This is a genomic window from Maribacter zhoushanensis (assembly GCF_029350975.1).
GTDB classification, from domain to species: domain Bacteria; phylum Bacteroidota; class Bacteroidia; order Flavobacteriales; family Flavobacteriaceae; genus Maribacter; species Maribacter zhoushanensis.
In genome coordinates this window covers 1-57,671 of record NZ_JARKMR010000007.1, presented here as the reverse complement: position 1 = coordinate 57,671, position 57,671 = coordinate 1, and the positions used below count along the sequence as shown (strand labels likewise).

The window sequence follows — 57,671 nt, the reverse complement described above, 5'->3', positions numbered from 1 at the left end:
GAAACTGAAGAGTAACATTATTTAAAAGTAAACACTAATAATTAATATATTAAAAATGAAGAATAGATTATTACTTGTAGCGGCACTGACATTTACAATGGTCGGTTTTGCTCAGAAGAATGAAATAAAAGCTGCTGAAAAGGCATTGAAAGCTGGTGATTCAGCTACTGCACAAACAGCTTTAGAAGCTGCTTCAGGTACCATTGCCGCTGCAGATGAAAAGACGCAGGCGCAATATTATTTTACAAGAGGTAAGATATACAATGACTTGGCTAAGAAAGGAAATAATGATGCGTTTGAAAAAGCGGCATCTTCTTTTAAGAAAGTTGTAGAAATAGAAGAGGCTTCAGGTAAGCAAAAATATACTTCTGAAACTAACCAGTACATGGCTGCATTAACTGCAGATCTTGTAAACTCTGCTGTTAGCGATAACGGTAACAACAAGTTTAAAGAAGCTGCTGAGAAATTGTACATGAGCTACACGCTTAGTCCAAAAGATACTTCATACTTATACTATGCTGCAGGTAGTGCTGTAAATGGTGGACATTATGAAATGGCTTTAGACTATTATAACAAGCTTCAAGAAGTTGGTTATGACGGTGGTGGTATGATTTATAAGGCAACCAATGCTGCTTCAGGTGAAGTAGAGGAAATGGATAAGGTTCAACGTGACCTTATGGTAAAATCAGGTACTTATTCTAATCCTGTAGATGAGAAGACTCCATCTAAAAAAGCTGAGATCGTTAAAAATACTGCATTGATCTACACACAATTAGGTCAAGATGAGAAAGCTTTAGAGGCTTATCAAGAGGCAAGAAAGAATGATCCAGAAGATGTAAATCTTATTTTGAACGAAGCAAACTTATATTTCAATCAAGGAAATAAGGATAAGTTTAAAGAATTAATGGCTCAAGCAATTGCATTGGCTCCTGATAATCCAGATTTACACTACAACGTTGGTGTTATAAGCATGGAACAAGGGAATTATGAGGATGCTCGTGTATCCTATAAAAAAGCAATTGAGCTTAATCCTGAGTATACCAATGCTTATTTAAATCTTTCTACTACGTATGTAAACGAAGGTAACAAGCTAATTGATGAAATGAATTCTTTAGGAAACTCAAGAGCTGATATTGCAAGATATGATGAGTTAAAAGAAAAGAAAGATGGTTTGTTCAAGCAAGGTGCAGATGTATTGGAAGATGCGTTGAAGAACAATCCTGAAAATGAAAATATAATGACTCAGCTTAAGAATATTTACGGAGCAATGGGTGATACTGAAAACTTCACGAAGATGAAGAAGATGTTAGGAGAGTAATTATAAACTCACCAATAAAATTAAAAGGCCCTAAATAAGGCCTTTTTTTATACTATCTTTTTAATAACCCGTAATTGGTGGGTGTATGTTCTTAGGTCGTTGTTGAATATGCCTGTGTGATCTAATCGGTCAATTCTTACTTTTCCGTTCACATGAATAACATAATTGTTTTCCATAATAATGCCTACATGGTCAATTTCTCCATGTACATTATCAAAAAAAGCTAAATCTCCAGCTTCACTTTCTTCAACAAAACTTAACGCAGTACCCTGTGTAGATTGGCTTTGTGCAGTTCTTAAAAGTTGGTATCCATTTATCTTGTATACCATTTGTGAAAAACCTGCACTATCAATTCCAAAAGGAGATTTACCTCCTTTTAATTCAGGGGAATTCAAATAAAGCAAGGCCGTTTTGATTAGGTTATCTTTTGAATTAATTTCGCCGTTAAAATTACCATCAAAATTAAAAGGTAATGATGGGGTATCTGGTATGCAAGAACCTATTAAAATTGGTGTTAATATTTTATTGGAATCTTCAACAAAAGATACTAATTCGGTAACATGCTTTGGTTTTTTATTTGCTTGAATGGCGTTAAATTCTTCTTCCTGAATAAAAACCAGTTGGCTGTTCATTATCCAACCTTCGCATTTATCAATAATAGTCTTTATTCTAGACCAATTCTTCCTGCATTCCAATACCTTGTAATGTTCACCAAACAAAAGTTGTGTGATCAGTTCAGATACCTCGTCTGGATTATTTTTTACAGGAACAACGCTTAATTGACAAATACCGTATTGCATATGACTAATTTATGTGCTTAGGCTTTTTCAATAATAATTGCCGAAGCACCGCCACCACCATTGCATATTGCGGCAGCACCTAGTTTAGCATTATTTTGTTCCAAAACGTTTAACAGTGTAATTAGAATTCTTGCGCCAGAACATCCTAAAGGGTGTCCTAAAGAGACAGCGCCACCGTTTACATTGACATTATTATCATTTAAACCTAATAATTTCATGTTGGCAAGACCAACCACAGAGAAAGCTTCGTTAAATTCAAAGAAGTCTATTTCTTCTAGTTTTAGATTAGATTTTGCCAAAGCTTTTGGTAGAGCCTTAGCAGGAGCTGTAGTAAACCACTCAGGCTCATGAGCTGCATCTGCATAACTTTTAATAATAGCTAGTGGTTCTAAATTTAGTTCTACTGCTTTTTCTTTACTCATTAAAATTAATGCCGCGGCACCATCATTAATAGTAGAAGCATTGGCAGCGGTAACCGTTCCGTCTTTAGAAAATGCAGGTCTTAAATTCGGTATTTTCTCAATAAAAACATTACTAAATTCCTCATCTTTAGTAACCATTTTGGGTTCGCCGCGTCTCTGTGGTACGGCTACTGGTATAACTTCATTATCAAATTTTCCGTTTTCCCAGGCATCTGCCGATCTTTTGTATGATTGTATGGCATAAGCATCTTGGTCCTCTCTGCTAAATTCATATTCTGTAGCACATGCATCTGCACAAACCCCCATTGCATTTTCATCATACGCATCTACAAGACCGTCTTTTTGCATACCGTCAATTAAAGAGGTAGGTCCAAATTTTGTGCCGGTTCTCATGTGAACATAATGCGGTATTAGGCTCATGTTTTCCATTCCACCTGCAACGATGATGTCTGCATCTCCTAAAGCAATTGCCTGCGCACCTTGCATTACTGATTTCATACCAGAGGCACAAACTTTATTGATAGTTGTGCAGGGTACGGTATTTGGTATACCGGCAAATATAGCAGCTTGTCTGGCAGGTGCTTGACCTGTACCGGCTTGCACTACATTTCCCATTATTACTTCATCTACTAATGTAGGAGATAAGTTGATTTTTTTTAATGCGCCTTCAATAGCAATTGCCCCTAATTTTGGAGCAGGAACTGTTGATAATCCACCCATGAAACTACCTATTGGAGTTCTTACGGCTGATACGATAACGACTTCTTTCATGTTTTGCATATTTAGTTACACGAAATTACTAAATTCTATAGCAACCCAAGGGATATCGATTCAATTACCGGTTATCAGTTTATTATTTTCTATTTTTGGAGAACCTAATACAATTTTCTTTTGGATAATTTTTACAAGCAGCAATCACTCATTTACAAGTATATACTCTACTTTGTAGCGGTTGCATTTATTGTGTTTTTCTTACCTAAGGGAGGGAAGTTTAAATATGAATTTCAAAAAGGGAAGCCTTGGCAATTTGAAAACCTGTACGCTCCCTTTGATTTCTCCATTCAAAAAACTGAAGCAGAAATAGAAAAGGAAAAACAAGTAATTGAAAATAATCAATTACCGTATTATAGGTATGATCAGGCTGAGGTTAGTGGTGTTTTAAATGAATTTGAGCAAAAGTTTGAAGATAAATGGGGTGGTAGCGTACTTGGTGAGAATCAAAAATCGCGCTTAAAATACTTTTCGAAAATTGTGTTAGATTCTGTTTACGCCAAGGGTATTTTGCAGAATAATGGCAAGCAGGTTCAGCGTAGTTTTATTTTTTTAGTGAAGGATAATGAAGCTAGAAAAGTTAGGGTTTCAGATTTCTATAGGGTAAATGAAATTAATAGTTTGGTTGGTAAAGTACTTGCTGAAAATAATTTATCTGCATTTGAGAAAGAAATACAGGCTTTGTTTTTCGATATTATTGCACCTAATGTGAGTTTTGATAATAGCCTTACCCAAAAAGCTAGGGCAGAAGCATTGTCGAAATTATCATATACAAGAGGAACTGTAGATCAAGGACGATTAATAATTGCCAAAGGAGAGGTCGTAGAGGCAGAAAATCTTAAAATATTAGAGTCGTTAAAGTCTGAGTATGAATCTGAGCTATGGACTGCGAATAACTATTATTATATACTTATAGGGTATACCGTATTAGTTGCTCTAGTGCTTGTTATGCTTTTCTTGTTTTTAAAAAAATATAGAAGAACGGTATATGATAATAATGTAAAGGTCACCTTTATATTTTTCAATATTCTTTTAATGGTATTTATAACTACCATGGTTATAAAGTATAATGACCAATTGGTATTTGTAGTGCCTTTATGCATACTACCTTTAATTTTAAAAACATTTTTTGATGCAAGGTTAGGGTTGTTCGTACATGTGCTTACAATACTGATTTTAGGTTTTGTGGTGCCCAATAGCTTTGAGTATATATTTCTACAGATTATTACTGGTATCGTTACAATATTGACTGTATCTGAACTGTATAAAAGAGCAAATCTTTTTGTCAGTGTTGGTCAAATAACATTGATTTATATTATAGGTTATTTAGCTTTTCATACCATTCATGAAGGTGATTTGAGCGATATTGAATGGTTTACTTTGGGGCTTTTTCTATTAAATGGTATGATTACCCTCTTTGTACAACCATTAATATATATCTATGAAAAAGTTTTTGGATTAGTGTCAGATGTTTCCTTGTTAGAGCTTTCGGATACCAATTCTAAGCTTTTGAAGGAATTATCTAATAGGGCTCCGGGAACTTTTCATCATTCGTTACAGGTTGCCAATTTAGCTGAAGCCGCTGCTAATGAAATTGGAGCAAATGCAATGTTGGTTAGGGTAGGGGCGCTATACCATGATATCGGTAAAATGAACGATCCTACATATTTTACGGAGAACCAAGTTACCAATGTTAATCCGCACGATGAGCTAAGTCCTAAAGACAGTGCGCGTATTATTATAGATCATGTGATTAAAGGTATTGAGATAGCAAGAAAAAACAATATACCTGATCGTGTAATTGATTTTATACGTTCTCACCATGGTACTACTTTGGTCTATTATTTTTATAAGAAACAGAAAGAATTAGAAGAAAATGTAAATGAAGAGGATTTTAGATATCCTGGTCCATTGCCATTTTCTAGAGAGACAGCAATATTAATGATGGCAGATTCAGTGGAAGCGGCATCAAAAAGTTTAAAGAACCCTACTTTTTTGATTATTGATGAGTTTGTTGATAAAATAATCTCGGGTCAAATGAAAGCAAATCAATTTTTGAATGCAGACATTACGTTCAAGGAAATTGAAACAATCAAGAAAATATTCAAACAAAAGCTGATAAATATTTATCATTTGCGAGTGGAATATCCTGAGTAACAGGGATGTATTTTTTTATTGAAAAAAAACATTAAAAATAGTTGTGTATAATCAGTAATACTTACTACATTTGCATCCGCTATTTAGAGCAACAGTTCATTGAAGAATTACTGGAGAGGTGCCTGAGTGGCCGAAAGGAGCGGTTTGCTAAATCGTCGTAGGTGGAAACATTTACCCAGGGTTCGAATCCCTGTCTCTCCGCAACAATATGTTGAGAGACATATTTTTTGATAACCAATTCGGGGTGTAGCGTAGCCCGGTTATCGCGCCGCGTTTGGGACGCGGAGGTCGCAGGTTCGAATCCTGCCACCCCGACTAATTTTAATTACCCTCGTAAATCAAATGATTTACGAGGGTTTTTTCATTTTAGGTGGTTAGTGTATAGTATTTGTAGAATAAACCCGTATATGGGCTAGAACTGGATAAATATAGACCGATAAAAGCTCAAATTATACCGGTATTGATTATTCAATGAAGCTTATGGTAAAGGTTTAGAAAAAGATTTTCATTCTGTTTTCTATTGTTCAGCGTAGATATCCATAATTTCAGTGCTGAATTTCTCTCTTATAACTCTACGCTTTAATTTAAGGGTAGGGGTTAATTCTGCAGCTGCGCCATCCGCATGTACAGGTAACCATTCACGAGCTATTAGTTTAAACTTTTTAATTTGTTCTACATGACTGAATTCAGGATTGTATCTGTCAATTATTTTTTGGTATCTCTTTAGTACCTTGGGGTGCTTTGTTATTTCATCTAAACTGGTCCAAGGAATATCCTTTTTATTGCAATAACTTTTCAATGCTTCTTCTGCAGGAACTATCAATGCGGAAACAAATTTTTGCTTATCACCGATAACCATCATTTGTTCTACCAAAAACTCTTCTTTAATTCTATTTTCAATTGGTGCCGGTGCTACATATTTACCACCAGAAGTTTTAAGTAATTCTTTCTTTCTATCTGTAATTTTTAAGAATTCTCTACCCGTATCTCCTTTTACTAACGTGCCAATATCACCAGTTCTAAAAAATCTTTTACCATCTTTCTCACAAAAGACCTGAGCATTTACTTCTGGTTTTTTATAATAACCCATCATAACATTGGGTCCATGCGCTAAGATCTCACCTTCGCCTTCCCTATAGTCTCCACCTTCTTGGTCTATTATTATTTCTACGCCGTCAATAAGCGGACCTGCGGAACCTAGCATTGCTCCGTCTGGTTCCATAGTATTTACGCTTAATGTTGGTGAAGTTTCTGTAAGTCCATATCCTTCACGAATAGGAATGCCAGCTGCACAAAATACACGCATAACTTTAACCGGGCAGGGTGCAGCTCCTGTAACCACAGCCTTTACATTTCCTCCAAGGGCATCACGCCATTTAGAAAAGATTAATTTATCTGCAATTTTCCACTTTAGTTTGGTGACAAACGATAGTTTTTGATTTAGTTCGTAATTATCGGTCAAAGCCAGTGCCCAAAAGAATAGTTTCTTTTTTGTGCCATCTAGAGCCAAGCCTTTGTTGTAAATAGCTTCATAAATTTTTTCTAACAATCTAGGAACGGTAGTAAATGTTGCTGGTTGAACAGCGGCTAAGTCGCCCTCAGGACCACTTAGATTATCAGTGCCAGCAAAGAATATTTTTGCGCTTTTGTAATAGTAAACAAAAGAAACAGAGCGTTCATAGATATGACACAATGGTAAAAAGCTCAGCACATTGTCACCTGACTTAGCTTGTAAATGGGGAGAAGTGTTCAAAACTATATGCATTATATTTTTGTGCGATAACATAACTCCTTTAGGGTTTCCTGTGGTACCAGAGGTGTAAATAATGGTGGCTAGATCTTCATTTGTGACTCCACTTTTAATGGTTTCAATTTCAGCCATATGAGAATTATCAAATATATCTTCCCAGTACGGAATGTCAGATTGTTTGTCGAGGGTGTAAATGTGCTCTAGAGTTGTTACGTTCTGGCGCGAAGCATTTAATTTACTGTACAGATCACCGTTACCGCAAAAAGCTACTTTTACCTCGGCTTCGTTTAAAATATACTCATACTCGCCAACACTAATGGTAGGGTATAAGGGAATGCTTATAATACCTGCCATTTGCATGGCAAAATCTAATATCATCCATTCTGGTCTATTTTTATATACTACTATAGCAACTTTATCACCGGGTTTTAGACCAAGGTTCAATAATCCTGATGCCATATTTTCCGCAGTTTCTTTTACTTCTTGCGAACTATATGATTTCCATTTTCCAGAGGCATCTCGACCATTTATGGAATTTTCTAATGGATAATTTTCAAGTTGATGGTATAAAAGGTCAAAGAGTCTGGTCATTGCTTCTGTTTGTTTTTGCTAGTTTAAAATACGAAAATTTTACAAGAGATTTTATTTACATAACTTTCTGTATTAAGGTCTTACGAGAACATAAGACTAATAAATTCTGCTACACAGGCCGGTTTTTCTGAACCTTCAATTTCAACGGTACAGTTCCACGTTACCTTTAAACCGGTATCGCCATATTCTTCAATCTTGGCAATACCGCTTACTAATCGAAGACGGCTATCAACTAAAACGGGACTTGGAAACCGAACTTTGTTCAATCCGTAATTAACGCCCATTGTAACTGACTTTACCGAAATAAGATGTTCTAATAATTTTGAGAGCATGGATACCGACATAAAACCATGCGCAACAGGTTTTTTAAATGGGGAGTATTTGGTTGCTTTTTCAACATCTACATGAATCCATTGATGGTCTCCGGTTGCTTTGGCAAAATCGTTGATCATTTCTTGGTTTACCGTCATCCAATCGCCCTCTGGTAATGGTTCGCCTTCTAGTGCTCTAAATGCCTTAAAATCAGCTATTTCTAATTTTGCCATGTTATTTATCTTGAAGTTCCACCATCTATTGTTAAACACATTCCTGAAACAAACCTAGCTTCGTCTGATGCCAAGTATAAATATCCATAAGCAATATCAATGGGCTGTGCAACGGTTTTTAAGGGTATACTTGCTTCAATTGCTGCAAAATGCTCTTTTGGTATTTTGGCAACCATATCTGTCATGGTGAAACCTGGGGCAATTGCGTTGGCGGTGATACCGTGTTTACCCAGTTCCATAGTCCATGTTTTTGACATTGCAATAACACCTGCTTTTGTAGCGGCATAATTGGTTTGACCAAAATTTCCTCGTAAGCCAACATTAGACGCTGCACTAACTATTCTTCCATATTTGTTGGCTTTCATATAAGGTGCTGCGGCTTGGGTACACAAAAAGACACCTTTTAGATTTACGTTTACAACAGAATCAAATTCTTCCTCGCTCATTTTTTCAAGCGTCTTGTCTCTTGTAATTCCTGCATTATTTATTAAAATATCCAGTTTTCCATACTTTTCGTTTACAGATGCAAAAAGACTTTCAATAGCCGTTTTGTCAGTAACGGAGACCGCATGAAATTCTGCTTTACCACCACTAGCGTTAATACCATCTGCTACGGTTTGCCCTGCAGGCAATAAATCAACTATAATTACGGTTGCACCTTCTTTTGCAAAAAGTTCTGATATGGCTTGCCCTATACCTCTAGAACCGCCTGTTACTACTGCTATTTTGTTTTTTAATCTCATGATGTTCTATTTCGTTGTTGTTAATTTTTTTTGTTAGTAGGGTTGTTATGTTGAAAATGCTTTTTGGCTTTTGTACTTTGTGTTTTAGGTTTTAACAATCAATTTACCTTTCACCTTTCTATCGGTCATTTCTTCAAGTGCCTTGGCGGTATCTTCCAAGTTGTAAATGGCGTGAATATGTGGTTTAAGTTTTCCTTCAGCATGCCATTTCATTAAAGTCATTGTGTTTTCCATATTGGTCTTGGCACCTTTCATGGCAAAAGCACCCCAGAAAACACCTACGATTGCGGCTTCTTTCAATAGTGGAAGATTTAATGGAATTTTAGGAATATCGCCAGCGGCAAAGCCTACTACTAAATACCTGCCATTTCTGGCTATGCCTCTAAATGCCGCTTCTGAATAGGTTCCGCCAACAGGGTCATATATGACATCGGCACCTTTGCCGTCTGTCAACTCCTTTATAGAAGTTTTGAGGTCTTGAACAGTATAATTTATTAATTCATCTGCACCATATTCTTTACAAAGGGCCAACTTATCATCAGTGGAAGCAGCTGCAATAACTTTGGCTCCCATTAGTTTGCCTAATTCAACGGCTGCCAAGCCTACACCACCTGAGGCGCCTAAAACTAAAAGTGTTTCACCTTCGGCCAGATTACCTCTGTCTTTTAATGCATGATATGATGTACCGTAGGCCATCAAGAATGAAGCGGCAATAGGAAAATCCATTTGAGGTGGCTTTGGAAAGCATGCGTTAGAAGGTATTAGAACTTCTTCGGCCAAGCCGCCATGAGCTACAAAGCCAAATACTTCTTGCCCCACTTTTAAATGAGAAACTCCCTCACCAACTTCTTTGACGATACCGGCTACATCACTACCAGGGGTAAAAGGTAATTCTGGTTTAAACTGATACAGTCCTTGAATGATTAAGGTATCGGGGAAATTTAAGCCACATGCTTTTACTTCTACTAAAACTTCTTTTGCCTTTGGACTTAAATGCTCCACATCTTCCAATACTAATGAAGAAGGTGGACCAAATTTTTTACACCGTATTGCTTTCATACTTATTAAAATTCAAAAGTCAAACTCAAATACAAATTCAAATTTCAGTTTTTGTACTTCTGAATTTGATTTTTGTATTTGCCCTTGTATTTTATTATTTATTCTTCTATTATTTTTAATACCAATTTCCCCATTTTCTCACCAGAGAAAAGACGGCTATAAGTTTCCGGGAAATTTTCAATTCCCTCGTAGATGTCCTCTTTGCTTTTTAATTTTCCTTGAGCCATCCAGCCACCTAAAATTTTTGCTCCTTCAGCATATCTATCCGCATAGTCAAAGACAACCATACCGGTCATACTTGCTCTGTTTACTAATAATGATAGATAGTTACTAGGTCCTTTTATTGCGGTTTTGTTGTTGTATTGAGAGATAGCTCCGCAAATAACAATTCTGGCATTCATACGCAACCTACCTAAAGCAAGATCTAGAATTTCACCACCTACATTGTCAAAGTAAATATCTAAACCTTTAGGGCATTCTTCTTTTAATCGTTGTTTAACATTTTCATTTTTGTAATCTATACAAGCATCAAAACCCAATTCATCAACAACGTATTTGCATTTATCCGCTCCACCTGCAATACCTACAACCTTGCAACCTTTAATTTTAGCGACCTGACCAACAATGCTACCAACGGCACCTGCTGCACCTGAAACTAGAACAATATCACCTTCTTTTAGTTTGCCTACCTCTGTAATACCAAAATATGCTGTCATGCCCGGCATGCCTAAAGTGCCAATATATGTTGGCAATGGTGCTAGTTTTGGGTCTACCTTATAATACCCATCTGCATTTGTGGCAATGTATTGTTGTACACCTGCATAACCTGCTACATAATCACCGACCTTAAAAGTAGGATGGTTGTTAGCTTCTATCACTTGGCCAACTGAACCCGCTCTCATTACGGAGTTAATTTCCATAGGCGGTATATAAGATTTTGCTTCGTTCATCCAACCACGCATTGCTGGATCTAGTGATACATAATGCTGCTGAATTAAAACTTCTCCTTCTTTTATTTTAGGAATAGGGTTAGATACTAATGACCATGTAGAAGCATCAGCATCACCTGTTGGTCTTTTTACAAATAATAATTGTTTGTTCATAAGTTCGTTATTTTATAATCATTCCGATACTGTGACAGCACCCGATTTGCTTTTATTTTAGTTAGTTGCGTATTATTTTTTCTTGCTGGAAAAACTTTCTACGTAGGCTTTCATTTTTGATCGAATTTCTGGTTTCCACCAGAGTTCTGCTGCTTCTTTTAGAGAGTTTTTACCATTTACATCTAATTTTTCAAGCAGATGCTTTCTAATTTTCGCTTTGGTATTTCTCCAAATTTTCTGGTCTGCTTTCATGTAAAGTCGCATTTGTTTTTCAGCACGACCCAAAACATCTTCAAATGGAACTAATTCATCTACCAAGCCGGCAGATACTGCTTCTTTACCAGTCAGTAATTTACCTTCTAGAATATATTTGCTTGCCAAACCATCACCCATCCAAAAAGCATATACTTCTGTCAGGTTTTGACTAATTTGAATATTTACGGCAACCTCGTTGAGACCTATAACATATTTCTCGCCATCTGCCATGTAACGATTATCACTGGCAACTGCCAATACACATCCGCCAGCAGGAGAATAACCGGTTATCGCAGAAATAAAAGGTTTTTCAAATTGTACCAGCTCTAAATACAGACTACCAAAGGCAGAGAAGAAATCGCTAATTTGATTTTTGTCGTATTGAAAAAGTTCAATCAAGTCTAAACCTGCTGAAAAATAATGAGGTTGACCAGAAAGTATCACACCTTTTACCTGGTCATTTGCAGCTATAGATTTGAAGATTTCTCTCATTTCTGAAACCATTTCTGCATTAATGGCATTTACTTTGCCACGATTCATTTGTACTATAGCGTACTCATCTTTATATGTAATTTCTAATGTCTTCATAATTTTATAAGGATGTTCCTCCGTCTAATGTTAATGTTTGTCCTGTCATGAATTTAGAATTGTCAGAAGCTAAAAAGCAAATACCTTCTGCAATTTCATTGGCTTCACCAAATCTTTTCATAGGTATTAATCTTTTCAGTAAATCTCCCATATCAGGTCTGGCTCCTAGTAATTGATCTAATAGTGCAGAATGAGTATAACCAGGGCACACCGCGTTAACGCGTATGTTTTTACTGCCATATTCTAAAGCTGCCGATTTGGTCATGCCCACCACTGCAAATTTACTTGCACTGTAAGAGAGGTTGTTTCCAGAAGCTTTGAGTCCGGCTAAAGAAGCTACATTGACTATATTGCCATGACCTTGCTTTGTCATTTGTTTAAGAGCGGCCTGCATGCAGTAAAAAACACCTGTTTGGTTTACAGCTATTACATTGTGCCAATCGTCATGGGTATGTTCTGCGGTTTTTAATTGATGTTTACCACCAATACCGGCATTATTGACAATTACATCAACACGGTCATAGTTTGAGACTGTTTGTGAAATTAAATGTTCAACCTCGTTAAATTTTGTAACATCGGTTTTTTGGGCGGATGCCTTGCCGCCATTATTTTTAATTTCTTCGGCAACTTTTTCTGCATTTTCCAGATTGATATCTGAAACTACTACTGTTGCTTGGCGCTCACCTAAAAGTTTAGCCGCTGCAGCCCCAATACCGCTTCCGGCACCAGTTATGATTACTACTTTATCTTTTAAATTCATCTATTTTATTTTAACCTTGGTGTTCTAAGTTCTTGTTGTAAAACTCAAATTTTCAATCGCACTGAATTAATCTTGAATCTTGTAAAGATTGATCTCTTAAATGTGTGGGATAGCCTTCAGCTTTTATCATCCCTAAAAAATCAGCTGTTGAATTGTATTTTACTATGAGTATTTTATCCCACAAAGCTTCATCTTCAGGTCCTATTAATGTTCGTTGAGGTTTTCCTAAATAAATAATTTCAGCATTCGCTTTTTGAAAATACGGCATGGCAGCTTTCATATATACTTTATATGATTCTGCTCCAGTTAATCCGGTTTCTTCAACGCTGTCTTTGAACTTTAGCAGATTAATCATTACCACAGGTTTGTCTGTAGGTAATTGTGCAAAAGCCCTTAATTGTTCTTTGTTAATTTTGTTATGTGATGTTGTTTTCAAATATTCTAAAATAAATTGTCTATCCGTTTTTTTTGAATTGCTTCCCAAGCCGTTTTACAACACAGCTCTGATGCTTTGTTGAGATGGGCAAACTTTGGGTCGTTCGTATGCCCATGTTTGTAGCGATAATATATTTGTTGGGCGATAACTGCAATTTTGAACAAGCCGTAGGCATAATAAAAAATTAGGTTATCTATATTTCGCCCACTTTTCAATGCATATTGTTGAACAATCTCTGCACGAAGGGGATTACCTTTCATAACCGTCGGTGATTGTAGCCCCTGTTTCATAAAATCTGGATCTGCATACGTTGTCCAATACCCTAGAGAGGTACCTAAATCCATTAGAGGGTCTCCAAGGGTACACATTTCCCAATCTAGAATTGCTGCAATTTCTTTCCAGTTATTGTCTTTAAAAACCACATTGTCATATTTAAAATCATTGTGTATTAAAGTGTGATCGTAGGTTTTAGGCTGATTTTCTGCCATCCATTTCATTACTTTTCCTGCGGTAGGGACATCATCTGTTGCGGCAGCTAAATATTGTTTGCTCCAATTGGTTACTTGTCGCTCCACATAACCTTCTGGGCGTCCCAAGGTTTCTAATCCTGCTGCTTTATAATCTATTGCGTGAAAAGCTACAAAAGTATCTAACCAAGTGTTTGATATGGTTTTGAATTCTGGTGGGGTAATTTGACGTTTGTGTGCTTCTCTAGCGGTTAGGATAATACCTTCTACCTTGCTCATGATATAAAATGGAGCACCTACTATAGTGGTTTCTTCAGTATATGTAAAGGCTTTGGGAGTTTTATCGAATACAGAATTCAAATTTGATATAACCTTGTACTCCCTGCTCATATCGTGCCCACGTTTTGGGGCAGCAAATGGAGGACGGCGCAAGACGTATTCCTTATTTTCAATTTTTAAAAGATAGGTAAGATTAGAAAAGCCATTGGCAAATTGTTCTACTTGAAGTTGGCTTTCAGTATCTGCAATTAGATTGTGCTCAAGAAGAAAATTCTTAAGATTGATTTGATGTAATTCTTCACCTTCTCTAACTGGTTTTATATTCATATTTCTATTTTCTTTCCCAAGTAGGAGGGAAGCTTTAAAGTTTTGATTGTCTACCGAATTTATTTGGCATATTTTTTAATAACATTTTTACCTAGCTGACTCATGTGTACTTCATCTGGGCCATCTGCCAACCTAAGTGTTCTGGCAGCTGCATAAAAATGAGCTAGAGGAGTGTCGTTGCTAACACCCATACCACCTAAAATCTGAATAGCTCTGTCAATTACTTTTAAGGTCATTTTTGGGGTGACAATTTTTATCATAGCTATTAAATCTTTTGCCTCTTTGTTACCTAATCTGTCCATTTTATCTGCAGCAGAAAGTACTAGCAATCGTGTTTGTTCTATTTCACAGGCAGAACTGGCAATATCTTGTCGTATGCTACTGTAGGTATCTAATGTTCTGCCAAAAGGCTTCCGTTTCGTAGTACGCTCTGCCATAATTTCAAGAGACCTTTGAGCCATACCTATAAGGCGCATACAATGATGAATTCTACCAGGTCCTAATCTACCTTGGGCAATGGCAAAACCTTGTCCTTCACCTACCAATAGGTTTTCTTTTGGAACGCGAACATTTTCCAGTAAAATTTCGGCATGCCCTTCTGGAGAATCAGAATAACCAAAAACTGGTAAGTGTCTTATGATTTTTAAACCCGGTGTATCCATAGGAACTAAAATCATGCTTTGTTGTTCGTGTCTTGGGGCGTTAAAGTCTGTCTTTCCCATTACAATACTAATTTTGCAATTAGGGTCCATAGCACCAGATGACCACCATTTTCTGCCGTTAATGACATACTCATCACCATCGGCAACAATAGAGGTTTCAATATTTGTAGCATCAGAAGATGCAACTTCTGGTTCTGTCATTAAAAAAGCAGAACGTATTTCGCCATTCATCAAGGGCTTCAACCATTGATTTTGCTGAGCGGGAGTGCCGTATTTAGCAAGCACTTCCATGTTTCCCGTGTCAGGGGCGTTACAATTAAATATTTCGGGAACCCATATGGTACGACCCATTATTTCTGCCAATGGGGCATATTCTAAATTTGTTAATCCCGGGCTCAGTTCTCCGTATGTTTTAGGTAAAAAAAGATTCCATAAACCCGCATCTTTTGCTTTTTGTTTTAAGCCTTTTAAACCTGGCCATTTTTTCCAGGCATTTTCCGGATTGTGATGAAAAGCATCTACTTCATTCTCTATAGGTTGTATGTGTTCTTTTACAAAAGCTAGAACTTTTTGCTGTAATGCAATTGCTTTTTCACTGTGTTCAAAATTCATAATGCTTTCTATCTTATTAGCTTTTCTTTTTTCAACTTAATACATAGTACTGAGTACTTTTATCCTGAGATTAAATAACCGCCATCTACGGCATACGTACCACCTGTCATATACGAACCTGCATCTGAAGCTAGGAGCATTACAACTCCCGCTAACTCATCTGGTACTGCAATTCTTTTCAATGGTACTACCGCTTTATAACCTGCAGCCAATTTATCATCTGACCAAAGCGCTTCACTTAGTTTAGTTTTTACCAAGCCAGGACATACTGCATTAGAACGAATACCATGTCGACCCCATTCTTTTGCCTGATTTTTTGATAGCATTATTAAAGCTGATTTGGTAACACTATATAGCCCAAGTTTAAAACCGGGGTGTATACCTTCAACAGAAGCAATATTGATAATACTGCCACCACCTTGCGCCTTCATGTGCGGGTGGGCTAAATTTGAAAGTAGCCAAGGCGCCTTTACATTTACGTTCATTATTTTATCAAAAACCTCTGTGTCAGAAGCTTCTAAGGGTCCGTAGTATGGATTAATGGCCGCGTTATTTACCAAAATGTCAATTCTGCCATATTTTTCTATGGTCTTGTTTATTAAAGCTTCGCACTGCTCTGGATCACCAATATGACATGCTATGCCTACGGCTTCAAAACCAGCTTCTTGGAGCTCTTTTGCTACAGCATCAACAGCATCTTGTTTTCTACTGCTGATAACCACCTTTGCTCCGTTTTCAGCTAATCCTTTTGCTATAGAGAGTCCTATTCCTTTACTAGAACCTGTTATAATCGCTACTTTTCCTGTAACATCAAATTTTTGTTTTATACTCATTTTATACTATTGGTTGCTACTTGTTTAATTAAATAATGACAGCAGTAGGGCATCTTTATGAGATGCCTTTTTACCTACGTTCAAGTTAATGGTTAGTGCAGTATATTATGCAAATACTTCTTTATCGGTGCCTATGGTTAAGGCTTCCTTATTATTCTTTAATATTTCAGCTAGTCCTGAAGTTTTTGGTAGCTCATATTTGAAGTAAAACTGCATGGTATGTATTTTACTTTCGTAGAATTCTGTGCTATGGTCTTTAGTTCCGGTTACTAGTGCATTTTGTGCTTCTCTGGCTAAATCTAACCATAACCAACCTATTAAAATGTTACTGAAAAATTCCATAAACGGAGTAGCATCGGCTAAGAAACGTTGGTAATCACCTTTCATGGCAAAGCCCATTAACGATTGTAATACCTCTTGTGTTAATTCTAATTTAGAAGCTAATTTCTTAGCATAAGGAGCTAAGGAATTATGAGCCATACTAGCTTTTATTGAGTTTTTAATTTCTTCGGATAATAACTGTAGAGCTTTACCATTGTTCATAGTTATTTTTCTACCCAATAAATCTTGAGATTGTATGCCCGTTGTACCTTCGTACAATGCAAAAATTCTGATATCCCTCAGGTATTGTTGTAATATATAATCTGAACAGAAGCCGTACCCGCCTAAAACTTGTACGCCATTATCTACAGATGCTTTACCCATTTCTGAAGGATAGGTTTTAACTACGGGAGTTAAAATTTCTAATAGTAATCTATATTTTTCTCTTTCTTCTGCTGTTGTACTTGATAATGAAAGATCTTGATATTTAGCCGCTAAAAAGATAAGACTTAAAGAACCTTCTGATACTGCCTTTTGTAGCAACAACATTCTTCTTACATCTGGGTGGTTTATAATCAGTGTTTGCTCTTCATTGGCATCTTTTTTACCGGTACTTGTCAGCTTGCGCCCTTGAGGTCTTTCATTTGCATAATTTAAAGAAGCATGGTAAGCCGCCGTAGCAATTGCTGCACCACCCCTACCAACACCAATTCTGGCGCCGTTCATCATTAAAAACATATATTTAAGCCCTTGGTGAGGTTCGCCAACTAACCAACCTTTACAATCTTCTTTATCACCAAAAAACAAGTGTGTGGTACAATAGCCTCGCTGTCCCATTTTCTGGAAATCAGCTACTGTAGTAACATCATTGGGCGTTAAACCTCCATCTTCTGTAGGTCTCTTTTTAGGAACTACGAATAACGAAATTCCTTTAGTGCCTGCAGGAGCTCCTTTTATTCTTGCTAAAACTAAGTGTACAATGTTTTTAGCACCTGTATAATCTCCTCCAGAGATAAATATCTTTTGTCCGTGTATTTTATAAGAGTCGCCATCTGGCGTAGCAGAAGTTACAATATCAGATAATGAACTACCGGCTTGTGGTTCTGTTAAACACATAGTACCGCCCCAAGTTCCTTCCATCATTTTTGGTACATAGGTTTCGTTCAGTTCCTTATTTGCAAAATGAGTTATTAATTCGGCAGAACCTACTGTAAGACCAACATAACCTGGTAAATGATTATTGGCTGCTTCTTGAATAAATGCAGAAGCGTTCAATACCATTTGCGGTAATTGCATACCACCATCTTCATAAGAAAAAGAGCCAGAAATAAAGCCCATTTCACCAGCGGCTTTCATGTATTTATTTACCTGAGGATGCACAACAATTTCGCCATCTTTAAAATGTGCAGGTTGCTCATCCATTTCTCTGAAATATGGAAATAATTCTTTATCGGAAAAATCCTTAACAGAATTCAAGAGCATCTCTATAGACTCTTTATCATACTCCGCATATCGTTCTTGATCAAGAACTTCTTGCACGTTATGTACTTTATATAATAAAAATTTGAGGGTTTCTAAATCTACATATTGGTTTGCCATATCTAATTTTGTCTTTGAATTTATCGTACGACAATTTAGAATTAATTCATATGAAACTTATTAAACCAGTTTAATAAAATAAAAGTTTTAAGTTAAAATTTTACGATTATGATAATTTAGAAGGTGTAAATTGAGGTTAAAATGAGTAGTTCTTAAAATAATTGGCTTTATTGCGAAATGCTAATTCGCTTTCTAATCTTGGAAAGTCCAACAGGGGTTAGCCCTAAATATGAGGCGATTAAGTACTGTGGTACCCTTTGGAGTAGATCCGGTCTTTTTTCCAATAATCGCAAATAGCGCTCTTCATTGGTTCTATTACTTAATCTCTCAACGCGAGTAAAAATTTTCATAAAGGCTTCTTGCATTGATAGGCGACCAAAACGTTCTAATTGGTGCGATTTTTTAAATGAGTTTTCGCCATCGGTCTTTAGTATGGCATAAACAACGGTGTTTTCAGAGGCTTTTAAATAATAGTCAGAAGGTGTTTCTTTTACATATGCAGGTAAATCTGTAAAGAAGATATCTTCTGTATAGAACTCAAGCACTTTTTGCTCACCCTCTTCTAATTTATAATAGTAAATACAGCCTTTTGCAACATAGTAAAAGTGCTCTACCATTTGCCCGGGAGAAATTAGGGTGTCACCCTTCTTAACATCAATTCTTTTATAATAGCCTAACCAGTGGTTTAAAAGATCTTCGTCAACCTCTGTATACGAAAGAATTTTATTTTTAAGATTTTTAAGATGATCTATGGTAGCGGATACAGTCATTATTTATAAATACCTTTTGGGACTTTATAAATATAAGAATTTTGTTGAATTAAGAAATTTCTTAATGAGAGCGTTTAAAGAAATAACTGAGATTCTTCAAAATAAATGACCGATCCGTTTACCTATTAAATTGAAATTAAAAACATTATCATTTGCTATTGGATTCTGTATATTTTATTTTTTATTTCCACCAAAACTATATGTTAATTTAGCAATTACCCTTCTGCCAATAGAAGGCATGTTAACCAAAGCTCTGTATTCATTATCAAATAAATTTTGAGCCGATAAATCTACTGCCAAACCATTATTAAATACGTAGCCAATGCCCGCATCTACTAAGTTTTTTTCTTGTACTTCACCAGAAAACTGTCCGGCACTAGCAGTAAAGGCATCATCATGTTGAAAAGATACGTTGGCTCTAATTCCTTTTTCTTCTCCATAATTTGCTCCTAATCTATATTTATTTGCGGGGGCATTTAAAAAGGTAGTAAATGGGGCACTACCGTCACCTTGTTCTCTTTCAAACTGAGAAGCGTTCACCCAAGAATAGTTGCCGAAAAAAGTTAACTTATCCGATGCAAAATATTGCAGCCCTAAATCTGCGCCATACCTTGTATAAGGAGCATCAAAAACTCTGTAACCAGCGGCAACATGTAAAATACCATCATCTTGTGGTACTCTATTGGTTTCTACACTACCAGTTGAATAAAAGTTTGGTACTAAAGCGGCTGTGCCTGCGTATGCTTGCGAAACTACTCCTGTTGCTATTTCTTGAGATAAGCCTGCTTCTACTAATGCGCCAATTAATTCACCAGTCTTCGCTAAGAAAGGATCTTGACTAAAACCATTTAAACCAATTAAAGGAGCAATTGCTGTAAAGTCAAAACCACCTCTTTCTGTAATAGCATATAAATCTAGAGAAGCAGAAAATTTATCGCCTATAATACCTTTGTAACCAATTTCATATGTCTTTGAGGTTGCTATTACTCCACGTACCGTATTGGTTAAATTATTATTGGGGGCACCACCTTCTAATGCATTAATTCCAAGAAATGTTCCGTTATTTCCTGTTGGGCTATTAGCTAAAACACCTTGAATATCATCAATAAAATCTTCCAAACCGTTAGCTTGCATAGCTGCCAATAATGATCCTGCCGCAAATTGATGTACAAATTCATTTGTAAGTCCTCCGGTGCCTAATAGTTCTTTAGGTAATTCTTGCGGAAGAGCTCCTGCAAGAGGCGTTAGTGCTTCAATAGGAATACCGGTCGCCGCACTTATACCAGCAGCCGTTACATTATGATTTAAAAATTCGATACTTGTTGCATTATCAAACGAATGAATATCATTTGATCCGGCTAACCAAAAATCAAAAAAGCCTGGAACAGGAGAATTTACTGGGAAATCGTAATTCCATTCGGAAGCAGAAGGAGAGAAACTAGCATTATTAAAAGAAGCTCTAAACGTATGTTTTGGACTTGCCTTATAAACTAAAGCAATTCTAGGGGCAATGGCAGTTTCGTCAGGGATATTAAATTTATCAAAACGTCCTGCCAAAACTAAATCTAACTTTTTTGCCAATTCAAATTTACCCTGTGCATAAATACCGAATACTTTATAGTCATCATCGTTTTCATTTCTACCATGCACCAATCCTTCAGTTTCTGTTTTAGTGAGACGGTAATCTGACCCAACCGTAAAATTCGCATTTAAAAATTCAGGAATATCAAAGTTATATTGTAATTGCCCTTCGTATTGTTTCAGGGCTAGTGGGGTTCTGTTTCCTGTTTGATATAAAAATATAGGTCTGTCTTCAGGGCCAAAATTAGTGTGTGTAGTATAAATTTGAGCAAACAAGCCACCTTTTTGCATTCTTGCTTGTCCCCAAACTTCTTGTGGTTGTGATAAGCCCTCGCCTAAATCATTGTAAAACACAGAAGAAGATTGATTTAATCCACCTGCTACTATGATACTTAAATCATCTTGCGGACGGAATTCTAATGTTACATCTGAGCCCATATTCCAATAATAATCTTGCATCACATTTCCATCTGCTCTAGGTGTCAATTCTAGTAAAGTTTTACCTGGTACTCTATTATCTACAACACCTTCAGAAGTTAAGGCAGGTTGTATAATAGTAGATTGAAACTTATCTATTTGTCTTGTGAAAGTGCCATCAGCTGCAGTTGTGCCTTCAGAACCATCAAGTGTAAATTCATCACCACGGTTGTATTGTAGATTTATTTTGAAACCGAATTTATCAGAAACTTTAGTAGCATGTCTTAAAGCAGCACCATATGTATTTAATTCACCACCATAAACTTGAAGTGTGGTTCCAGGTTTATCTATAGCACTTTTAGTAATAAAGTGGATAACACCAGAAGTAACACCAGGACCGTAAAGAGCAGAACCCGCACCTCTTACTACCTCAATTCTTTCTAAATCAATATTACTAAGACCAGATTTATCTGATTGAAATGTATTATTTCCAGGAGCCACCAAACTTCTATAGTCCTTAATAGGAAAAACTCTTGTGCTAAAGGTGCTCGCAGCCGCTCTCATTTCAAAATTCATTCTAGAGCCAGATTGCTGTTGAACGGTAACACCAGGTACATTTACCAAATTTCTAGCGGCATCAATTTGTGGTGAGCCAACCAATTTTTTAGCCGAAAGGACGGTTACAGAGGCAGGAGCTTCTTGTACTTTCTCTCTTCTTCGTGATGCAGATATTACAACTTCGTCAACAATGAACGCGGTTTGTTTTAAATCGTATTTTAAATTGGTACTTGCAGTTGTTATCGGTACAATTTTAGAAGCATAGCCGGCATAACTTATTGATAAATTCCAAGGTAAAGGTTCATTGCTAGTTATGGAAAACTTACCGTCATAATCTGTACTTGCACCGGTATTTGTTCCTTGAATTATAACGTTGGCACCAATTAAGGGCTCGCCTATTTCAGTATCCGTAATGACTCCAGAAATAGTAGTTTGTGCTTTAAGAGCGACTGTTGAAAAAGCAAAAATTGCCAATGTTGTTAAGAGGAATTTTTTCATTTTGGTTGATTGGTTTAATGTTCGCCTTAATATATGTTAATTATTGAATAATTAAATTAAACTAGTTTAATAAATTAATTTAATAATATATATATTATAATTTTATGTAATTTATAATTTATATGTTCTTTTAGTGATTTAAATTAAAACTGGCCATTTGTATTTTTTATATGATTTTACAGTACAGCATTAGGCTGTGGTATCTATTTAGTTAAAGAAAATTGTTCTGAAGATTTAAAGAATGGGTATGGCTTAAAGTGTAGAATAATGTAAAAAATGTGAAATACTAATACCGCATTAAATTATAGCTATGTAAAAGTTTGTCTTAAATTTCAATTATTGATTTACCGGAATATAAAACCTCGTGGATTCACCACGAGGTTTTTTGTATGTACTAAATTGGTAATGGTTGTATAAATTACAATGTTTTATTTTTAGACAACTTCAAAGAGCCCTGCAGCACCCATTCCGCCACCAACACACATGGTAGATACAACATATTTGGCACCACGTCTTTTACCTTCTATCAAAGCATGGGCAACCATTCTAGAGCCTGACATGCCGTAAGGGTGACCAATAGAAATAGCACCGCCATTAACGTTCATTAATTCATTAGGTATACCTAACTTCTCTTGGCAATACAATACTTGAACGGCAAAAGCTTCATTTAGTTCCCATAGTCCAATATCACTCATTTTTAAACCATGAGTTTTTAATAATTTTGGAATGGCGTAGACAGGACCAATTCCCATTTCATCTGGCTCACAACCGGCAACGGCAATACCTCTGTAAATTCCCAATGGGGTTACACCACGTTGCTCTGCCAATTTAGAATCCATTAATACACAGGCAGAGGCACCGTCAGACATTTGGCTAGCATTACCGGCAGTAATGGTACCACCTTCATTGACCAAACGCAAACCAGCTAGACCTTCTGCTGTAGTTTCAGGTCTGTTGCCTTCATCCTTATTTAAATAGGCAGGATGAAATCTCATTTCTTTGGTTTCCTTGTCTACAATAGCCTTGACCGTTTCAATTGGAATGATCTCATCATCAAATTTTCCAGCTTCTTGCGCAGCCGCAGTTCGCATTTGAGATTGAAGTCCGTAAGCATCCTGCGCTTCGCGGCATATGTTATAACGTTTGGCAACCACTTCTGCAGTTTGTAACATAGGCATATAGACATCTTTATGTACCGCCTTTAATTTTTTGTCTACCATATGAAATGTATTCATATGGTCATTTTGCACCATAGAAATAGATTCCACACCACCGCCAATGGTAATGCTCATGCCATCATGTAAAATTTGTTTTGCCGCGGTTGCAATTGCCATCATACCAGAAGAACATTGGCGGTCAATGGTCATACCAGAAACAGTAACAGGTAAACCACCGGCTAGGGCGGCCATTCTCCCAATATTCATACCAGAGGTCCCTTGAGGTAAGGCACAGCCCATGATTACATCATCTATTTCTGCGGGGTCTACGCCTGCACGTTTTACGGCTTCGTGAATAGTCCAACCTGCCATAGTAGGCGTTTGGGTAGCGTTCATAGCCCCTTTGTAGGCTCTACCCATTGGAGTTCTAGCGGTCGATACAATAACTGCTTCTTTCATTTTTTGGTTTTAAGTTTTTTACATGTTTATAAATAGTGCTGAGACCAAAATCTTTAAGCTATTTATTAGAGATTAATTGAATATGCCTTCAATGATTTTACAAGTCATTAAAGAATATTCGCTTGCAGATTTTTTTAAAAGTAGTCTAGACTTATTAATGGCAATGGTAGATAAACATTGATAATTAATCAATATTTTAACATTATATCGTTGATTTAATATAATAGTTTAATGAAATCGTGTTAATTCATAAGTTATCGTTCAATTGAACTACTTGCTATTTTAAATATTTTGGTGTTTTTAAATGTATAGAGCGTAAAGTTTTTATGACATAAACTTGGCGAAGCATGCAATGAGTTTAAAAAAGTAAAGTCAGGTTCTTCTATATTATTTTTAAAAGGGAATAGGTTTAACCATGAACTTTTGTTTTTTTTATACCTAAATTGTTCCACTTACAATCAGTTATTATACATGCAGACAATTAAGGAATTAATAGAGTTGATAACTCTAAATAAAATAGGCGATACAATATTTGAAGGTGAAAACTACCAAGCACCCTGGGGAAGGGTATTTGGAGGTCAAGTACTGGCGCAATCATTACATGCCGCATATCAAACAGTACCAGAAGATCGCATTGCACATTCATTACATGGTTATTTTATTTTAGGAGGAGACTTAAGATATCCTATTCGTTATGAAGTGGACACTATTAGAAACGGAGGTAGTTTTACTACCAGAAGAGTTGTGGCGAAACAAAATGGAGTGGCTATTTTTAATATGGCGGCTTCTTTTCAGGTAAAAACAGATGGGGTCAACCATCAGTTTCCAATGCCTAATTTAATTCCACCAGAAAAATTGACCACCAGCTTAGAACAGGTAGAAGAGATAAAAGAACTGCATCCTACTGCATATAAAAGACTTAAAGCAATACAACCTAAGGTGTTTGATTTTAAGCCGGTAGAAAAATTTACCACACAGTTGGTAGAGAATGGATCTCCTTTTTTTAATACTTGGTTAAAAACTTCGGATAGGTCTGAAATTAGTTTGCCAATGCAACAACAATTATTAGCCTACGCATCTGATTATAACTTACTAACAACAGCAACCTTGCCACACCGAGAGGAATTGAATAAAGGAGAAACTTTTTACGCGAGTTTAGATCACGCTATTTGGTTTCACAGAGACTTTGATATTACAAAATGGTTGTTATATAGTATGGATAGCCCAAGTGCATCTAACTCTAGAGGTTTTGCTAGAGGTAGCGTATACGACAGAAAAGGTGTTTTGGTAGCCTCAGTTGCGCAAGAAGGTTTAATGCGACAAAGTATTTAGTAGATTCATTTGCTATCCCAGATATAACTATCAGTATTTTTTAGAACTAAAAAACCAAGTCAATGTTAAAGTTGACTTGGTTTCTTAATTTATATTAAGCATGGGTAAAAGTCAAATAAAGAGGCTTTATTTCTTTTCATTAAGACTCCAATCATATTCTTTATATTTAATTTTAGCTTTTGCAGCTATTTCCAATTCTGTATAAGGATTAATAAACTCCACAAGTTTACCATTTTTAAAATCTCCCTTGTACCATTTAAAAATTCTAGATAATTCTAAATTTTCTTGATTAATAGTATTGTTGTTTGAATTAATAAAACCTAAAGTAGCTTTTTCTAATTGTGCTTCTAATTTTTCTGGATTATATGCTTCATTAATAAGTTTTGGACATGAGGTTGATGCGCAATTGATGGCGAAATGAATACGAGGCTCATTCATTTTTCTTAAAATACTATGTTCTAATACACCTAAAGACAATTCTTTATCTCCAATTTTAATAAAATCCGTAGCCCAAGGTTTGTCAATATCTTTAATGCTCTTAGTTGGGTAATTTCTTAAAATTAAAGCTATCGTATGTGCATTATATAAATTAATATAATAGGCCAATTGTTCTTGAACAGACCAACCATCTGTAGGCACTTGTTTTGATAAGCTATTTAAATAGTTGTCTAATTTACTTTTGTCTTGTAAAAAGCCCTTATAATCTACATTGCCATTATCGGCTACATGTTTCTGTAAAAGAGTGTTCCATTCGGTATGATCAATTTTTGCTGTAGAATTAAATGATATAGAAGATAAATTTCCATTTACTTGTTTTGTGGGTAGGCCTTTTCCATTTAATCCAGCCATAGAAATAAGACCAAATTGGTTGTTGAGTATAAAAAATGCACTCATAAATAAAGTAACGGTGCCTAAAATTATTATGTTTTTCATGGATATATAAATTTTATATTTTGTCTTTGTGTACATCTACTTTAATGGACGTAAAATAAAATAAACCTGACAATATTAATTCTGTTTTAAAATTATAGCCCTCATTTCTATTAGAATTAAACAAACCAGTTTAATCAAAATCTTTATAGTATTTCTAATAAGTATGTTTAACTGTACTGCACAACTGTCAGATTTAGCAAAAATGGATTACACACGCCTTCGTAAAGGTAGTTCTGATGTTGGTTATATTCGTACTCGGTTTTTAATAAACTTTCCTATGGCGAAACCATTACTATTTTTGATGCGGAAGCTATTGAGAATTTCCATTTGTTAGATATTATTTTGGTTAAACTTATAAGCTAAAAAGTGATTGATATTTTGGTGCTCGTTCTTCGGTTGGCTATTGTTCTAATTTGCTTAGAAAACTTTCGGTGGAAGATGCTGTATTTGCAGATTATATTGTTAGATAAAAGATAGGAGGGAAAGTAGTAGTACCTTAAAATAGACGTATTATTTATCCAAACCCTTTAGTTGTTGGAATTTTACCCTAAGTAGTCATACAAAATAGGTGTACCAAAGACTATTTTACAAGATTCTTTATCATAAAAATTTAGAATTAAGATTGTCGCAGTGTTAGATGGTTTTACCGAAAATATGCAAAATGACCTTTTAGTTAATAGCAATGAATATGCACAAACAGCAAATATGTTTTTAATAATACCAGGCTTGCGATATGAATACAAAGCCAAAAACATATTCTATACCATCGCGTTTTATAATCTTTTAAAGAGGTGATTTACTGACTGTCCTGTTTTTCAAAAAGATTAAGATTTTCAAATATACTTATAAGGTTTAGATACGGCACCTATACTTGGACATTCCGAGTAGGTCAATTATGATAAACCAAAAGAATTCTGTTTTACAATTATCTTTAATTTACCGCCAATAGCAGCAGTGTTTATGCTCCAAGTTATCTTATATGTTAAATTCTTTTCTTGTTGTGCATGGGTTAAAAGAAAGTCTTATAATTGGTTTGAATTTACTTATTAAATAGTTCACTACTTACATGAATATAAAACCCTGATTATTAAATTTATAGATTAGAATTATGACTAAAGTTAAAAATAACAGGTTATTATCTATTGATGTATTGAGAGGCTTTGATATGTTAATGATAATATTTGCAGATCGTTTTTTTATAGAGTTACACGAAGGTTCACAAAATAAGTTTACAGAGGTTTTAGCTACACAATTTAATCATCCAGAATGGTTTGGTTTTCGTTTGTATGATATCGTAATGCCGCTTTTTTTATTCTTGGTTGGTGTGGTTATTCCTTTTTCTTTAGAAAGGCGAGTTCAAGAAACGGGTAACACCTCTTCACTATATAAACATTTTATTAAGCGCTTTATAATATTATTTATTTTAGGGTGGGTAGTACAAGGAAACCTATTACATTTAAATTTAGAAAATTTTAAAATTTATAGTAATACGCTACAAGCAATAGCCGTTGGTTATTTGTTTACATGTATTGCTTATATGCATTTAAATAAAGACGGGAGATATTTTATTTTTGCAATTTGTCTTATTCTCTACACACTTATATTAGAGTTTTCACATATACCAGGAGCAGGAAACAGTGAGTTGTTACCTGATAAAAACATTGCTATTTATATAGATAGGTTATTTTTTGGTAGGTTTGATGATGGCTACCAATCTACTTGGTTGTTAAGTGGATTAGGTTTTATTGCTACTACCTTATCTGGTGTATTTGCAGGAGAATTATTAAAATCTCAATTACCAAGAAAGAAAGTAGCATACAGCCTTGTTTTAATTGGTGTTTTAGGGATTATTTTGGGGTTAGTTTTAAATTTTTGGCACCCAATTGTAAAGAAATTATGGAATAGTTCTTTTGTTCTGACTTCTTCAGGTATTTGTTTTTTGCTCCTTGCTATTTTTTACTGGGTTATTGATATTAAAGGTTATATAAAATGGGGCAAACCTCTAAAAATAATAGGCATAAACGCTATTACAGCTTATGTACTTTCTCATGTAATAAATTTTGCTACCATTGCTGATCAGTTGTTATTTGGCTTAAAACAATATACAGGACCGTTTTATGAAACCATTATAGTTACTGGAGGTTTTCTAATTCTCTACGCATTACTGTGGTACATGAATAAGAATAAAACATATATAAAAATTTAGATCCTTCATAAATAGTTGTCCTTTGTATAAACAGTTTATTTTTTATATCGATTTCATAATATAAATGAGTTTTAAAAAAAGATTACTTAAAAATTTTACATGCACTTAACACTTTAAAAATCATAACATTCTTCCTAAATATGAAAAAACAAATCATTTATCTGTATATTCTTGTTCTAAGCTGTTTTTCTTGTATAGACAGGGAGCCAGCTTTAGTTGAAGTGTTTTATGAAACTGATAATGATGAATTTATAAATCCGGAGAGAGGTTTTTATAGACCTTTTGGAACTTCAGCGAGTAATTATGAGCCGTTAGAAGAACAAATTTTATTTAATTTGAGAAATCCTAACCCGGCAGCTGGTGGTTTTTCTGTAGGGAGTTCACTTACCTATAGGTCTTATCAATTAGATCTTTTTAAAGACAAACCCATATCTCATGAAATGTTAATTGCAATTCAAAAAGATATGGACATAATACGTAAGGTAGGTAACAAACTAGTTTTGCGCTTTTCTTATAGCAATTCTTGTTGTGAGCCTCCTTTTAAAGATGCACCTAAAAATATTATTTTAGAACATTTAAATCAATTAAAATCTATTTTAGAGAAGAATAAAGATGTTATTTCTGTAGTTCAAATGGGATTGATAGGTCCATGGGGAGAGCAATTTTATTCTGATTTTTTTGGAGATTTAGAACATGGTCCCGTAACTGATCAAAATTGGTTAGACCGTAATGAGGTTATAGATAAACTATTAGAAGTTGTCCCGGTATCTAGAATGGTTCAAGTACGTGCGCCGTATTATAAATTACGAGCAATGGATGGCGTAAAAGCACATCCGGAAAAGACTAACCCGTTAACCATAGATAATGCTTTTAACGGCAGTAAAATAGCAAGGCTTGCGCATCATAATGATTGTATTTTAGCAAATTATGATGATTATTGGACCTACAATTCCTTTCATGAATGGCCAGCGGTAAGTGATACATTAAACTTGAAAAAATATGTGGCTAAAGAAACTAAATTTCTTGTTTTTGGAGGCGAAACGTGTCCAGGAGGAGATAATGGCGAAGATGTGTATAGCCCATATAACGATTGTGATGCTGAAGGTGGAGGTGCTCAAACTTATTTAAAACGCTTTCATACTTCTTTTTTAAATACAGCATGGTCTGGAGCGGTAAATGGAGATTGGACAAATAAATGTATCGATGAAATAAAAAGAAATTTAGGATATAGATTTGTAATTAAAAGAGGAGTGTTTCCTAAAGAAGTATATAACGGTGAAATGATTAATATCGAATTGGATATTGTTAATGAAGGTTATGCATCAACCTATAATTACAGATTTGTAGAACTAATTCTTAGAAATAAAGAAAATCAAAAAACATTTAAAACTAAAATTGATAGTGACCCTAGATATTGGTTTACAGATGAATTACAAGATATTAAATTAAATATACTTTGGCCAGAAACCTTACCTAAAGGAAACTATGAATTATATTTAAATTTACCAGATCCAGAACCAACCATATATAATCGTCCAGAATATTCAATTCGATTAGCCGGTAAATTAAATACTAATTCTATATGGGAACCTTCAACAGGTTGGAATTTGTTGTATTCTGATATAAAAGTTAAGTAGTTAATTGGTTTTTATAGAATATTCAAACATAACTTATATTTCATTTCTAAAATAGAAAGGTAAAATATACGGTGAACAATGGTTTGCATTCTTTATTTAATACTTCGTCTTATCATGTTTAGAAGCCCAGTTATTAAACACCTCTACAGCTTCTTCTTGTAGCATTTGTTTAAAGTGAATTTGTCTCTCGTCCATGCCTACTTCAAGTTCATCATAAATAAATTGGTCATCAAAATCTATAGCTTTTGCATCAGCTTTATCACAACCATAGTATACAGCTTTTGGTCTAGCCCAATATATGGCACCAAAGCACATAGGGCATGGCTCGCAAGAAGTATAAATAATACAATCTGTTAACTGAAACGTATTCAGTTTTTTACAGGCATCTCTAATAACTACCATTTCTGCATGTGCAGTTGGGTCGTTGGTTGAAGTTACCTTGTTATGACCTTCGGCAATAATTTCTCCGTCTTTGACAACAACGGCACCAAATGGTCCTCCTGCGTTCGAGTTCATTCCCTTTGCTGCCATTTCAATGGCTCTTCTCATAAAAAACGCGTGATCTTTCATCATATTTATAAAATTGTAATTGTAAAAATTCATTAATTGGGGGTGCAAATTACGCCTTTTATATACAATTATAGGTACAGGTTTTTTGGAACGAGAAAGTTCTTTATTGGCAATTGTTAAAAGAATTATGAAAGATTTTCATTTTACTACGACTTAATTTAAAACCAACCAATGTTAAAAAGATTAAGAAAATCTATTTATCAAGGCAATTTTAGCAACTATAGCTTTTAAAATTTAGTCAACTGTCGTGTAAAGTAACTCTGTTGAATTAATAGCTTCTGCATACTATTGATAATCAGTAATATTGGTTTTTGTTAAAATGAAATATTGAAAGCAATTACAAAATATTGGTTCTTAGAAGGCTTTAGTCTTTTTAAAAAATTAGGGATGCCCTCTATGATGAAACTCTGCAATTTATTGGAGATGGATCATGTAGATAAAGGTAACATTATTGACATAGGTCAAAGGGATAAAAAATGCATCTTTTTTTTAAAAAATGGATCTGTTAAAATATTGGACTCTGATAATGACATTGTAAAGTATGTCGTGAAAAAGGGAAATATTTTTGGGGAACTTTCTATTTATGATAAAGATAATTCGTCTAAAGAAGTAGCCATTGCTCTAGAAGACGTAGTAATTTGTTATATAGAATCTGATATGATGGAAGGGTTAATGGAAGAGTATAAGTCTTTAAAAAATGGCCTTTTAAAAATATATGGTCTACGTATTAGAAAGTTGGAAACAAGACTGCAAGACCTATTATATAAGGACAGTAAAACGAGAATTACTGAATTTATTAAAGCTTATATAGAAGAGTTTGGTGAAATAGAAAATGATAGGGTAGTGGCAAAAAACTTACTCTCTCATAAAGACATTGCCAACTTGACCAATACCTCTAGGCAAACTGTAAATAATGTATTGAGTATAATGCGAAAAGATAATGTCATTGACTATGATTCAAAATTTATATCGTATTCAAAAAAATAGATATAACTATTTAAACACAAGTGCAAAGAAACCAACTACAATGAAAAAGTTCTCCTATTTACTTCTAACATTCTCATTAGTATTAACTACAAGTAACGTTTTTTCTCAAGAAATAGAACGGTCTATTTTTGTTACTGCTAATACCTATGATACTACAGATACCCAGGTTCTTTCTGAGATTTCAAAAGTATCGCAATTAGTAAAAAAACCTACAGTTTTGATAGTAGGAAACGCAGTACCTAAAACGGAGGTAGAGAATTCATTGAACAAACAATTGTCACTCCTGTCTAACCTAGGTAATGACGTCATTTTTATATCTGGTAATAAAGAATGGACAAATGGTTATAAAGGTGTTTCTGATATTGAAAATTATATACAGAAAAATAGTAAAGCCAAGTTCTTTCCTGATAATGCAGAACCTATAAAAGCTAATGATTTAGGGGATAACGCCGTATTGATAACGGTAGATTCTCAATGGTTTTTAGAAAATTGGGACGATCATATTTATATCAATGAAGATTCTGAGATTCAAAATAGAAACTTGTTCTTTTTAGAATTTGAAAATCGAATTAAAAAGGCGCAAGGTAAAATTGTATTTGTTGCATTATATCACCCCATAAAGACGAATAGTAGGCAGGGATTTTTAAGTAATGTTGGCGGCTTTTCAACTAAAGAGTTTCAAAATAAACAGTACAGAACGCTTAGAAATAGATTGAAAACCATGGCTACAGGGGCAGATAACGTGATTTTCTTGTCCGGTCAAGGTGAAAATTTACAATATATAAACGGTAGTGTACCTCAAATTATAAGTGGTGCAGCGGGTAAAATTGAAGCAGTTAAAGATGGCGCATCAGATGATTTTTCTATTGCTAAAAAAGGTTATGTTCGTCTAGATATTACAGTTAGTGGCGGTGTAAAGGCATATTATTACGCTTTAGAAAATGGTTCTTTCAATGAAGTCTTTGAGACGACCGTTCTAAAGAGTGAAACTGAAGGTTTAGAAGTTTATAACTTTAAAAAGAACCTAGGAGCTACAAAATCAGCAGCTATTTATACTAAAGAAGCTGCTACCAAAAGCGGATTCTATAAAGCCCTTTGGGGTGAACATTACAGAGAATTGTATGGTAAAGAAGTTACTGCACCTGTAGTTCTCTTAGATACGCTAATGGGAGGTTTAACGCCCTTAAAACGAGGAGGAGGTCAACAATCAAAATCACTTAGGTTAGAAGATAATGAAGGTAAGCAGTATGTTATGCGTGCTTTGAAAAAGAGTACCATAAAGTTTTTACAAGCGAATGCTTTTCAAGAAACTTATATTGGCGATGTTCTAGATGGAACAACAGTTGATAAATTTCTAGCGGACTTTTATACCACTTCAAACCCGTATACTCCTTTTGTTGTAGGTGGGTTATCTAATGCGGTTGGGGTAAACCATACCAATCCTATTTTATACTACATACCTAAACAAGAAATGTTAGGTGTTTATAATGATGAGTTTGGTGATGAATTATATATGATTGAAGAGCATGTAGGCGATACACAAATAGAAGCAGAGAGTTTTGGGAAACCGTTAAAAATATTAAGTACGGCAGATGTTTTACAGGAGATAAACAGATCAGGTAAATCTGTAGTAGATGAGTCCTCCTATATACGTGCACGAATTTTCGATATGCTTTTGGGAGATTGGGACAGGCATGAAGATCAATGGCGTTGGGCACTTTACAAAAATGAAGACGGTACGGAATACTGTAGTCCTATACCTAGGGATCGTGACCAAGCATTTTCAAAATACGATGGTACTTTAATCAGTTTTCTTACCAGGGTTATACCGGGGTTACGTAAAATGCAAACTTATGATGAAGACCTTAGAAGTGTAAAATGGTTTGCATCGTCTCCGTATCATTTAGACTTAACTTTTATTCATGCTTCTGGATGGGAGGAATGGGAGAAACAAACCAATTATATTCAAGATCAGTTAACAGATGCTGATATTGATAATGCTTTTGAGGCAATTCCTGATGAAATAAAAGGACCGGGTATTGAAGATATAAAGCAGAAATTAAAAGGTAGAAGAGAAAATCTTAAAAAAATAACAAAAGCATATTATCTGTATTTGAACAAGTTTCAAGTAGTTACAGGAACACAGAAAGCAGATGATTTTACTATAACTAGATTACCTGATGGTAAAACTACGGTGAAAATAGATCGTAAGGATTTAGGTCTTTTAAATCATACATTTTCCAATGATATCACTAAAGAAATTTGGCTATTTGGATTAGATGGAAAAGACACGTTTACGGTAGAAGGAGAAGGAGACCATCCTATAAAAATTAAAATAGTTGGTGGTAAGAAAAATGATACCTATGATTTTAAGAATATTCGAAAAGTAAAATTATACGATTATAAGGATAAAGAGAATACCGTTGTAAATAAAAGATCTAAAAAATGGTTGGTAAATGATTATAAATTAAATAATTATGATCATAAAAAAGTAAAGTATAATTTCAATCAATTACTACCTATAATAGCATTTAACCCAGATGACGGAGTAAAATTAGGATTGATTAGCAATCATACTTCATATAGTTTACAGCGTAATCCGTTTACATATAAGCATAGTATTAATGCTGCATATTATACTAGTACATCAGGTTTTGATCTATCGTATTCAGGTGAATTCTCAAATATATTTCATAACTGGAATTTTGGTCTAGAAGGTCTGTACACAAGCCCCAGTTTTTCAGAAAATTTCTTTGGCTTTGGTAATGAAACGCTTTATGATGCTGATGAGGTAGACCTAGATTTTAATAGAATTAGAATTAGTAAATTTAAAGCAGCGGTTTCATTGCAATGGGAAGGTATTAACGGAGGTTCTTTCTATTTTAAACCTTTAATAGAATCTTTTGAGGTAGATAATACAGAAGGTCGTTTTCTTGCCCAATTACCACAGACGAATACAATTTTTGATAGGCAAACTTATGCAGGTGTAGAAACCGCTTATAATTTCAAGAATAAAAACAGTGCCGCTTTCCCAACTTTAGGGTTAGATGCAGGTTTGACTATAGGTTATAAAACGAATATAGATAATACAGAGGCAGATAATAGCTTTGCATACATACAACCACAATTGATTATAGATCATAAATTAACCAAAAGCGGAAGTATAGTTTTTGCGACAAAGATTGCTGGGGAAGCATTGATCGGTGATGATTTTGAGTTCTATCATGCAGCAACTATTGGTGGTATCGGTAGCTTAAGGGGATTTAGAAATGAAAGATTTACGGGGAAACAATCTTTTTATCAGAATACAGATTTAAGGTTCCCTTTAGGAGGATTAAGAACCAGTCTTGTTCCTTTTAGATTTGGTGTTACAGGTAGTTTCGATTACGGTAGGGTTTGGTTAGAAGATGATACATCTAATAAATGGCATAATTCGGTAGGTGCATCGGCATGGTTAATAGGAGCTGAGGCATTCACTGCAAACTTAGGATATTTCAATAGCGTAGATGGTGGGCGAGTTGTCTTCACTTTAGGCTTTTCATTTTAAATAAAAAATAGCATCCATGAAAAAACCAGTTGTTATAGCTCAAGTAAGTAGCTTAGAAAATAAAAAACCAGAACACGCATTAGTTAATGGTTTAGATTTAGTAATCGTAAAATTCGATAAAGATATTTCAGTGCTTTACGGTAGATGTCTGCACAGAGGAGCCTTAATGTCAGACGGTCATGTAGATGGTCATAACTTAATTTGTGGTGTTCATGGATGGGATTATAGAGTAGATACCGGGGTGTCAGAATATAATAATGCTGAGGTTTTGCATAAGTTTACTACTAAAATAGATGGTGATGACCTTTTTGTAGATAAAGAAGAGATAGATGCCTATTTAGTAGATAGTCCGCAACCTTTTAACAGAGATGCTTATTTGGGTGCTTATGCAGATACACACCCAGAAGAAACTGAACCGTACACGGGGTATATAAAAGAACTAGCCACGAACGGACTTAAAAATTTGGGGCATCATGGTTTTTCCGCTTCTATGGGGGTAGATAGAAATACCTTACCCCAATGGAGTGATATACAGTTTCTACCTGCGCAATTGGCAAGCAGACCTTTATTAGATGAAGATGAAGTGGCAACCAAGGTCGTTATTGGACCAAAGGCAAAAAAGCCTTTACATTTAGATATTCCCCTTTTTGTGAGTGATATGAGTTTTGGGGCGCTTTCTCGTGAAGCTAAAATAGCTTTATCTAAAGGAGCGCAGTTGGCAGGTACAGGTATTTGCTCAGGAGAAGGCGGTATGTTACCACATGAGCAAGAAAACAACAGCAAGTATTTTTATGAACTGGCTTCGGCAAAATTCGGATTTTCGTGGGATAAGCTAGACAAAGTCCAAGCCTTTCATTTTAAGGGAGGACAAGGTGCAAAAACAGGAACTGGCGGACATTTACCAGGTTCTAAAGTCAGTAAAGAAATTGCTGAGGTAAGAGGTCTAAAAGAAGGTGAGACAGCAATTTCACCAGCCACTTTTCCAGATTTTCATGGTGTAGATGATTTTAAATCTTTTGCCGCTGAGGTAAGAGAACGTACAGGAGGTATTCCTATCGGGTTTAAAATAGCAGCCAGTCATATAGAAAAAGACATTCAGTTTGCCTTAGACGTGGGTGTGGATTATATCATCTTAGATGGTAGAGGTGGGGGAACAGGTTCTGCACCTACTATATTAAGAGACAACATTAACGTACCTACAATTCCTGCTTTGGCAAGGGCAAGAAAATATTTAGATAAAGTAGGCGCTACAGACGTAACTTTAGTAATTACAGGAGGTTTACGAATTGCTGAAGATTTTGGAAAAGCGCTTATGTTGGGTGCAGATGCCATTGCAGTATCTAACTCAGCTTTACAGGCAATTGGTTGTTTGGGTATGCGTGCATGCGGTAGTAACAACTGCCCGGTAGGTATTGCAACACAAAAAGAATCTTTGCGAAGTAGGTTGATAATAGAATCTTCGGCAAAACAATTGCATAACTATTTTGATGCTACAAACAACCTAATTAAGGTTATAGCGAGAGCTTGTGGTCATGATGATATCTCAAAATTTAGTTTTGATGACCTATCTACTTTTAATCATGATATGCATCGTTTAACAGGAATTAATTATGGCGGTGTTAACGCTTAAAAAATATAAAGATGGATAAAATGATGCATTTAGCGGCACAATATTTAGCTGCAGCAGGTATAAGTTTTGTAGAGAAAAAGGCAGATGATAGCCATACAAATCTTGGTTGGTCAATTGATAAGCAGCGCTTAGAAACTCACCCGTTGTCAACAGAAGCAGATGTACTTGCCTTAAATTATAATACCTTTTCTTTAGAGTGGAATTCTACTAAAAACAATGCTTCTTTTACTTTAGATGGTAAAACCCATCAAGAGGTATTGGAGTGGTTAACAAATTCTGCTAATGCTTTTTTAGGTAAGACATATAGTTATAGTTTTCACTATGACCTACCATATTCTATTGATGATTCCTTTACTTTTAAATTAGATAAAGCTCAATTAAAAGGGCTTGCTGATTTAAGAACGTTAACGCAGACTGGTTTAGAAAAAACGCTTGCCGTAAATGGTTTGGCATCAGACATTCGTATTTGGCCCCATCATTTTGATTCTGGCGCTTATGTTATCATTTCAGATGATTTATCTATTGGTTTAGGTTTAGCCGTACCAGATTCGATGATTAATGAACATTATTTTTATATCAGTGGATACAAAGGTCATAATGGTTTAGATACTTCTAAGTTTAGTTCACTTTCATTAGGTGAATGGAAAAATGAAGGATTTAAAGGAGCAGTTTTACCAGCTATTATAATTACCGAAGAACAAGCTATACAGTTTTTTACAGAAGCTATCAATACCTATAAAATTAGTTATGCAGGTAACTAGTCTTTCGTTAGAAGCCTTTAAGGAGATGGATTATTGGGCGGTTGAAAAATATAACCTCTCCATAGAATTGATGATGGAAAATGCAGGGCTTCAGCTAGCAAGATTAATCGCAAAAAAGGCAACTGAGACCTCTGCAATTACTATTGGAGTTGGCAACGGAAATAACGGTGGTGGCGGTTTAGTCGCTGCACGTAGACTGGCTGCTTGGGGATTTAATGTGAATTTAGACTTGGTGGTTCCAATAACCAAAGACCTTCCAAAAGCTCAATTAGAAAGAGCATTACTATTTGGTGCAAAAGAAGGTATCCCTGAAACTACAGATATTTGGGTAGATGCCTATTTAGGGTTCTCTCAAAGATTGCCTCTTTCAGATGCATTTGTAAAAAGTATTGCATTGGCAAATGTATCATCGGCATTTAAGATTTCATTAGATATTCCCGTTGGTATTTCTAAAGATGGTGAATTGTTAGGATTTAGGGCAAACCAAGTAATGACCTTGGCAGCTCCTAAAATTCTTTTAGAAAAATTACCAAGTGTAGTTGAAGTGTTTATGGCTGATTTAGGAATTCCGAAATCGGTTTATGAGCATTTTAATATCACGATGCCCGATTTTAAAGAACACCAATTAGTAAAAATTAAGTAACCAGATAAAAAATCCCACCCATGGAAAAAAAAGTAGTTTGGCATAAAGTGTTAGATAATAAAAAGAGATTGGCAGAAGGTCGTGTAATGACTGTAACTGCTGCTCATAAAGGTATTTGCCTAACACATTTTAAAGGCAAATTTTCTGCTCTGGATAATAAGTGTCCGCATCAAGGCGGTCCTTTAGGGGAAGGTTCTATTGAAAATGGATTATTACGTTGTCCATGGCACGGTTGGGATTTTGACCCTTGTACAGGTGTACCGCCAGGTGGTTATGATGATGGTATAGAAACTTTTCCAACAAAGGAAGAAGGCGATGAAATTTTTGTAGGAATAGAAGAGGAGGAGAAGCACGCAGAAACAATCTCAGATGTCATGATAGAGACCATGGTTAATTGGGGCGTTGATACTGGATTTGGAATGGTAGGGCATTCAAATTTAGCGGTTGCAGATGCGATGATGCGTCAAGAAGAAAAAGGAAATTTCAAGTTTTATGGAATTCGTCATGAAGGTGCTGCGGCTTTTGCGGCATCAGCTTATGGTAAACTTATGGGTAAACCCGCAGTATGCTTTGGTATTGCAGGACCTGGTTCTACGAATATGTTTACGGGCATGTGGGATGCTAAAGTAGACCGCTCACCAATGCTGGCATTATCAGGACAAGTAAATACACAAGTATTGGGAACAGGTGCATTTCAAGAGGTAGATTTAGTGGGTGCATTTCAAACAGTAGCCAATTTTAACCATAGTGTGCAACAAAATTCTAAGCATAGTGAGTTAATGAGTTTGGCAATTAAAAGTGCCTTGATAAATAGAGATGTATCTCATATTACTTTTCCTGATGAGGTAGCTTTTATGCCAAAGCCCGATAGCGAAAAGGCACAAACTCCAGAAAATAGAATTACACCTTTTAATATTTCTCCGCCAAGACAAATGGTAGCAAAAGCGGTGGGTATGATTACAAATTCAGAACGACCTGCAATCATTGTAGGGCACGGTGCTCGTTTTCAAATGGATGCTATAATAGTGTTTGCAGAAAAATTAAACTGTCCGGTAATTACCACCTTTAAAGGAAAAGGACAAATTTCTGACCATCATGAATTAGGTTGTGGAGTACTTGGTAGAAGTGGAACACCCATAGCTTCTTGGTTCATGAACGAGAGCGATTTACTCATTGTATTTGGCGCATCGTTTTCTAATCATACAGGTATCACACCTAAAAAACCAATTATACAAGTCGATTATGACCCAGCTGCATTAAGTAAATTTCATAAAGTTGATGCTGCCTTATGGGGAGAGATTTCAGAAACGTTGACAATTATTGAAGAACAAACGGAAGGAAAAATTAATACGGTAGATAGACGCCCAGAAATTGCAAAACTATGGGAGATATGGCAAGAAGAAAAAGCTAGCCGATTAAAAGATAAAAGTGCTGTAGGTTTAAGTTCAATAGCGGTGTTTGATGCTATGAATAAAGTAGTGCCGGATAATGCGGTTATTGCTGTAGATGTGGGTAATAATACGTATTCTTTTGGTCGTTATTTTGAACCAAAAAATCAATCTGTATTAATGTCTGGTTATTTGGGTTCTATTGGTTTTGCATTACCGGCAGCAATGGGTGCTTGGGCTGCTCAAGGTAATGAAAGACCCATTTGGTCGGTCTCAGGTGATGGTGGTTTTGGTCAGTATTTAGGAGAAATGATGACTTTGGTAAAATACAACATGAACATTAAGCATGTGCTTTTAAATAATTCTGAAATCGGTAAAATTTCAAAAGAGCAAAAAGCGGCTGAATTAGATGTTTGGAAAACATCATTACACAATGCAAATTTTTCAAAATATGCAGAGAATTGTGGGGCACTTGGTATTAGAGTTACCAAAATAGAAGAACTAATACCTGCTTTAGAAAAACTAAAAGCACACGATGGACCTGCATTACTGGATATAATCACTGATGCTAGTTTGATTTAAATTAAGAAAACATGTTTCAATCATTTAGTATCATATTCTTAATTGCCGCGTTTTTTAGTTATGTTAACTATAAGTGGTTAAAGTTACCATCAACCATTGGGTTAATGATTTTAGCATTAACAATGGTCATGCTGGTTACAATGACCCAAAACATATTCCCGGCATTTTATCTTTACTTCTGTGATGTCGTAATCAATACAGATTTCAGAAGCCTATTAATGGATGGTATGCTGAGTTTCTTACTTTTTGCAGGATCCTTACATGTTAACATAGATGATTTAAAAAAAGAGCGAAAATCTATTCTTTTGTTTGCAACCCTAGGTGTACTTATTTCTACTGCTATAGTTGGTTTTTTAACCTATTTTCTAGCACAATCTTTAAGTATAGAATTGCCGTTAATACATGCTTTGCTTTTTGGAGCATTAATTTCGCCAACTGACCCTATAGCGGTAATGTCAATTTTAAAAAAGGCAAATATTCAGAAAAGTTTGGGAGTAAAAATAGAAGGCGAGTCTTTATTTAATGACGGTATCGGTGTTGTAGTATTTTCTGGTTTGTTAATTGTAGCGCGTTTAGAAGAAAATAGCAATGAATCTTTAAGTAGTAGTATTGGAGAGCTATTTTTAATGGAAGCCGTTGGTGGAATTGTCTATGGTTTACTTCTAGGATTTATAGGGTATAGAGTTATAAAATCAATCAATGAAAATCCGCAATTAGCGGTTTTAATAAGTTTAGCCATTGTTATAGGAGGCTATGCAATAGCCTCTGTATTGCATGTATCCGGACCTTTGGCTATGGTAGTTTCGGGTATGGTCATTGGTAATAAAATTAATATAGCATCAAATAAAGGAATGACCCGAAAAATATTGAATAATATATGGGAAGTTTTAGATGAAGTTTTTAATGCTATTTTATTTGTTTTAATAGGTCTTACCATACATCTTCTAAAGTTTGATTCGTTATACCTTACATTTGGCTTCTTGTCTGTATTGGTAGTGCTTTTAGCACGTTTTATATCTGTATTATTGCCGTATAGCTTGCTAAAACATGAAGAAAGTAAACCAATAAAAACGGTTGCTATATTAACTTGGGGAGGTTTACGCGGTGGTATATCTATAGCATTGGCATTAAGTTTGTCAGAAGACCTTTCGGCAGAAATTATATTATATATAACCTATGTTGTTGTTTTAGTATCAGTGCTATTACAAGGATTAACCGTGGGTAAAGTAGCGAAGAAAATATATAGCTAGTAAAATTATGTTATGATGGAGGAATCAGAAAAAGTAATAAAAAAGCAAGAAAAAGCTATAGATAAACAATTGATTGTTGAATTGGGTATTGATAAAGAGAAGCTAAAGGAATTAAAGAAGAAACTTTCAAAAGTTGAACCTCGATCAGAACGTGGTGCAGAAACTTTGTTTCGTTTGGTCTCTAAAAATCAGTATACATTGAATGCAATGATTGATAGAAAATCGAATATTCTTATTTCCATCAATGCACTTATTCTATCTATAATACTGGGTACCGTATTAAGCCAATTAGATAAAGATCCACATCTTATATATCCTGCAATTATCATGCTTGCAACTAATCTTATCTCTATTGCATATGCAGTATTTGCAACTAGACCAGAACTTACGCATGGTGATAGGAGTACCAATAACTTATTGTTCTATGGTAATTTTAATACCATGAACGAAGAAGAATATACAGACGAACTTACCGGTTTAATGTATAAGGGAGATGAGCTTTATAAGACTATAGCAAGAGATACTTTTCATTTGGGGAAGACTATTGATAGAAAGTTTAAACTACTTAGAACTTCTTTTAATGTTTTCTTGGTTGGTATTATTTTGGCGGTCATAGGATTTATAGCTTGCCATATCATGTTTGCTATGTAATCTCAATCTAATAGTTCAATATTTGTTTTAATTCTAAAACACCGTTCTTCTCCTAAGAAAAGCGGATTCCCGTGTTTCTCTGACCAAAATCCGTCTAGTATATCTTTGCTAAGGCACTGGTATACGGCAACACCTTTGTAAATATTTTGATCTTCGCCGTTATATCTAAAGTTTATAACCAGAATATTATTTTTAAAGAATCCTGAGCCTGTTTGCTTTTGATCTGCGTCAATAGTCCACATAGCAATTATCCTATTATTTTCATCTAAAGACAAAATCAGTTTTCCTTTGTAGCCATTAGATGCTTCATCTTGGTTACTACCAATAATAGTATACTCTCCAACTAAATCTTCTATTTTCATATATCGTTACCTATTACGAAAATATTGAAAAATTTATGGATTCACTCTTTGATTTTGTTTAAGATGAATGGTATAATCTTAGTATATAAGATGTGTTGCCAACTTGGCAATTTAAAGTAGATAGTACTAGATTAAAAAATCTCTTTCTTGGAAAAACAATAGCTTTAAAATACCTGCCAGAAAAAATCTTTTTTTGTCGGTAATAGGAGTGCGTACAAAAGGAAAAGGAAGTATTTTTTTAGGTGAATTATCATTGTTATCTAACAAAGAAACTAGACCATTAACGTCAACATTTAAAGTTCAAACTTTTTCACAAGAAAATAGCACAGAATTATATGTGCATTTTACCTCAGTTTTCGAAAATGTATATCATAATTTATATTATTTAAATGCCCAAAATGAGAAAATTTGGTTGGGTAGAACTGCAGCACAAGATTTCTATATTTCAAAGATTCTTACAAAAAATGGCATAATTGACCTAGAAGTACAAGTTGAAAGTATTGGAGGTGCAAAGGGTAAAATAATCCGAAAAAGGGTGAATTTATCAAACTAACTAAAGCAGTGGTTTAAGTAGAAAGTATAATGCTTAGGTTAATGTAGATTTAGCTATATAATTGAACGAAAACTACTTAAGACAACGTTAATTTTATTTAAAAATTTACCTTTAGGTTTGTAGTGGGTTATTACAAAAAATAAGTTATGAAAAATGTCAAAAAAAATTATTTAAAAAAGTTTTAGCTGAAGTATTTCTTTAAGGTCATTTCAGGTCAGTATTGAAATAATTTATTTTAAAGTATTGATTTTAAGTATTTTACATATTGTTTTTGAAGAAGTTTTTAATAGGCTATTTCCTGCTGAAAATCAAATTGTTGATAACCCTGTTAAAAGCTTAAGCAGGTAAATGTAAAATTAAGGTGATTAATTTTCGAACTTTACACCTCGCTTATTACCCACAACATTAACTTTATATTAACATGGAAATCACAGAAGTCATAAAAAGGGATTTTTCGACAAAACCTTTTCATTTACACAAGATTACTAATGCCATTTTAAAGGCTATGACAGCTGTAGAACATGGTGGACCCAGTGAAGCTGAAATTATCTCTAATAATGTGCATTCAGCACTTTTAGAAAGAAAGCAAGCTGATATCAATTATATTCCTACAGTAGAGGAGGTTCAAGATTTTGTTGAGAATAAATTAATGGAAGGTGGTTTCTTTGATGTAGCTAAAGCTTACATTATTTATAGAAACGAACAGGCGCAAAGAAGAAAGTCTAATGTCTTTGAAAAACGTGTAAATCTTAAGCCATATGAATACCCTGCATTATATGAATATGTATCTGCAATAAGACATTCATATTGGATTCATACAGAGTTTAATTTTACCAGCGATATTCAAGATTTTAAAACAGGGTTGACAGATATTGAAAGAAACGCCATCAAAAACACCATGTTGGCAATTTCACAAATAGAAGTTGCGGTAAAGAGTTTTTGGGGAGATATCTATCAAAAAATGCCTAAGCCAGAAATTGGTTCTGTAGGAGCAACTTTTGCAGAGAGTGAAGTAAGACATCATGATGCTTATTCGCACTTATTAGAAATATTAGGGTTGAACGAAGAGTTTAAAAACTTAAAGAAGAAACCCGTAATAATGAAAAGGGTTCATTATTTAGAAACAGCATTAAAGAATTCTAAGAGTGAGGATAATCAAGAATATGCAGAGTCTGTATTGTTGTTCTCCTTATTTATAGAGCATGTGTCTTTATTCTCGCAGTTCTTGATAATTATGGCTTTCAACAAGCATAAGAATATGTTTAAAGGTATCTCTAATGTTGTTGAGGCCACATCTAAAGAAGAGCAGATTCACGGTGATTTTGGTATTGATATCATTAATATCATTAAAGATGAGAACCCTACATGGTTCAATAAAGAATTCCACGCGTCTGTTCAAGAAATGTGTAAAGAGGCATTTGCATCGGAAAGTGATGTTATCGATTGGATTTTTGAAGCCGGTGAAATTGATTTCTTACCTAAGAATTTAGTGAAAGAATTCATTAAAAAGAGATTTAACGATTCAATAGAAAGTATTGGTATCGAAAAAATATTTGACGTAGACGAAGAATTACTATCAGAAACAGAATGGTTCGATGATGAAATTATTGGTACCAAACACGGCGATTTCTTCGTAAAACGCTCTATCAACTATAGCAAAAGAACACAAAGTATAACCAGTGACGACTTATTTTAAATGAACGAATCAAAAATTAAATTAGAGACTAGCACACAAGAAGAAGTAAAACTGAATGGTTCAAATGAACTGGTACAGGCTAGGAAAGAAGCGCTTAAAAGCCTAAAAGAAGATAAAGAAGAAGGTTTTAAGTGGTTAAATGAAGATAGCCGTAACTTTTTAGGTTCTGGTTACTTATCACCAGGAGTTTCTGCGGAATCCCGTATACGTGAAATTGCTGATAGAGCAGAGAAAATACTGAACATGCCTGGTTTTTCAGACAAGTTCTACGGTTATATGAGTGAAGGTTTTTACTCTTTGGCGTCACCGGTATGGTCTAATTTTGGAAAGGAAAGAGGATTGCCAATCAGCTGTTTTGGTTCTAATATTGCTGATGACATGGGTAACATTTTGTATACGCAGTCAGAAGTTGGTATGATGTCTAAATTGGGTGGTGGTACATCTGGGTACTTTGGTAACATTAGACATAGAGGTGCAGAGGTAAAGAATAATGGAAAGGCTTCTGGAGCAGTACATATTATGCAGCTTTTTGAATCTATGGTAGATGTTGTAAGTCAAGGTTCTGTTCGTCGTGGTCGTTTTTCACCCTACTTACCGGTAGAGCATGCAGATATTAAAGAATTTTTGGAAATTGGTACTGAAGGTAACCCTATTCAAGAATTAACTCATGGTGTAACCGTTACCAATGACTGGATGCAAGAAATGGTAGATGGCGATAATGAAAAGCGTTCTATCTGGGCAAAAGTATTACAGAGAAGAGGTGAAATGGGGTATCCATATATTTTCTTTAAGGATAATGCGAATAACGGTGCTTCGGATGTATATAAGGAAAAAGGACATAAAATTCATGCAAGTAACCTTTGTACAGAAATCATGTTACCATCAAGTGACGAATGGTCGTTTGTATGTGTATTATCTTCTGTAAACGTTCTTCATTATGACAAATGGAAAGATACCGATGCTGTTGAAACAATGGTATTCTTTTTAGATGCTGTTATTACTGAGTTTTGTGAAAAATTAGAAGCTTACCGTGATTCTGAAAGTCGTGAGGATCGCCAAACGTTCTTGTTTATGGAACGAGCCTATAACTTTGCAAAGGATAACCGTGCCTTAGGTTTAGGTGTGTTAGGATGGCATTCGTTATTGCAGTCTAAAATGTTACCTTTCAATAGTCAAGAGGCATACAATTTAAATAGTGAAATATTTAAGACAATTAAGGATAAATCATACAGTGCTTCAGAGGAACTAGCCGTTAAATTTGGAGAACCGGCAGTATTAAAAGGTTACGGTAGAAGAAATGCTACGTTGAATGCAATTGCGCCGACTACATCTTCTGCGTTTATCCTAGGGCAGGTATCTCAGGGTATTGAGCCAATATGGTCTAATACCTATGTAAAAGATATCGCTAAGGTGAAAACAACCATTAGAAATCCGTTCTTAGTTGAGTTGTTAGAGGAAAAAGGAATGAATACCACGGCAGTATGGCATAGTATCCGTGATTTTGATGGATCTGTACAGCATTTAGATTTCCTTTCAGATTTGGAGAAAGATGTATTCAAAACATATTCTGAAATTGATCAGATGGATATTATCTATCAGGCAGCTAACAGACAAAATCACATTGATCAAGGTCAATCTGTTAATATCATTGTTCACCCAGATATGCCGGTTAAAGAAATCAACAAGATTCACGTAACTGCATGGAAATTAGGTTTGAAATCATTGTACTACCAACATAGTATGAATGCGGCACAAAAGTTCAAGCAAAAGAAAGATTGTGCTAGTTGTGAGGCGTAAAGCCCTTCTAGTTTACAAATAAGATTACTTAAAATGGTGTATTGGCAAAAGCAAATAGCTTTTCTAATACACCATTTTATATGTATAAATAATTCTTAGTTGAAATGGGTTTGATCATTCCCTATTCTTAATATTCCAAAAGTTGTTAAAAGGAACATTTTTTTGTAAGAATTATAAAAGTTGGCTTAACTCTGATATTTTTTTATTGGATTGAACATCTACAATTTAGAGGATAATCAATTATGATGTTGTCAAAACTTAATATAATTATCGTGTTTTCTCTTTAAAAAAAACCAATACTTGCTAACTATTGAATTTAAAGGGGTTATCGATAAAATGCACTTATATCATTTATAAGGTATACAATAATTGAAGTTTTACATACACTTATCTCTAATCTGACAACATTTTATCTTTCCTCATTAGGTCATGATAGTATCTTTAAGCAATAACATAATTTTTGTAGTCCAATGTACATTTTGTAAAAGGCTATATCTAAAATTCCCCTGCTATGAATTTGTTTTATTTTCAATTACGATCATTTACTTGTTTCTCTGTCAAAAAAAGGTTTTGGCTAAATGATTTGTATAATTCCAACCCGCAACTTCAAGCATAGTTCACTTAAAAATTACGCCACCGGCTAAAAAACTGCCTACGCTAAATAAAGGTTGTTTTAAAATATAAAATATCAAAAGAATTATAAACTTCTTTTGCTCCTTCAAAAAAAAACTATGAATTATCAGACTTCAATAATTAAGAACTGTATAGCATTTCTTTTTTTAATATTTATAACTTCCGGGTCTTATGCACAGCTAAGTGATTTGCACTACTTACCTCCGTTAACACAGACCGGAAATCACATGCGCGATCAGGCAATATATATATCTACACCAGAAATAAACCCATTTAGTGTAGAGATATACGTAGGTACTTCGTTGACACCATTGACAACCGCAATGGTTTCTAATGCAAGCCCGTTTGTATATACATTTGCTGATAATGACAATGGTATTACCATGCTGCCAGATGCCAGTATTGGTATTAAACAATCAACAGCAGGTTTAAGAATTGTTGCTCCTAATGGTGAAAAATTTTATGTCAATTATAGAGGTCGTAATAATGCCCAAGGGGCATCTTTGACATCTAAAGGTAGAATAGGATTGGGAACTCATTTCAAATGGGGTGGTGTTCCTTTTTTGCATAACAGAAGTATTTATAATGCAGTTTTAGGTATTATGGCTACTGAAGATGATACTGATATTATTATTTCTGATTATGATCCAGACTGTAAATTTAGACTAGGTAACAGTTCTACAGGGTTTGTCGATAATCCAGACAATACAATCACTATAACTTTAAACAAGGGCGAAAGTTTTGTATTGGAAAATGTAGGAAATAATCAAAATACCCCGGGAGATACGGATGCAAACCGTTATGGTTGGTTAGGAGCAGATATATCTTCAGATAAAAATATTGCCATTAGTAATGGTAATGTTTTAGTTGGTGTAGTTCCTGGTTCAAACTTACAAGATGCTGGTATAGATCAACCCGTGCCAATAGATGTTATTGGTAGAGAATATGTTTTCGTAAGAGGCGGTGGTGGTAATAATTTAGAGTTTCCTATTATAATAGGTACAGTCAATGGAACGGATATATTTGTTAATGGCTCCACTACTAAAATAGCGACAATTAATGACGGTGAATTTTATGTTATTCCGGGTTCTAATTATACCGGATCATCCGCTGGTAGTAACTTAACGGTAACTACATCTAACAATGTATATGCGTATCAATCTTTAGCAGGTAATACAAGTGCAGCAACCAATGGTATGAATTTTATAGCCCCTGTGAATTGTTTATTGCCAAATTCATTAAGTAATATAGCAAGTATACAAGATTTAGTAAGTTCCACTATTAATGGAGGAATAACAATTTTGGCATCTACAACGACTATAGATGCAAATATAATCGTAAAAGATGGTACAGGTACGGTAACATTGCCTGCTGCTCAAATGGCTTCAGGGTTACCATGGAAAAGTTTTTACTTGCCCAACCTTTCAGGAAATGTTTCGGTTGAGTCTACTGGACCTATAGCAGTAGGTGTTGTAGGTCTTAGTGGTGCATTGGGCTTAGGTGGATATTTTTCTGGTTTCGATACGGTTCCGGTAGTAGATTATACCATTTCAGGAGGAGGATGTTTAGGAGGTGAGATTGAACTGGTAAATACCTTTGACACCTATCAATGGTACAGGAATAATGTTTTAATTCCAGGAGCTGATTCAGCTATATTCACTCCAACGGAAATTGGTGATTACTTCGTAAAGGTTTCAGCAGGTGGGTGTTTTTATGACTCTAATGTAATTAATATGTATTACTGCAACCCAGATATAGCGGTTGTAAAAACAGCTGATAAAAATGTTTATTCGGAAGACGAATCCGTAACATTTACAATTACAGTTGAAAGTTTAGGTATTAATGATGTTACAAATGTTGTTATAAATGATGTTTTACCTTCAGGTTTGTTATTAACTAGTGCAACGCCATCTTCAGGATCATGGACTTCTCCAAACTGGAGTATTGGTACCATGACAAAAGGAGAACAACAAACGTTGACCATTGTAGCCACACCAGATGTAATTGAGGCGACTACAAAAGAGATAACAGTAACTAATACGGTTTCTAATAGTCAAGATCAGGTAGACTCCAACGAGACATTAGACGATTTAGAAGAAACTATAATAATAGAAAATAGTGATGATGACGGGGACGGAGATCCAGATACAAGTGATCCTGACCCTAACGATCCTTGTGTATATAGTTCAAATCAAAATACAGCAAATGTAGATCCAATTTGGAATGCTATTGATTGTGATGGTGATGGAGAAACAAATGGAACAGAGGTTTCAAATGGTACAGATCCATCAGACCCTTGTTCGGTTACCAACGAAACCGTTCCTTTGAATACAGCTGAAAATTATGCAGTTTGGGCAGCTGCGGATTGTGATAATGATGGTAACATAAATGATACTGATCCAAATCCTTTTGCGCCAACTGCTACAGATGATTATACTAATGCAGATGTAGGGGTAGCAAAAGTATTCAATATTTTAAATAACGATGATTTTTTAGTTGGTAGCACTATTACAGATTTAGGTACAGGTACTGCAGCTGGTATTATATCAATCAATCAAGCAACAGGTGAAATTACATATACAGCTTTAGTAAGCGAAAATCCTAGTACGGTTACCATAGATTACCGCGTATGTAACGGTAGTGTATGTGATACAGCTACATACTTCATTACTATTCCTGCATGTGCAGATGCAGATGGTGATAATGTTTGTGATGTTGCAGAAGATGCATCTACTATCAACGATCCGTGTGCTCCTCAAAGTGATTCATATTGGCAGCCTCAAGGTACCAATGATTGTGATGGTGACGGCTTAACAAATGATGAAGAAGCAACGGCAGGTACTGACCCCTATAATGCAGATAGTGATGGAGATGGTATAGACGATGGTACAGAAGTAAATATAGATAATACAGATCCAACAAACGATTGTGAGTCTATTGGTGGCACTCCTTTAAGTACAAGTGATTGTGATAATGATGGATTAACGGAAGCGGAAGAGACAACGGCAGGTACAGACCCAACAAATCCAGATTCTGATGGAGATGGTGTATTGGATGGTACGGAAATAACCGTAGATGGTACCGACCCTTTAAACTTATGTAGTTATAATATTGCTAGCGCAACGGAAACTCCTTCTGAAGCTTGGAATACAGCAGATTGTGATGGTGATGGAATCGATAACCAAACTGAAGCTACCAATAATACGGATTCTCTTGACCCTTGTGATCCGTTTCAGACCGCAGGTTACACAGGTTACGACGCTAGCAATGCTATTTGGGCAGCTGCGGATTGTGATGGTGACGGAGTAACAAACGGAACGGAAGATACCAATGGAACGGATCCTTATAATACGGATACCGATGGAGACGGGGTTCCCGATAATACGGACAATGATGCATTGGACCCTTGTGATCCTGCACAGGTAGCAGGTTACACAGGTTACGATACTAGCAATGCTATTTGGGCAGCAGCGGATTGTGATGGTGACGGAGTAACCAATGGAACAGAGGATACCAACGGAACAGATCCATATAGTGGCGACACCGATGGTGATGGTGTTCCCGATAATACGGACAGTGATGCTTTAGATCCATGTGACCCGGTTCAAGCCACAGGTTATACAGGTTACGACGCTAGCAATGCCATTTGGGCAGCAGCGGATTGTGATGGTGACGGAGTGACCAATGGTTCTGAAGTGACCAATGGTACGGATCCTTATAATACTGATACAGATGGTGACGGCGTTCCCGATAATACGGACAGTGATGCTCTAGATCCATGTGACCCGGTTCAGGCCGCAGGTTATACAGGTTACGACGCTAGCAATGCTATTTGGGCAGCAGCGGATTGTGACGCTGATGGAGTAACAAACGGAACGGAAGATACCAACGGAACAGATCCATACAGTGGCGATACCGATGGTGATGGTGTTCCCGATAGTACGGATTCAGCTCCTTTGAATCCTTGCGACCCGGTTCAGACCGCAGGTTATACAGGTTACGATGCAAGCAACGCTATTTGGGCAGCTGCTGATTGTGATGGTGACGGAGTGACCAATGGAACTGAAGATACCAATGGTACAGATCCTTACAACACGGACACCGATGGTGATGGTGTTCCCGATAATACGGACAGTGATGCATTAGATCCATGTGACCCGGTTCAGGCCGCAGGTTACACAGGTTACGATGCGAGCAATGCTATTTGGGCAGCAGCGGATTGTGACGGTGACGGAGTAACGAACGGAACAGAAGATACCAATGGAACGGACCCTTATAATACGGATACGGATGGTGACGGCGTTCCCGATAATACGGACAGTGATGCATTGGATCCATGTGACCCGGTTCAAACAGCAGGTTACACAGGTTACGACGCTAGCAATGCCATTTGGGCAGCAGCGGATTGTGACTCGGATGGAGTAACAAATGGAACGGAAGATATCAACGGAACGGATCCATACAGTGGCGACACCGATGGTGATGGTGTTCCCGATAATACGGACAGTGATGCATTAGATCCATGTGACCCGGTTCAGGCTGCAGGTTATACAGGTTACGACGCTAGCAATGCCATTTGGGCAGCAGCGGATTGTGATGGTGACGGAGTGACCAATGGTTCTGAAGTGACCAATGGTACGGATCCTTATAATACCGATACCGATGGTGACGGCGTTCCCGATAATACGGACAGTGATGCATTGGATCCATGTGATCCGGTTCAGGCCGCAGGTTATACAGGTTACGACGCTAGCAATGCCATTTGGGCAGCTGCGGATTGTGACTCGGATGGAGTAACAAATGGAACGGAAGATACCAACGGAACAGATCCATACAGTGGCGACACTGATGGCGATGGTGTTCCTGATAATACGGATTCAGCTCCTCTAGATCCTTGTGATCCGGTTCAAGCAGCAGGTTATTCAGGTTACGACGCGAGCAACGCTATTTGGGCAGCAGCTGATTGTGATAATGATGGCGTGACCAATGGAACAGAAGATACCAACGGAACAGATCCATACAGTGACGACACTGATGGTGACGGTGTTCCCGATAATACGGACAGTGATGCATTGGACCCATGTGACCCTGCACAGACCGCAGGTTACACAGGTTACGACGCGAGCAATGCCATTTGGGCAGCTGCGGATTGTGATGGTGACGGAGTAACAAACGGAACGGAAGATTCCAATGGAACTGATCCCTATAATACCGATACTGATGGTGATGGTGTTCCTGACAACACAGATGCTGATGCACTAGATCCTTGTGATCCGGTTCAGGCAGCAGGTTACACAGGTTACGATGCAAGCAATGCTATTTGGGCAGCTGCGGATTGTGATAATGATGGAGTAACAAACGGAACGGAAGATACTAACGGAACAGATCCATACAGTGACGACACCGATGGTGACGGCGTTCCCGATAATACAGATTCAGATCCTTTAGATCCATGTTTACCAGCACAAGCTCCTGGTTATACCGGTTATGATGCTAGCAATGCCATTTGGGCAGCTGCTGATTGTGATGATGATGGAAACAATAATGGTACAGATCCTAATCCTTTTGCTCCAACGGCAACAGATGATTATACCACGGCAACTGTATTGGAAGAGAAAACAGTAAATGTTATATTCAATGACGACTTTTTACCGGGTAGTATAATTACGGATCTAGGCACAGGTAGTGCGATAGGTACCATAGTTATTAATCAAACAACAGGTGAAATTTCTTATACACCTGAAAATTCAGAAAATAATACCACAGTAACTATAGATTACAGAGTTTGTAATGGTACCATCTGTGCAGATGCTATTTTTTCTATAGAAACTCCTGAATGTCAAGATTTGGATAATGATAATATTTGTGATGCAGCAGATATTGATGATGATGATCCATGCGTAGATAATGGTCATCCAGATTGGCGTCCACAGGGCACCAATGATTGTGATGGAGATGGTCTTACCAATGATGAGGAAACCGCAGCGGGAACGGATCCTGCGAATGCAGATAGTGATGGCGATGGTATTTTAGATGGAACAGAAGTGAATATAGATCTTACGGATCCATTGGATGATTGTATATCAAATGGCGGAAATCCATTAGGAACAAGCGACTGTGACAATGATGGTTTAACAACAGATGAAGAAACTACTGCTGGTACAGATCCTACAAATGCAGATTCTGATGGCGATGGTGTGTTAGATGGAACTGAAATTAATATAAATGGTACAGATCCTTTAGACTTATGTAGCTATGTTATCGGCAGTGCTACAGTAGCGCCTTCAGCGGCATGGAATACTGCTGACTGCGATGGTGATGGAGTCGATAATCAAACCGAGCTTACCAATAACACAGATTCCCTTGATCCTTGTGATCCAGCTCAAATGGCAGGTTATATAGGTTATGATGCAGGCAATGCTCTTTGGGCGGCTGCAGACTGTGACGGCGATGGCGTAACAAACGGTGATGAAGATACGAATGGTACAGATCCATATAACACGGATACTGACGGCGACGGCGTTCCCGATAACACGGACAGTGATGCTTTAGATCCATGTGATTCGGTTCAGGCAGCAGGTTATTCCGGTTACGACGCGAGCAATGCTATTTGGGCAGCTGCAGATTGTGATAGTGATGGCGTGACCAATGGAACGGAAGATTCCAATGGTACTGATCCTTATAATACCGATACGGATGGAGATGGCGTTCCTGATAACACGGACAGTGATGCATTGGACCCTTGTGATCCAGTTCAAGCAGCAGGTTATACAAGTTACGATGCGAGCAATACTATTTGGGCAGCTGCGGATTGTGATGGTGACGGAATTGCAAATGGTACTGAAGTTACTAATGGTACAGACCCTTATAACACAGATACCGATGGTGATGGCGTTCCTGATAATACAGATGCTGATGCTTTAAATCCTTGTGATCCAATTCAGGCGGCAGGTTACACAGGTTATGATGCTACTAATACTATATGGCAAGCAGCAGATTGTGATGGGGATGGGGTAATCAATGGTACTGAAGTTACCAATGGTACAGACCCATATAATACGGATACAGATGGAGACGGCGTTCCTGATAATATAGATGCTGATGCTTTAAATCCTTGTGATCCAATTCAAGCAGCAGGTTATACAGATTACGACGCAAGTAATGCAATTTGGGCAGCAGCCGATTGTGATAGTGATGGCGTGACCAATGGAACAGAAGATACCAATGGTACCGACCCTTATAATACCGATACCGATGGTGATGGCATTCCCGATAATACGGATAGTGACGCATTAAATCCTTGTGATCCAGTTCAGGCAGCAGGTTATACAGGTTACGATGCAAGCAATGCTATTTGGGCAGCAGCTGATTGTGATGGTGATGGAATAACGAATGGGACGGAAGATTCCAATGGTACCGATCCTTATAACAATGATACCGATGGTGACGGCATTCCTGATGATATTGATTCAGATGCTTTAGATCCTTGTAATCCTATTCAAGCAGCAGGTTATACAGGTTACGATGCAAGCAATGCTATTTGGGCAGCTGCAGATTGTGATAACGATGGAGTAACAAATGGAACGGAAGATACCAATGGTACCGACCCTTATAATACCGATACCGATGGTGATGGTGTCCCAGATAATACGGACAGTGATGCTTTAGACCCTTGTGATCCAGTGCAAGCGGCTGGTTATACAGGTTATGATGCAAGCAATGCTATTTGGGCAGCAGCGGATTGTGATGGAGACGGAATAATCAATAGTATAGAGGTAACTAATGGTACAGATCCTTATAATACGGATACAGATGGCGACGGTGTTCCCGATAACACGGATAGTGACGCTTTAGACCCTTGTGATCCAGTGCAAGCGCTTGGTTATACAGGATACGATGCAAGCAATGCTATCTGGGCAGCGGCAGATTGTGACGGAGATGGTGTAAGTAACGGAGTAGAAGATTCTAATGGTACAGATCCATATAATACGGATACTGACGGTGACGGTGTTCCTGACAATGCTGATGCGGAAGGAACCAATCCTTGTGATCCAATTCAGATTGCAGGTTATACAGGTTACAATGCAAGCAATGCTATTTGGGCAGCGGCTGATTGTGACGGAGACGGGATAACAAATGGAACAGAAGATTCCAATGGAACGGATCCTTTTAATACCGATACTGATGGTGATGGTGTTCCTGACAACACAGATGCTGATGCTTTGAATCCTTGTGATCCGGTTCAGGCAGCAGGTTATACAGGTTACGATGCGAGCAATGCTATTTGGGCAGCTGCGGATTGTGACGGAGATGGAGTCACTAATGATACTGAAGTGGCCAATGGTACAGACCCTTATAATAATGATACTGACGGCGACGGAATCCCTGATGATATTGATTCAGATGCTTTAGATCCTTGTGATCCAGTTCCGGCAGCAGGTTATATTGGTTATGATGCAAGTAATGCTATTTGGGCAGCTGCAGATTGTGATGGTGACGGAGTTACTAATGGTAATGAAGTGACCAACGGTACAGATCCTTATAACACAGATACAGATGGAGACGGAGTTCCTGATGATATGGATTCCGATGCATTAAATCCATGTGATCCAATCCAGGTTGCAGGTTATACAGCTTACGATGCAAGCAATGCTATTTGGGCAGCTGCTGATTGTGATGGTGACGGAGTTACTAATGGTATTGAAGTGGCCAATGGTACGGACCCTTATCATACAGATACGGATGGAGACGGAGTTCCTGATGATATTGATTCAGATGCATTAAATCCATGTGATCCAATCCAGGTTGCAGGTTATACAGGTTACGATGCAAACAATGCTATTTGGTCAGCGGCTGATTGTGATGGTGATGGAATAACCAATGGAGTGGAAAATACGAATGGAACCGATCCTTACAATAATGATACCGATGGTGATGGCGTTTCAGATAATTTGGAAATAGTTAATGGCTCTGATACATTGAATCCTTGTGATCCAATTCAAGTAGCTGGTTATACGGGCTATGATGCAAGCAATGCTATTTGGGCAGCTGCAGATTGTGATGGAGACGGAATTATTAATAGTACAGAGCTTACTAATGGCACAGATCCATATAATACGGATACCGATGGAGATGGAGTTCCTGATGATATTGATTCAGATGCATCAAATCCATGTGATCCAATGCAGGTAGCAGGTTACACAGGTTATGATGCAGACAATGCCATTTGGGCAGCGGCTGATTGTGATGGTGATGGAATTGATAATGGAACTGAATTTACAAACGGAACCGATGCATATAACACAGATACAGATGGAGATGGTGTAACTGATGGATTGGAAGATTCGAATTCAACTGATCCTTTAAATCCTTGTGATCCAATTCAAGTAGCAGGTTATGATGGTTACGATGCTAGTAATGCTATTTGGGTAGCTGCTGATTGTGATGGTGATGGAATCGATAATGGTACTGAAGTTACCAATGGTACCGATCCTTACAACAATGATACTGATGGAGATGGTGTTTCAGATGATTTAGAATCAGCAAATGGTACAGATTTATTAGATCCATGTGATCCACAACAAGCAATTGGTTACACAAGGTATTTTGAAAGTAACACCATTTGGGCTTCTGCAGATTGTGATGGAGATGGTATTGTAAATGGAACAGAAGTTACTAATGGAACTGATCCTTATAATGAAGATACAGATGGAGATGGCATTTCAGATAGTCAAGAAATTTCTGATGGCACAGATCCACTAAACGATTGTGATTCAAATGGAGGAGCTCCATTAGGAACTTCGGATTGTGATGAAGATGGATTGACAACTGATGAAGAAGCATCTTTAGGTACCGATCCTAATAATCCTGATTCCGATGATGACGGTATATTGGATGGTCAAGAAGTATTGGACGGAACGAATCCTTTGGATGATTGTGACCATGTAGGTGGTACAGCATTACCAGATAGTGATTGTGACGGTGATGGTCTGACGACATCCCAAGAAGATGCTATAGGTACAGATTCTTATAATGCGGATACCGATGGTGATACTATACCGGATGGTCAAGAGGTCGAAGACGGCACTGATCCTTTGGACCCTTGTGATTCAATTGGTGGTGTTCCTACCTTAGATGCTGGTTGTAACGCAGAAGTAGTTGACTCTGGTATAGCGGTTTCCAATGAGGTCATAACACCTGACGGTGACGGTACGAACGATTTCTTCAGGATTGAGAACATCGAGTCTTTCCCTAACAATACGGTACAGATCTATAACAGATGGGGCGTTGTCGTTTATGAAATGAACGGTTACGACAACAATGCCAATGTATTTATAGGCTCATCCGACGGTAGGGCTACCATAAGCCAAGATTCGGAGTTGCCGGTCGGCGTGTACTTCTATGTGATCAAGTACGATAAGGAAGGCAACAACCTTAACAAGTCGGGTTACCTATACATAAACAGATAAAAAATTCCCCTTAAAAACAATACGATGAACAAATATTTTCTAACCATTATAATTACCGTAGCGGGACTTTTTATGGGCCATGCCCAGCAAGACGCCCAGTACACGCAGTACATGTACAATACGATTTCTGTGAACCCTGCGTACGCAGGTTCGCGCGGGGTGTTCAGCATAGCGGCACTTCACCGTTCGCAGTGGGTGGGCCTTGA

At 36.3% G+C, this 57,671-nt stretch carries 39 protein-coding genes and 2 tRNA genes (1 of these 41 running past the window's edge); 21 read left to right on the top strand and 20 right to left on the bottom strand.

Going from position 1 to position 57,671, the window contains the following annotated elements; genetic code table 11:
- A protein-coding gene (gene gyrA / locus PXD56_RS16665; RefSeq protein ID WP_276494467.1) for a DNA gyrase subunit A crosses the window boundary here: on the top strand, positions 1-15 show its 3' end. It extends 2,544 nt beyond the left edge of the window; only the last 15 of its 2,559 coding nucleotides appear in the window; its start codon lies off the left edge, out of view; the stop codon is at positions 13-15.
- A 40-nt stretch (positions 16-55) separates the two neighbouring features.
- Entirely contained in the window at positions 56-1,318 is a 1,263-nt protein-coding gene (locus PXD56_RS16660) for a tetratricopeptide repeat protein (RefSeq protein ID WP_276494466.1), read from the top strand.
- A 47-nt stretch (positions 1,319-1,365) separates the two neighbouring features.
- On the opposite strand, the gene PXD56_RS16655 is transcribed toward PXD56_RS16660, so the two are convergent.
- Together PXD56_RS16655 and PXD56_RS16650 are read right to left on the bottom strand one after the other, a co-directional pair.
- Positions 1,366-2,118 (bottom strand): C40 family peptidase, encoded by a 753-nt coding sequence (locus PXD56_RS16655; protein WP_276494465.1) that lies wholly within the window; start codon positions 2,116-2,118, stop codon positions 1,366-1,368.
- A 17-nt stretch (positions 2,119-2,135) separates the two neighbouring features.
- A complete protein-coding gene (locus PXD56_RS16650) occupies positions 2,136-3,311 on the bottom strand; it encodes an acetyl-CoA C-acyltransferase (RefSeq protein ID WP_276494464.1) in 1,176 nt (391 codons plus the stop codon).
- Positions 3,312-3,431: 120 nt separating this feature from the next.
- Here PXD56_RS16650 and PXD56_RS16645 point away from each other — a divergent pair, with 120 nt between their 5' ends.
- The 3 genes from PXD56_RS16645 (at position 3,432) to PXD56_RS16635 (ending at position 5,783) form a co-directional block, all read left to right on the top strand.
- Positions 3,432-5,468: an HD family phosphohydrolase gene (locus PXD56_RS16645; RefSeq protein ID WP_276494463.1), complete on the top strand. Its 2,037-nt coding sequence runs from the start codon at positions 3,432-3,434 to the stop codon at positions 5,466-5,468.
- Positions 5,469-5,580: 112 nt separating this feature from the next.
- Positions 5,581-5,669: transfer RNA gene (locus PXD56_RS16640), tRNA-Ser, on the top strand.
- A 39-nt stretch (positions 5,670-5,708) separates the two neighbouring features.
- A tRNA-Pro gene (locus PXD56_RS16635) sits at positions 5,709-5,783 on the top strand.
- Positions 5,784-5,985: 202 nt separating this feature from the next.
- Here the strand turns inward: PXD56_RS16635 and PXD56_RS16630 are convergent.
- The 15 genes from PXD56_RS16630 to PXD56_RS16560 all read right to left on the bottom strand — a co-directional run bounded on the left by PXD56_RS16630 (position 5,986) and on the right by PXD56_RS16560 (position 23,838).
- Positions 5,986-7,809, bottom strand: coding sequence for an AMP-dependent synthetase/ligase (locus PXD56_RS16630; protein WP_276494462.1), 1,824 nt, complete (start codon positions 7,807-7,809; stop codon positions 5,986-5,988).
- Between the two features lie 80 nt (positions 7,810-7,889).
- Positions 7,890-8,354, bottom strand: a complete 465-nt coding sequence (locus PXD56_RS16625) for a MaoC family dehydratase (RefSeq protein ID WP_276494461.1) — start codon at positions 8,352-8,354, stop codon at positions 7,890-7,892.
- 5 nt (positions 8,355-8,359) lie between these two features.
- Positions 8,360-9,097 carry an SDR family NAD(P)-dependent oxidoreductase gene (locus PXD56_RS16620; RefSeq protein WP_276494460.1) on the bottom strand — a complete coding sequence of 246 codons (738 nt, stop codon included), beginning with the start codon at positions 9,095-9,097 and terminating at the stop codon, positions 8,360-8,362.
- 84 nt (positions 9,098-9,181) lie between these two features.
- Positions 9,182-10,156, bottom strand: coding sequence for an NADPH:quinone oxidoreductase family protein (locus PXD56_RS16615; RefSeq protein ID WP_276494459.1), 975 nt, complete (start codon positions 10,154-10,156; stop codon positions 9,182-9,184).
- 98 nt (positions 10,157-10,254) lie between these two features.
- Positions 10,255-11,259: an NADP-dependent oxidoreductase gene (locus PXD56_RS16610; protein WP_276494458.1), complete on the bottom strand. Its 1,005-nt coding sequence runs from the start codon at positions 11,257-11,259 to the stop codon at positions 10,255-10,257.
- A gap of 72 nt (positions 11,260-11,331) precedes the next feature.
- Positions 11,332-12,102 carry an enoyl-CoA hydratase/isomerase family protein gene (locus PXD56_RS16605; RefSeq protein ID WP_276494457.1) on the bottom strand — a complete coding sequence of 257 codons (771 nt, stop codon included), beginning with the start codon at positions 12,100-12,102 and terminating at the stop codon, positions 11,332-11,334.
- Positions 12,103-12,106: 4 nt separating this feature from the next.
- On the bottom strand, positions 12,107-12,862 hold the full coding sequence (locus tag PXD56_RS16600) for an SDR family NAD(P)-dependent oxidoreductase (protein ID WP_276494456.1): 756 nt from the start codon (positions 12,860-12,862) through the stop codon (positions 12,107-12,109).
- Between the two features lie 52 nt (positions 12,863-12,914).
- Positions 12,915-13,298, bottom strand: a complete 384-nt coding sequence (locus PXD56_RS16595) for a hypothetical protein (protein ID WP_276494455.1) — start codon at positions 13,296-13,298, stop codon at positions 12,915-12,917.
- Positions 13,299-13,303: 5 nt separating this feature from the next.
- The gene (locus tag PXD56_RS16590; protein ID WP_276494454.1) at positions 13,304-14,371 is read right to left on the bottom strand and encodes a phosphotransferase family protein; all 1,068 of its coding nucleotides are present in this window, start codon (positions 14,369-14,371) and stop codon (positions 13,304-13,306) included.
- Positions 14,372-14,430: 59 nt separating this feature from the next.
- Complete coding sequence (locus PXD56_RS16585; protein WP_276494453.1) at positions 14,431-15,645, bottom strand: acyl-CoA dehydrogenase family protein; 1,215 nt, start codon at positions 15,643-15,645, stop codon at positions 14,431-14,433.
- 59 nt (positions 15,646-15,704) lie between these two features.
- Complete coding sequence (locus PXD56_RS16580) at positions 15,705-16,478, bottom strand: glucose 1-dehydrogenase (RefSeq protein ID WP_276494452.1); 774 nt, start codon at positions 16,476-16,478, stop codon at positions 15,705-15,707.
- A 105-nt stretch (positions 16,479-16,583) separates the two neighbouring features.
- A complete protein-coding gene (locus PXD56_RS16575; protein WP_276494451.1) occupies positions 16,584-18,398 on the bottom strand; it encodes an acyl-CoA dehydrogenase family protein in 1,815 nt (604 codons plus the stop codon).
- 167 nt (positions 18,399-18,565) lie between these two features.
- Positions 18,566-19,168 (bottom strand): Crp/Fnr family transcriptional regulator, encoded by a 603-nt coding sequence (locus PXD56_RS16570; RefSeq protein ID WP_276494450.1) that lies wholly within the window; start codon positions 19,166-19,168, stop codon positions 18,566-18,568.
- A 174-nt stretch (positions 19,169-19,342) separates the two neighbouring features.
- Positions 19,343-22,222 (bottom strand): TonB-dependent receptor domain-containing protein, encoded by a 2,880-nt coding sequence (locus tag PXD56_RS16565; RefSeq protein ID WP_276494449.1) that lies wholly within the window; start codon positions 22,220-22,222, stop codon positions 19,343-19,345.
- A 434-nt stretch (positions 22,223-22,656) separates the two neighbouring features.
- A complete protein-coding gene (locus PXD56_RS16560) occupies positions 22,657-23,838 on the bottom strand; it encodes an acetyl-CoA C-acyltransferase (RefSeq protein WP_276494448.1) in 1,182 nt (393 codons plus the stop codon).
- A 471-nt stretch (positions 23,839-24,309) separates the two neighbouring features.
- On the opposite strand from PXD56_RS16560, the gene PXD56_RS16555 reads away from it, so the two are divergent.
- Positions 24,310-25,170: an acyl-CoA thioesterase gene (locus tag PXD56_RS16555; RefSeq protein WP_276494447.1), complete on the top strand. Its 861-nt coding sequence runs from the start codon at positions 24,310-24,312 to the stop codon at positions 25,168-25,170.
- A gap of 126 nt (positions 25,171-25,296) precedes the next feature.
- Here the strand turns inward: PXD56_RS16555 and PXD56_RS16550 are convergent, their stop codons facing one another.
- Positions 25,297-26,103, bottom strand: a complete 807-nt coding sequence (locus PXD56_RS16550) for a DUF547 domain-containing protein (protein ID WP_276494446.1) — start codon at positions 26,101-26,103, stop codon at positions 25,297-25,299.
- A 1,108-nt stretch (positions 26,104-27,211) separates the two neighbouring features.
- Between PXD56_RS16550 and PXD56_RS16545 the strand changes: the two genes are divergently transcribed.
- The gene (locus PXD56_RS16545; protein WP_276494445.1) at positions 27,212-28,309 is read left to right on the top strand and encodes an acyltransferase family protein; all 1,098 of its coding nucleotides are present in this window, start codon (positions 27,212-27,214) and stop codon (positions 28,307-28,309) included.
- Between the two features lie 140 nt (positions 28,310-28,449).
- Entirely contained in the window at positions 28,450-29,946 is a 1,497-nt protein-coding gene (locus tag PXD56_RS16540) for a DUF4832 domain-containing protein (RefSeq protein WP_276494444.1), read from the top strand.
- Between the two features lie 96 nt (positions 29,947-30,042).
- Here the strand turns inward: PXD56_RS16540 and PXD56_RS16535 are convergent, their stop codons facing one another.
- Positions 30,043-30,516, bottom strand: a complete 474-nt coding sequence (locus tag PXD56_RS16535; protein WP_276494536.1) for a nucleoside deaminase — start codon at positions 30,514-30,516, stop codon at positions 30,043-30,045.
- A 327-nt stretch (positions 30,517-30,843) separates the two neighbouring features.
- Between PXD56_RS16535 and PXD56_RS16530 the strand changes: the two genes are divergently transcribed.
- Genes PXD56_RS16530 through PXD56_RS16495 form a run of 8 tightly spaced genes read left to right on the top strand, consistent with a single transcriptional unit; the run spans position 30,844 to position 41,955 of the window.
- Positions 30,844-31,503, top strand: coding sequence for a Crp/Fnr family transcriptional regulator (locus tag PXD56_RS16530; protein WP_276494443.1), 660 nt, complete (start codon positions 30,844-30,846; stop codon positions 31,501-31,503).
- A 40-nt stretch (positions 31,504-31,543) separates the two neighbouring features.
- Positions 31,544-35,050, top strand: coding sequence for a BamA/TamA family outer membrane protein (locus PXD56_RS16525; RefSeq protein WP_276494442.1), 3,507 nt, complete (start codon positions 31,544-31,546; stop codon positions 35,048-35,050).
- Between the two features lie 16 nt (positions 35,051-35,066).
- Positions 35,067-36,680 (top strand): glutamate synthase-related protein, encoded by a 1,614-nt coding sequence (locus PXD56_RS16520; RefSeq protein WP_276494441.1) that lies wholly within the window; start codon positions 35,067-35,069, stop codon positions 36,678-36,680.
- Positions 36,681-36,691: 11 nt separating this feature from the next.
- Positions 36,692-37,441, top strand: coding sequence for a hypothetical protein (locus PXD56_RS16515; RefSeq protein ID WP_276494440.1), 750 nt, complete (start codon positions 36,692-36,694; stop codon positions 37,439-37,441).
- Complete coding sequence (locus PXD56_RS16510) at positions 37,428-38,084, top strand: NAD(P)H-hydrate epimerase (RefSeq protein WP_276494439.1); 657 nt, start codon at positions 37,428-37,430, stop codon at positions 38,082-38,084. The genes PXD56_RS16515 and PXD56_RS16510 overlap by 14 nt, the downstream gene beginning before the upstream one ends.
- 20 nt (positions 38,085-38,104) lie before the next feature.
- Positions 38,105-40,054, top strand: coding sequence for a thiamine pyrophosphate-dependent enzyme (locus tag PXD56_RS16505; protein WP_276494438.1), 1,950 nt, complete (start codon positions 38,105-38,107; stop codon positions 40,052-40,054).
- A gap of 11 nt (positions 40,055-40,065) precedes the next feature.
- Positions 40,066-41,304 (top strand): cation:proton antiporter, encoded by a 1,239-nt coding sequence (locus PXD56_RS16500; protein ID WP_276494437.1) that lies wholly within the window; start codon positions 40,066-40,068, stop codon positions 41,302-41,304.
- 12 nt (positions 41,305-41,316) lie between these two features.
- On the top strand, positions 41,317-41,955 hold the full coding sequence (locus tag PXD56_RS16495; protein ID WP_276494436.1) for a Pycsar system effector family protein: 639 nt from the start codon (positions 41,317-41,319) through the stop codon (positions 41,953-41,955).
- Between the two features lie 2 nt (positions 41,956-41,957).
- On the opposite strand, the gene PXD56_RS16490 is transcribed toward PXD56_RS16495, so the two are convergent.
- Entirely contained in the window at positions 41,958-42,317 is a 360-nt protein-coding gene (locus PXD56_RS16490; protein WP_276494435.1) for a hypothetical protein, read from the bottom strand.
- A 193-nt stretch (positions 42,318-42,510) separates the two neighbouring features.
- Here PXD56_RS16490 and PXD56_RS16485 point away from each other — a divergent pair, with 193 nt between their 5' ends.
- From PXD56_RS16485 to PXD56_RS16465, 5 genes are all read left to right on the top strand, one after another.
- Entirely contained in the window at positions 42,511-42,870 is a 360-nt protein-coding gene (locus tag PXD56_RS16485; protein WP_276494434.1) for a hypothetical protein, read from the top strand.
- Between the two features lie 421 nt (positions 42,871-43,291).
- Positions 43,292-44,566: a ribonucleotide-diphosphate reductase subunit beta gene (locus PXD56_RS16480; protein ID WP_276494433.1), complete on the top strand. Its 1,275-nt coding sequence runs from the start codon at positions 43,292-43,294 to the stop codon at positions 44,564-44,566.
- A complete protein-coding gene (locus PXD56_RS16475) occupies positions 44,567-46,363 on the top strand; it encodes a ribonucleoside-diphosphate reductase subunit alpha (protein ID WP_276494432.1) in 1,797 nt (598 codons plus the stop codon).
- Between the two features lie 860 nt (positions 46,364-47,223).
- The gene (locus PXD56_RS16470) at positions 47,224-57,465 is read left to right on the top strand and encodes a T9SS type B sorting domain-containing protein (protein WP_276494431.1); all 10,242 of its coding nucleotides are present in this window, start codon (positions 47,224-47,226) and stop codon (positions 57,463-57,465) included.
- 24 nt (positions 57,466-57,489) lie between these two features.
- Positions 57,490-57,671, top strand: a 182-nt coding sequence (locus PXD56_RS16465) for a type IX secretion system membrane protein PorP/SprF (RefSeq protein ID WP_276494430.1), incomplete at its 3' end; no start/stop codon positions are given.

Coding starts and splice junctions, on each gene's coding strand:
- PXD56_RS16660 (WP_276494466.1), top strand. CDS start 56: ATGAAGAATAGATTATTACTTGTAGCGGCACTGACATTTACAATGGTC.
- PXD56_RS16655 (WP_276494465.1), bottom strand. CDS start 2,118: ATGCAATACGGTATTTGTCAATTAAGCGTTGTTCCTGTAAAAAATAAT.
- PXD56_RS16650 (WP_276494464.1), bottom strand. CDS start 3,311: ATGAAAGAAGTCGTTATCGTATCAGCCGTAAGAACTCCAATAGGTAGT.
- PXD56_RS16630 (WP_276494462.1), bottom strand. CDS start 7,809: ATGACCAGACTCTTTGACCTTTTATACCATCAACTTGAAAATTATCCA.
- PXD56_RS16625 (WP_276494461.1), bottom strand. CDS start 8,354: ATGGCAAAATTAGAAATAGCTGATTTTAAGGCATTTAGAGCACTAGAA.
- PXD56_RS16620 (WP_276494460.1), bottom strand. CDS start 9,097: ATGAGATTAAAAAACAAAATAGCAGTAGTAACAGGCGGTTCTAGAGGT.
- PXD56_RS16615 (WP_276494459.1), bottom strand. CDS start 10,156: ATGAAAGCAATACGGTGTAAAAAATTTGGTCCACCTTCTTCATTAGTA.
- PXD56_RS16610 (WP_276494458.1), bottom strand. CDS start 11,259: ATGAACAAACAATTATTATTTGTAAAAAGACCAACAGGTGATGCTGAT.
- PXD56_RS16605 (WP_276494457.1), bottom strand. CDS start 12,102: ATGAAGACATTAGAAATTACATATAAAGATGAGTACGCTATAGTACAA.
- PXD56_RS16600 (WP_276494456.1), bottom strand. CDS start 12,862: ATGAATTTAAAAGATAAAGTAGTAATCATAACTGGTGCCGGAAGCGGT.
- PXD56_RS16590 (WP_276494454.1), bottom strand. CDS start 14,371: ATGAATATAAAACCAGTTAGAGAAGGTGAAGAATTACATCAAATCAAT.
- PXD56_RS16585 (WP_276494453.1), bottom strand. CDS start 15,645: ATGAATTTTGAACACAGTGAAAAAGCAATTGCATTACAGCAAAAAGTT.
- PXD56_RS16580 (WP_276494452.1), bottom strand. CDS start 16,478: ATGAGTATAAAACAAAAATTTGATGTTACAGGAAAAGTAGCGATTATA.
- PXD56_RS16575 (WP_276494451.1), bottom strand. CDS start 18,398: ATGGCAAACCAATATGTAGATTTAGAAACCCTCAAATTTTTATTATAT.
- PXD56_RS16570 (WP_276494450.1), bottom strand. CDS start 19,168: ATGACTGTATCCGCTACCATAGATCATCTTAAAAATCTTAAAAATAAA.
- PXD56_RS16565 (WP_276494449.1), bottom strand. CDS start 22,222: ATGAAAAAATTCCTCTTAACAACATTGGCAATTTTTGCTTTTTCAACA.
- PXD56_RS16560 (WP_276494448.1), bottom strand. CDS start 23,838: ATGAAAGAAGCAGTTATTGTATCGACCGCTAGAACTCCAATGGGTAGA.
- PXD56_RS16555 (WP_276494447.1), top strand. CDS start 24,310: ATGCAGACAATTAAGGAATTAATAGAGTTGATAACTCTAAATAAAATA.
- PXD56_RS16550 (WP_276494446.1), bottom strand. CDS start 26,103: ATGAAAAACATAATAATTTTAGGCACCGTTACTTTATTTATGAGTGCA.
- PXD56_RS16545 (WP_276494445.1), top strand. CDS start 27,212: ATGACTAAAGTTAAAAATAACAGGTTATTATCTATTGATGTATTGAGA.
- PXD56_RS16540 (WP_276494444.1), top strand. CDS start 28,450: ATGAAAAAACAAATCATTTATCTGTATATTCTTGTTCTAAGCTGTTTT.
- PXD56_RS16535 (WP_276494536.1), bottom strand. CDS start 30,516: ATGAAAGATCACGCGTTTTTTATGAGAAGAGCCATTGAAATGGCAGCA.
- PXD56_RS16525 (WP_276494442.1), top strand. CDS start 31,544: ATGAAAAAGTTCTCCTATTTACTTCTAACATTCTCATTAGTATTAACT.
- PXD56_RS16520 (WP_276494441.1), top strand. CDS start 35,067: ATGAAAAAACCAGTTGTTATAGCTCAAGTAAGTAGCTTAGAAAATAAA.
- PXD56_RS16515 (WP_276494440.1), top strand. CDS start 36,692: ATGGATAAAATGATGCATTTAGCGGCACAATATTTAGCTGCAGCAGGT.
- PXD56_RS16510 (WP_276494439.1), top strand. CDS start 37,428: ATGCAGGTAACTAGTCTTTCGTTAGAAGCCTTTAAGGAGATGGATTAT.
- PXD56_RS16505 (WP_276494438.1), top strand. CDS start 38,105: ATGGAAAAAAAAGTAGTTTGGCATAAAGTGTTAGATAATAAAAAGAGA.
- PXD56_RS16500 (WP_276494437.1), top strand. CDS start 40,066: ATGTTTCAATCATTTAGTATCATATTCTTAATTGCCGCGTTTTTTAGT.
- PXD56_RS16495 (WP_276494436.1), top strand. CDS start 41,317: ATGATGGAGGAATCAGAAAAAGTAATAAAAAAGCAAGAAAAAGCTATA.
- PXD56_RS16490 (WP_276494435.1), bottom strand. CDS start 42,317: ATGAAAATAGAAGATTTAGTTGGAGAGTATACTATTATTGGTAGTAAC.
- PXD56_RS16480 (WP_276494433.1), top strand. CDS start 43,292: ATGGAAATCACAGAAGTCATAAAAAGGGATTTTTCGACAAAACCTTTT.
- PXD56_RS16475 (WP_276494432.1), top strand. CDS start 44,567: ATGAACGAATCAAAAATTAAATTAGAGACTAGCACACAAGAAGAAGTA.
- PXD56_RS16470 (WP_276494431.1), top strand. CDS start 47,224: ATGCGCGATCAGGCAATATATATATCTACACCAGAAATAAACCCATTT.